This is a genomic window from Sagittula sp. (assembly GCF_052825245.1).
Window position 1 is genome coordinate 388918 of sequence record NZ_JBRBWD010000032.1, and the last position, 54797, is coordinate 443714.

Below are 54797 nucleotides of genomic sequence, written 5' to 3' on the forward strand. Positions count from 1 at the left end.
GATATAATTGAGCGCGCATTTCGGATCGGTGTCGCGGCCGTCCGTCAGGATGTGCAGCCAGACCTCAAGCCCCTGATCCCGCATCATTTTCGCGGCGGCGATCATGTGGCTGACATGGGCGTGCACTCCGCCGTCGGAGGTCAGCCCCGCAAGGTGCACCTTGCCGCCGGCTTCGTTAACGGCGCCGCAGAAATCGAGGATCTCCTTGTTTTCGAAGAAGCTTTTGTCCTCGATGGCAAGGTCGATCTGGCCCAGGTCCATGGCCACCACCCGGCCCGCGCCGATGTTGGTGTGCCCCACTTCGGAGTTCCCCATCTGCCCGGTCGGCAGACCCACGTCAGGCCCGTGGGTGATCAGCGTCGCATGCGGGCAGGTCGCCATAAGCCTGTCGATTGTCGGGGTTTTTGCCAGCGCGGGGGCGTTGTTCGCCGTCTCTTCGCGCAGGCCCCAGCCGTCGAGAATGGTAAGGATGACGGGTTTCATGATCTGCGCCTCCGGACTGCCCTGCGCTGTCCTGTAACAGAGCCGGAGCGCGATGTGGAGAGTGCGCGGGTCAATGCTGCGTGCGGTGGCTTAACCCTGCCCGGTTAACGCCTCGTTATGGTGAGTCCCGGCCGGTTCAGGGGGGCGAACCGGCCGGTTGTTAACCATGACCGCCGCCCGCGAATCGGGAGTCCGGCGCCTTTCGCCGGGATCGGGCGTCGCGGCGCCGCGCGCCCCGTTCCGCCGATCACGACTGCGTGAAGGTGACGCGGGGACCCCACTTTCGGAGCGGCGCCGCTGGCACCCGGGGGCGCGCGTGCTACGCTCGGGTCAAATGCCTTTCCCCTGGAGACCCATCCTATGACGCTGACCCACCGGCTTTCCGTTCTGGCCCTTGCCGCCTCTGCCCTGCCCGCAGCCGCGCAGGAACGCGCGCTGTCCTTCGAACTGGGGCTTGGTGTGCAATCGCGCCCGGCCTACGAGGGGTCGGACGAATATGTCGCCGGTCCGGCGCTGGGGGCATCGGTAACGACCTTCCGCATGCTGGGCCTCGACATCGACCGGGGCGACGGCATGGGCTTCGGCTTCGGCCCGTCCTTCCGCTACCTGCCGGAGCGCGAGGCGTCCGACTATTCCCGCCTGACCGGCATCGACGACGTGGACGCGGCGCTCGAACTGGGCGGCCGGGTGTCCTACCGCTGGCCGTCGGTGGAGGTCTGGGGCGCGGTGCGCAAGGGTGTCACCGGGCACGAAGGCGTGGTCGGCGACCTGGGTTCGGACGTGGTGCACGACTACGGCCAGGGAACGGAGGTCCGCTTCGGCCCGCGCCTGTCCTTTGCCAACGACGAATACATGGACACCTATTTCGCCGTCCCGACCGGCGCGACGCTGCCGGCCTATTCGGCGGACGGCGGGCTGTACACGGCCGGGCTGGAGTTCACCGTGCGGCACGACTTCTCAGAGGTCTGGGCGGTCGAGGGCGCGCTCGGCTGGACCCGGCTGGTGGGCGACGCGGGCGACTCCCCGGTCGTACAGGACCGCGACAGCGGCACGGTCAGCGTGAAACTGATCCGGACGTTCGACTGGCGGTGGTGAGGGGCGCGCCCCCAAATACCTGATATGTCAGGAAAGAACCGAGGGAGCCGCCGACATGAAATCGCCGGTTCCGGCTGGATCAGGGGCGCACTTGGCAAGCGCCCCTGACGCGGTCGGGTGTCACCCCTGCAGCGACTTCACCACCAGTTCGCCCTCTTCCCTTGCCTGCATGGCCAGCGTTGCGGCGTGGGCGCCGGCGGCGGTCGTGAAGTACGGGATCTTGTCGTAGAGGGCGACGGAGCGGATCTCTCGCGAGTCCTCGACCGCGGCGGAGCCTTCGGTGGTGTTCAGAACCAGCTGCACGCCGCCGTCCTTCATCAGGTCGACGATGTTCGGCCGGCCCTCGTAGACCTTCTTCACCGTGTCGCAGGTCAGCCCGTGCTCCGACAGGAAAGCCGCGGTGCCGCTGGTGGCGATCAGGCGGAAGCCCAGGCCCGACAGGATCTGCGCCGCCTCGACCATCTGCGGGGTCTTGTCGTCGTTCTTGATCGACAGGAAGACCGCGCCTTCGGTCGGCAGGTGGGTGCCGGCGCCAAGCTGGGCCTTCAGGAAGGCGCGCGGGAAGGACTTGTCCCAGCCCATGACCTCGCCGGTCGAGCGCATCTCGGGCCCGAGGATGGTGTCGACGCCGGGGAAGCGGGCGAAGGGCAGGACCGCCTCCTTGACCGAGAACCACGGCATGTCCGGGTCCGCCAGCGTCATCATGTCGGCCATCGGCACGTCGGTGTCGTAGTCGATGTCGGCGGCATAGGGCAGACGCGTCGGGAAGGCCGAGAGCTTCTCTCCGGCCATGAGGCGCGCGGCGATGGAGGCAATCGCGCTGTCCGTCGCCTTGGCCACGAAGGGCACGGTGCGGGAGGCGCGGGGGTTCACCTCGATCAGGTAGATCTCGTCGTTCTTGATGGCGAACTGCACGTTCATCAGGCCGACCACGTTCAGCGCGCGGGCCAGCGCCTCTGTCTGGCGTTTGACCTCTTCGATCAGGTCCTTCGACAGGGAGTAGGGCGGCAGCGAGCAGGCGGAGTCGCCGGAGTGCACCCCGGCCTCCTCGATGTGCTGCATGATGCCCGCGACGTGCACCGCCTCGCCGTCGCACAGCGCGTCGACGTCAAGCTCGGTCGCGCCCGAGAGGTAGCTGTCGAGCAGCACCGGGCTGTCGCCCGAAACCACCACCGCGTCGCGGATGTAGCGCTTGAGCCCGTCCATGTCGCGGACGATCTCCATCGCGCGGCCGCCCAGCACGTAGGACGGGCGGATCACCAGCGGGAAGCCGATCTTCTCGGCGATCTTGAACGCTTCCTCGTCGGTGGAGGCGATGCCGTTGTTGGGCTGCTTCAGGCCCAGATCGTTGACGAGGTTCAGGAACCGGTCGCGGTCCTCGGCCAGGTCGATGCTGTCGGGCGTGGTGCCGAGGATCGGGATGCCCGCCTCTTCCAGCGCGTTGGCCAGCTTCAGCGGCGTCTGGCCGCCGAACTGGACGATGACGCCGTGCAGCGTGCCGCGCTCCTGCTCGACGCGCATGATTTCCATCACGTGCTCGAAGGTCAGCGGTTCGAAGTACAACCGGTCAGAGGTGTCGTAGTCGGTCGACACCGTTTCCGGGTTGCAGTTGATCATGATGGTTTCATAGCCCGCGTCGGCCAGCGCAAAGCAGGCGTGGCAGCAGCAGTAGTCGAACTCGATCCCCTGCCCGATCCGGTTCGGGCCGCCGCCCAGCACGACCACCTTCTTGCGGTCGGAGGGGCGCGCCTCGCATTCGACCTCGCCCATCATCGGCTCTTCGTAGGTCGAGTACATGTAGGGGGTCTGCGCCTCGAATTCGGCGGCACAGGTGTCGATGCGCTTGAAGACGGCGTTGACGCCGAGGTTCTGGCGGGCACGGCGCACCTGCCCCTCGGTCCGGCCGGTCAGCCCGGCCAGACGCGCGTCGGTGAAGCCCATCATCTTGAGCTGACGCAGCCCGTCCTCGGTGACGGGCAGGCCGTCGCGACGCACTTCCTCCTCGGCCTCGACGATCTCGCGGATACGTTCGAGGAACCACGGATCGTAGGCGGTGACGCCCTGGATCTCGATGTCCGAAAGCCCGTGGCGCATGGCCTGCGCGATGGTCCGCAGCCGGTCGGGGGTGGCCTCCGACAGCGCCTTGATGACGGCGGCCTTGCCTTCACTGCCGACCGATTCCCAATGGCCTTCCTTCAGCCCGGGGATGTCAACCTCGTTGAAGCCGGTCAGGCCGGATTCCATCGAGGCCAGCGCCTTCTGCATGGATTCGTGGATCGTGCGGCCGATGGCCATCGCCTCTCCCACCGACTTCATCGCGGTGGTCAGCTTCGGCTCGGAGCCGGGGAACTTCTCGAAGGCGAACTTCGGGATCTTGGTGACGACATAGTCGATGGTCGGCTCGAAGGAGGCGGGCGTGACCTTGGTAATGTCGTTGTCGAGCTCGTCCAGCGTGTAGCCAACCGCCAGCTTCGCCGCGATCTTGGCGATGGGGAAGCCGGTGGCCTTCGACGCCAGCGCCGAGGAGCGCGACACGCGCGGGTTCATCTCGATCACGACCATGCGGCCGTTTTCCGGGTTGATCGCCCACTGCACGTTGGATCCGCCGGTCTCCACCCCGATCTCGCGCAGCACGGCGATGGAGCCGTTGCGCATGATCTGGTATTCCTTGTCGGTCAGCGTCAGCGCGGGCGCCACGGTGATCGAGTCGCCGGTGTGCACGCCCATCGGATCGACGTTCTCGATGGAGCAGACGATGATGCAGTTGTCCGCCTTGTCGCGGACGACCTCCATCTCGAATTCCTTCCAGCCCAGCAGCGACTCGTCCACCAGGATCTGGCCCACCGGAGAGGCATCCATGCCCGAACGGCAGTAGTGGATATAATCCTCGCGGTTGTAGGCCACGCCGCCGCCGGTGCCGCCCAGCGTGTAGGCGGGGCGGATGATCGCGGGCAGGCCGATGTGCTCCAGCGTCTCAAGCGCCAGCCGGACGCCCTCGTCGAGGTCGCGCTTGCCGTTGGCCTTCTTAGGCGCGGTGATGATCTCGGCCTTGGGGTTCTCGAGGCCGATGCGGTCCATTGCCTCGCGGAACAGCTTGCGGTCCTCGGCCATCTCGATGGCCTCGCGCTTGGCGCCGATCATCTCGACATTGTATTTCGCCAGCACGCCCATCTCTTCGAGCGCGAGCGAGGTGTTCAGCCCGGTCTGCCCGCCCATCGTCGGCAGAAGCGCGTCGGGACGCTCCTTCTCGATGATCTTGGCGACGACCTCGGGTGTGATCGGCTCGATGTAGGTGGCGTCCGCCAGGCCCGGGTCGGTCATGATCGTCGCCGGGTTGGAGTTCACCAGGATGACCCGGTAGCCTTCTTCGCGCAGCGCCTTGCAGGCCTGGGCGCCTGAGTAGTCGAACTCGCAGGCCTGCCCGATGACGATGGGTCCGGCGCCGATGATCATGATGGATTTGATATCGGTACGTCTGGGCATGGAGAACCTCGTCTGGCGGCGTGTTTCAGCGGGGCAGGGACTCGCCTGTCCTGCCCGCAAATTGTGGCGGTTATAGACGGGCGTCGCGCGGGTTCAACCCCCAAGCTGACGCAGGAGGCCGCGCGGCGTCGCACCACGCGGAAAGGGGCGGATCGGCGACCCGCCCCTCCTTCATCTTGGCGATAAATACCTCCCCGCCGGAGGCGTCCCGCAACCGCCACCCGCGGGTGGCCGGGACGGGCTCACTCCGCCGCCATGCGGTGATCCTCCGCCTCGGACGTGTAAAGGTAGTCGCGGGTGATCGGCACCGCGTCCATGCGCTTGGCGAGCTGCCACTGCTGGACGTGCAGCGTGCCGATGCGGAACGACACCTCCATCGAGGTCAGGTAGAAGCGGAACATGCGGACAAAACGCGTGTCGAACATCTTCTCGATCCGGTCGGACTGCGCCTCGAACCGCATCCGCCAGGCGTGAAGCGTCTTGGCGTAATGCAGGCGCAGCGCCTCGTCGTCGGACTGGAAGAGCCAGGCCTTCTCGATCGCGCCGTAGATCTCGGAGGCCGAGGGCGCGTAGCTGCCCGGGAAGATATAGCGGTCGATCCACGGGTTGTTGGCGCGCGGCGGCCCGGATTTCACGATGGAATGGATCAGCGCGATGCCGTCGTCGCCCATCAGGTCCGAGACCTTGGCGAAATACTCGTCGAAATGCGGGGCGCCCACGTGTTCCAGCATCCCCACCGACACCACCCGGTCGAATTCCTCGTCGAGCTTGCGGTAATCCAGCAGGCGGAAGTCGGTCACATCCTCCAGCCCCTCGGCACGGGCGCGGGCCTGCGCGGTGGCAAGCTGGTTCTCCGACAGGGTCACGCCGGTCACCCGTGCGCCGTGGTCGCGCGCCAGGGTCAGCCCCAGCCCGCCCCAGCCGCAGCCGATGTCCAGCACCCGCATCCCCGGCTCGATCAGCAGCTTCGAGGCGATATGCGCCTTCTTGGCCTCCTGCGCCTCGTCCAGCGTCATGTCGGGCCGCGGCCAGTAGGCGCAGGAATACTGCATGTCCCGGTCGAGGAAGAGCGCGTAGAGATCGTCGGAGATGTCGTAGTGATGCGCCACGTTCCGCTTTGACTTGAGCGGGTTGTTGCGCTGGATGACGCCGCGCAGCGCGGTCCGGGCTTTCAGCGCGCCCATGTACCACCCCGGCATCCGGTTGTAGCTTTCGTTTTCCAGCAGAAGCGTCATGAAGCCGGTCAGGTCGTTCCCGTCGATGCGGAGCGTGCCGTCCATGTAGCACTCCCCCAGCGCCAGCGCGGGCTGCGTCACGAGCCGCCTGACCGACTCGTCGGAGGTGATGTTCACCATGATCTCGGGACTGCCCTGTCCGTACGTGCCGGTCTGGTCATCCGGCCCGACAACGCAGAGCCTGCCCCTGACGATCATCCGTTTCAGCATTCTGTCGAGTACGGTCCACCACATCGTATACCCCCATACGGTTGTCAGAAGACTGCTTTCCCAAACGTTAATCTTCGTTAATGGTTCCCTTCGGTCCAGCGTTTTTTGCGCCGCTCTTGACTTCCCGGGGCTGGAACGGTGTATCGGCGCCTGATCAAGCCGCTTTTTGAGGGGAGCCGTCATGCACGCCTACCGCAGCCACACCTGCGCCGATCTGACCAAGGATAACGTGGGCGAGACCGTGCGCCTGTCGGGCTGGGTGCATCGCATCCGAGACCACGGCGGCATCCTGTTCATCGACCTGCGCGACCACTTCGGCACCACGCAGGTGCTGTGCGACCCCGACAGCCCGGCCTTCAAGGACGTGGAGAAGGTGCGCTCCGAATGGTGCATCCGCATCGACGGCAACGTGAAGGCGCGCGACCCGGAGCTGGTGAACCCCAAGCTGCCGACCGGCGAGATCGAGGTCTTCGTCCGTGACCTCGAGGTGCTGGGCCAGGCGCAGGAACTGCCGCTGATGGTCTTCGGCGAACAGGAATACCCCGAGGAGACGCGCCTGAAGTACCGCTACCTCGACCTGCGCCGCGAGAACATGCAGCGCAACATGACGCTGCGCTCGGACGTGGTGGCGTCGATGCGCAAGCGGATGTGGGACAAGGGTTTCCGCGAGTACCAGACGCCGATCATCACCGCCTCCTCGCCCGAAGGCGCGCGCGACTTCCTCGTGCCGTCGCGCCTGCATCCGGGCCGGTTCTACGCGCTGCCGCAGGCGCCGCAGCAGTTCAAGCAGCTGATCATGGTGTCGGGCTTCGACAAGTATTTCCAGATCGCGCCCTGCTTCCGCGACGAGGACCCGCGCGCCGACCGCTCGCCCACCGACTTCTACCAGCTCGACCTGGAGATGTCGTTCGTGGAGCAGCAGGACGTGTTCGACACGATTTCCCCGGTAATCGCCGGCGTCTTCGAGGAATTCGGCGGCGGCAAGTCGGTGGACGCGCCTGAAACCTGGCCGCAGATCCCCTACAAGGAAGCGGCGCTGAAGTACGGCACCGACAAGCCCGACCTGCGCAACCCGATCGTGATGCAGGACGTGTCCGAGCACTTCCGCGGCTCCGGCTTTGCCATCTTCGCCAAGCTGCTTGAGCAAGAGGGCACCGAGATCCGCGCCATCCCCGCGCCAACGGGCGGCAGCCGCAAGTTCTGCGACCGGATGAACGCCTGGGCCCAGAAAGAGGGCCTGCCGGGCATGGGCTACATCTTCTGGCGCGATCAGGGCGAGGGCATGGAAGCCGCCGGTCCGCTGGCCAAGAACATCGGGCCGGAGCGCACCGAGGCGATCCGCGAGCAGCTTGGCCTTGGTGTCGGCGACGCGGCGTTCTTCCTGGGTGGCAAGCCCGCCTCCTTCCAGAAGGTCGCCGGCCGCGCGCGTGACGTGCTGGGCCACGACCTGGGCCTCATCGACGAGAACCGCTTTGCCTTTGCGTGGATCGTGGATTTCCCGATCTACGAGAAGGACGAGGAAACCGGCGAGATCGACTTCGAGCACAACCCGTTCTCCATGCCGCAGGGCGGGATGGAGGCGCTGCAAGGCGATCCGATGGCGGTGAAGGGCTACCAGTACGACCTCGCCTGCAACGGCTACGAGCTGGTGTCCGGCGCCATCCGGAACCACAAGCCGGAGGTGATGCTGAAGGCTTTCGAACTGGCGGGCTACGGTGCGGACGAGGTGAAGGCGCGCTTCGGTGCGCTGTTCAACGCGTTCCACTACGGCGCCCCGCCGCACGGTGGCTGCGCCGCGGGCATCGACCGGATCGTGATGCTGCTGGCGGGTACGTCGAACATCCGCGAGGTCATCATGTTCCCAATGAACCAGCGCGCCGAGGACCTGATGATGAACGCGCCCTCCGATCCGACCAGCGATCAGCTTATGGAGCTGGGCCTGCGGATCATGCCGCGCGAGTGAGCCCGGGCCATAGGCCTCTGCGCAAGTGACAAAGTGAAAGGGTGCCTCCGGGGAGGCACCCTTTTTCGTTTACGGAGGGAGAGAGAGTATTCCGCCGGAGACCCCCCGGCACCCGCGGACATATGCGCCGAAAATCCGGCTGTATAATTGAGGACTGCGACCTGCCCACCCAGTTGAAGCACATCTGGCCGCAGTCCTCGCTGCTGATCGGTCCGAAAGCGATCACGGTGAAATCCGTCAACTCGTTCGATCCGAACACGGCTGCATAACTGTTGTCCCGGTGCCGGGAGCGCCCGCCATGGGGCCCTTGGCACCTGCGACGTCACGCCGGTGCATGAGGTCGCGTATCCTTCCTTGTGTGCGTCCCGGGCTGGCCTGCCGCCTGACCGGGCTTTCGTTTTCCATCCGCCGCACCCGCGCCGGGCCGTCTGTGCGTCCGATCCGTGCCAACCCCCGTTGCACGCATCGCAGGCGCAGCCCGTCAGTGCAGGCCGCTGCCCGGCGCCAGGATCTGCGGGTCCAGCGTCAGCACCGCGAAGACCATCGCCAGCGTTGCGGTGGTGACGAGCGCGAAGCGCATCTTGTCGTTGCAGCTTTCCGCAGCCTCGGGACCGTACTTCCGCATGAAGGCCCGTTTGACGAAACACTTCAGCATGAAGAGCGGAAACATCAGCGCCAGAATTGCCCCCGAAACCATCAGAGCGACTTGAGTTGCCATTTCATAACTCCGTCTGCGGTTGTATCTGCAATTGGAGATTGTAAGGCAATTGTGGCGCGATTGCGGCAAAAGGGTGCGGAAATAGCGGTTTGTTAACTTTTGTATAGCCCGCACCCCAATCGTATAGGTTTCGCTCAGTCTTCGAGCGAATCCTCGCGCTTCTCGTCGATCAGACCGGCCTCTTCCTGCTTCCGCTTGAGGAAGCGCTCGCCGTATCCCTTGATCTCCGAGTCGTCGATAACCTCTTTTGCGCGCGAGAAAACTTCGTCTTCTTCCTCGTCGACGTGGTGTTCGTAGTCGTGCCGGAGGGTCTTGAATTTGGTCAGCCAGCCCGAGGAGGACATGTCCATCTCGTTGAGCTCTTCCATCAGGTCGTCGAGCTGCTGGTGCTCGTGGACGGAGTGCCGTGCGGCGTCCTGACCCCAGGTCTTGGAGATCAGCTTGGAGTAGAATGTCTCTTCTTCCGCCGCGGCGTGAGCCTTCACGTCATGGTAGAACTCGTCCCATGCCGCCTTGCGCTCGTCCGAGGCGCCGGAGGTGTCGGAGATCGTCTCCAGCAGGTCCCGATGCCTGTCGTGGTCGGACTTGATGGCGGTGTAGATGTCGGTCATTTGGCTCCCCTGGCTGTTTTCGCTTTCATGCCGCGGCTCATTCGCGCGTTTTCGCGTTCAGAACGCACAAACCCGCGTCAGGTTCCGGATCTGCAGGCGATTTCCCGCCTTGGCCCGGAGGGGCGTATTGGCGGGCGGCCCGGGCGGGTCTAGATTCAGGACTGTGCCGGCCCAGCCGGAATGGCCCGCCGGGGGATGGCGACCCCGGGCACCCGAACGCCCTGCCGACCAACGATGCAGGACACGCCGGGCCGGGTGAGGCGCTACGAGCAGGAGGCTTCCATGTCCTTCGATGCAGTCCTTGCAGAAAAACGATTCGGTTGCGGGCTGTCGCCCCGCATCGCGCCCCCGGCGGACGTGGCGGCGATGATGTCCGGGCTGCGCGCGCCGGACGTCATGTCCGAGCGGTTCCCGATCGAACCGTTCCCCGCCTTCCTGACCCGGATGGCCGAATACCGCCAGCTGGCGAAGCGTGCGCGCAAGCAGGGCGAGACGAAGGAAGGCACCGGCCTGAAGAAGCAGACCCGGCTGATGCAGCGCGAGGCGCGCGAGGCATGGCTGCACTGGATGGCGGCGCATATCTCGCGCCGGGTCCACACCGAGTCGGGCTTCCGCGAACGGCTGGAGTTCTTCTGGGCCGACCATTTCACCGCGACGGGCAAGAACGCGCTGATGCGGCGGTCGTCCTCGCCCTACATGCAAAGCGCGCTGCGCCCGCGGATCATGGGCCGGTTCGAGGACCTGCTGGTGGAGGCGGTGACGCACCCGGTGATGGTCGATTACCTCGACCAGACGCGGTCCACCGGGCCGGCATCGCCGGCGACGCTGAAGCGGCCCGACAAGCGCGGCATGAACGAGAACCTCGCCCGCGAGGTGCTGGAGCTGCACACGCTGGGTGTCGGCGCGCCCTACACCCAGACGGATGTGCGCGAGCTGGCCGAGCTGATGACCGGCCTGACCTTCGACCCGCAGAACGGGCGCAAGTTCGTCAAGGGCTGGGCGGAACCGGGCGCCGAGACGGTGCTGGGCAAGACTTACGGCGGCACGAAGAACGCGACCTTCCGGGACCTGGAGACGGCGCTGCGCGACATCGCCAACCACCCCTCGGTCGCCGGGCACCTGGCGTGGAAGCTGGCGATGCATTTCGTATCGGACACCCCCGACCCCGCGCTGGTGGCCGAGCTGGAAGGCGTCTGGACGGAGACCTCGGGCGACCTGCCCTCGGTCTACGAGGCGCTGTTGCGGCACCCGGCGGCCTGGCGGCCGGAGGGCGCGAACGTCAAGCAGCCGTTCGACTTCATCTCGTCCGCGTGCCGGGCGCTCGATGTGCCGCACGCGGCGCTGGCAGACCTGAGCGAGCGCGATTTCCGGCTGCGCATCCAGCGGCCGCTGATGCTGATGGGCCATGTCTGGCAGAAACCCGACGGCCCGGACGGCCTGCCGGAAGAGGACGACGCGTGGATCACGCCGCAGGGTATCGCCGCGCGGCTGCAATGGGCGGTGACCATGCCGCAGATCATGCTGGACGACCTGCCCGACCCGCGTGACTTCGTCGAGGTGGCGCTGGGACCGGATGCGCCGGAGGCGGTGCGCTTTGCCGCCTCTGCCGCCGAAAGCCGGGCGGACGGAATCGGGCTGGTGCTGGCAAGCCCGGCGTTTCAGAGGATGTGAGCGGATGGATCGGCGCGGATTTCTGACGGGTCTTGTGGGATGTTCGCTGGCGGCCTCGCCGCTGGTGACCCCGGTGAGTTTTGCCTCGGTCCCCGGGGACCGGCGGCTGGTGGTGATCCTGCTGCGCGGCGGGATGGACGGCATGGGGCTGGTCGCGCCCTACGGCGACCCGGGCTATGCCGCCCTGCGCGGCGCGCCCGGCATCGGACCGAAGGGGGCGGCGGACCTCGACGGGTTCTTTGCCCTGCACAGGGGCGCGCGGCGGCTGCTGCCGCTCTGGACCGCAGGCGAGCTGAGCTTCGTACATGCGGTGTCGACCCCCTACCGCGACAAGCGCAGCCATTTCGACGGGCAGGACCTGCTTGAGGCGGGCCTGGGCGAAGGCAATGTCGGGCAGGCCCGCGACGGCTGGCTGAACCGGCTGACCGGCCTCCTGCCCGGTGCGGTGGCCGAGACCGCCTATGCGGTCGGCAACGATCCCCTCGCCATCCTGAACGGGCCCGCCCCGATGACGCGCTGGACGCCGGATGCCGACCTGGCCCTGTCGCCGCAGGCGATCCGGCTGGCGGAGCTGGTGATGCGCGACGACCCGATGATGAGCGCCGCGCTGGCCGAGGCCTTTGCGCTGGCCGGCAGCGACGGCGACGGCGTTGCCTTCGACGGCGACGCAGAGGCGATGATGGGCGGCATGGTCGAGGACATGAAGGCCGCACGCAATTCCGATGCGGTGGCCCGCATGGCGGAATTCGCGGGCAAGAAGCTGCGCAACGACGCGGCGATCGCCACCTTCTCGATCAACGGGTGGGACACGCATGCCCGGCAGGACAAGCTGCTGGAGGCGGCGCTGGAGCAGCTCTCGACCGCGGTTCTGACGCTGAAGGAACACATGGGCGCGGCGACGTGGGGCAAGACCGTGGTGGCCGCCGTGACGGAGTTCGGGCGCACCGCCCGGCTGAACGGCAACGCGGGCACCGACCACGGGACGGCGGGGGCGATGCTGCTGGCGGGCGGCGCGCTGCGCGGCGGCAAGGTCCATGGCGACTGGCCGGGGCTGGCGGAGGCCGACCTTTACGCCCGGCGCGACCTGATGCCGACGCGCGACCTGCGCGCCCACCTGGGATGGCTGATCCGCGGGCTTTACGGCACCGGGATTACGGACGTGGAGCGCACGATCTTCCCCGGGCTCGACATGGGCGCCGATCCGGGGCTGCTGCTTTAGGGCTTCGGCGTCGCCTGACGGCCTACATCGCCAGCCGGTCGGTCAGCCGGTCCTGAACAAGTGCCGCGACGCGGGCGAGGCTGGTTTGCGTCGGCCGGCCGGAGCGGCGGGCGTCGGCCAGATCCTCTGCCGCGCTTTGCAGCGCCCGGTCGCCGGCGCTGCGCGCCACCCCGGTCAGGAACTGCGTGACATAGCGGATGGAGCGTTCGTCGTCCCGGTCGTCCAGCACGTCGGCGGCATGGGCCATGTCGTCGCGATAGGCCAGCGGGTCGGGCAGGATCGGGTCGTCGATCACCAGCCGCGGGCCGGTGGGCTGCCGTTCGGGCGGCAGGGCCGAGAGGATCGCGTTCTGGAACCCCGTCACCGACGAGATGGGCTTTGCCAGGAAACCGTCGGCCCCGGCGGCCAGCGCCACCTCCTCTGCAAAGCTGTCGCCGGAGGTGCCGAGCAGCACGTCCACCCGCGGGCAAGCGATGGCCAGTTCCGAGATCAGCTCTGCCCCCGATCCGTCGGGCAGGCCGAGGTCGACGATCACCACGCTGGGCCGGTAGACCTGCAGGTGGCGGCGGGCGGATCTCAGGCAGTCGGCCCGGCGGATGCGCGCGCCGGAGCGCAGACACAAGAGCCGCATGGCGTCGCAGGCAAAACGGCTGTCCTCGACCACGAGGATGGTGAGGCCGAGAAGCGGCCGGGTGGCGGTGGGCCGCCTGTGCGCGGCGAGGTGGTCGTTGCGGTCCATTCGTCCCTCCTGTTGATCGAGTCGCCGGTCATGATGCCGCCTGGCTGGTGAACAAGCGGTTAAGCACGGTTGCGGGGCGGTACAGGGCGGGGCGAGCCGGGGCGCGGGGGTGGCGCCTGTTGTCGCGGGGCGCCGGGTGGCGCTTGTCTTGCGCGGGTCCGCACGGGCATAAGATGTCAGCCCAAGACAGGAGTTCAGGAATGATCGGTCGTCTCAACCATGTCGCCATTGCCGTCCCGGATCTGGAGGCGGCCTCTGAACAGTACCGCAGCGCGCTGGGCGCCAAGGTCGGCGCGCCGCAGGACGAGCCCGACCACGGGGTCACGGTGGTCTTCATCGAACTGCCCAACACCAAGATCGAACTGCTGTATCCGCTGGGCGACGACAGCCCGATCAAGGGGTTCCTGGACAAGAACCCCTCTGGCGGCATTCACCATGTCTGCTACGAGGTCGAAGACATCCTCGCCGCGCGCGATCACCTGAAGGCGTCGGGCGCGCGGGTGCTGGGAACGGGCGAGCCGAAGATCGGCGCCCACGGCAAGCCGGTGCTGTTCCTGCATCCCAAGGACTTCAACGGCTGCCTCGTGGAACTGGAGCAGGTCTGATGGGTGTCACCTCCGGACTGGTGCTGTTCGCCGTCATCTGGTTCATGACGTTCCTCTGCGTGATTCCGGTGCGACTGAAGACGCAGGGCGACGTGGGCCAGGTGGTCGAGGGCACCCATGCGGGCAGCCCCGAGGTCCATAACCTGAAGAAGAAGGCGCTGATCACCACGGGGATCTCGCTGGTGCTCTGGGCGGTGATCGCGGGCACCATCCTCTCCGGCGCGATCACGGTGCGCGACATCGACGGCTGGATGTTCAACCGGATGGCGCCGCTGGACGGCCAGTAAGGCGGCGCGGAGCCCCGCCCTGCATGGCGTATCGCGGGGCGGTCTGCTGAGTGTGGTGACCTTCGGGCGGTGGCGGCGCAGAGCCCCGCCCTACGGCGGTTCCGCAGTTGGCGGTTGGCACGCGATGCCCCGGACGGGGGCGCGCCAGCCTGCGACGTCCTCCGGTCATGCTCCCCCCTTTCGTTCCGGGACCGGCGGGATGTAGGGCGGGGCTATGCGCCGCCCCTGCCCCGGTTCAGCCCGTGGAAGATGTGGGTGAAGGTCGCCGCCCCCAGCACCGGGATCAGCAGGTTCACCACCGGCACCGACAGCGGCATCGCCATCAGCACGCCCCCGGCCCAGATCGTCGTCAGGTGCCTGCGCCAGAGCCGCTTCGCCTCCACCCGGCCGACGCGGCGCATGGCGGCGAGGATGAAGTATTCCCGGCCCAGCAGGAACCCGTTCAGCCCCCAGAAGATGAACGGCGCGAAGGGGGCGAACAGCAGGTAGAGCACCAGCGCCACCAGGTTCGCCAGCACCATCGTGCCCAGGAACCCCAGCCCGTCCATCACGCTTTCCGAGAACGGGACGGAGGCGGCGTGGCCGGCCTCAGGGTAGTGCACGTCCTCCACCGCCTGCGCGACCTCTTCAAGGAAGAGCCCCGTCACGGCGGAGGCCACGGGCACCATCAGGAAGACGGAGGCCACCATCGTCACCGGCACCATGGCCCAGCTCAGCACGTTGTCGACCCAGGTGATCGTGCCGATCCACGGCAGGGTCAGGCTGTCGCCCACCAGCCAGCCCGCGCCCCAGACCATCAGCGCGGCGAAGGCGAAGAGCACCAGCACCGTGATCCCCACCCCGCGCAGCAGCACGGAGCGGAAGCGCGGGTCGCCCATCTGGCCCACCGCCTTGAAGAAGGCGTCGAAGATCATGCGTCGACCCATGTGGTGATGGCGCCGAGGTCCGGGCGCGGCCGGTCCGGCGGCGTGGAGGTTTCCGTGCCGATGTGGACGAAGCCCGCGATGGTCTCGTTCTCGGCCAGTCCCAGCGCGTCGCGGCGGAAGTCCGCGTCGTGGCTCGCCCAGCCCGACAGCCAGTTCGCGCCCCAGCCGCTGGCCAGCGCCGCGTTCAGCAGCGCGAGGCAGACGGCCCCCGCGGAATAGGTCTGTTCGATGGCGGGGATCTTGTCGGAGGGTTTCTGCACCTCGATCACCGCGACGCAGAGCGGGCTGTCGTCGAAGGCCGCGCGCGCCTTGGCGATGGTGGGTTCGTCCTTTCCAAGCCGCTGGCCGGTGGCCTCTACCGCGTCGGCCATGCGCTTCAGCGCGTCGCCCGACAGCACGATGAAGCGCCACGGCTCCAGCTTGCCATGGTCGGGCGAGCGGGCGGCGGCGGTCAGCAGCGTCTCCAGCGTGGCGCGGTCGGGGGCGGGCGTGGTCAGCGTCTTGGAGGGACGCGAGCGGCGGGTGAGAAGGAAGTCCATGGCTTCCGGGTTCGGGGTGGGCATGTGACGTCTCCTTGTCCTGTCGGATGGTATCAAAGCCCTGAGCGCCCGGGATTCAACCGGGAAAGTTGCGGGTTTGTCGTCAGGATGCTAGCGCCGCCCCATGAAACCGCCCGATCTCTCCGACCTTGCCGTGCCCGGCGCGACCCTCGCGGTGCGCGTCACGCCCAAGGCGTCGCGCACCGCGGTCGAACGGGACGGCGTCGCGCTCCGGGTCTACGTGACCACGGTGCCAGAAGGCGGCAAGGCGACGGCGGCGGTGGTGAAGCTGCTGGCCAAGGCGCTTGGCGTGCCGAAGTCGCGGCTGGAGCTGGTGCGCGGAGAGACCTCGCGCGACAAGGTGTTCCGGGTGCTGTGAGCCCGGCCCGTCAGGCCGCGCCGGGAAAGCGCGCCCGCGTGCGGTTGGCGAAGGCCACGAGCGACAGCATCACCGGCACCTCGACCAGCACGCCGACCACGGTGGCCAGCGCCGCGCCGGAGTTCAGCCCGAAGAGCGAGATCGCCACGGCCACCGCCAGTTCGAAGAAGTTCGACGTGCCGATCATCGCGCAGGGGGCGGCGATGCGATGCGGGACCTTGAGCAGGAAGGCCGCGCCGTAGGCCAGCGCGAAGATGCCGTAGCTCTGGATCAGGATCGGCACGGCGATCAGGGCGATGACCACGGGACGGCTCAGGATGACCTCGCCCTGCAGGCCGAAGAGGATCGCGACCGTTGCCACGAGACCGATCATCGACAGCGGTTTGACCCGGGCCGAGAAGGCGTCGATCGCGGCGTCCGACCCCAGCACGCGGCGGGTGATCAGCCCGGCGATCAGCGGCAGCACGACGTAAAGCACCGTCGCCAGCACCAGCGTGTTCCAGGGCACGGCGATCTCCGTCACGCCCAGGAGCAGCGCCACGATTGGCGCGAAGGCCACGACCATGATGAGGTCGTTCACCGAGACCTGCACCAGCGTGTAGGTCGCATCCCCGCGCGTGAGCTGCGACCAGACGAAGACCATGGCCGTGCACGGTGCGGCGCCCAGCAGGATCAGCCCGGCGATGTACTGGGAGGCGTCCTCGGGCGCGATCCACGGCGCAAAGATGTGGTCGAAGAACAGCACCGCCAGCAGCGCCATGGTGAAGGGCTTGATCAGCCAGTTGACCGTCAGCGTCACCAGAAGGCCCTTCGGCTGCCTGGCCACGCCCGCCACCGCGCCGAAGTCGACGCCGACCATCATCGGGTAGACCATGGCCCAGATCAGCACCGCCACGACAAGGTTGATGGAGGCGACCTCGGCCGCTGCTATGGCCTGCACCAGCCCCGGCGCCACAACGCCGACCGCGATGCCGGCGATCATGGCGAGCGCGACCCAGAGGGTCAGCAGGCGTTCGAAGGGGCCCATGGGTTGCGGTTCGGCGGCGTCGCTCATCGTTCCCTCCGGCCCGGTCTGCGGGCTGTCATGATGGTGTCATTTCGCGGAATCCCGAATTGAGGGCGGTGTAGCCCCCGCCCGCCGATCTTGTCAAGCTTCGTCATTTCGCGTATTCACGAAACATGGATCAGGCCAATGCAACGGACGCTTTCACCGCACTGGCGCACGATGTGCGGCTGTCGGTGTTCCGTCTGCTGGTGAAGCGAGGACCGGAGGGGACGCCCGCCATGGAGGTGGGGCGGCTTCTGGATCTCAAGCCCTCGACCCTGTCGGGCCACCTGTCGGTGCTGAAACGCGCGGGCCTCGTGACGGCGACGCGCCAGCACCGCGAGGTGCTGTATGCGCCGAATTTCGAGGCGGTGAACGGGCTGGTGACCTTCCTGCTGGAGGACTGCTGCGGCGGCGATGCGGCGGCCTGCGCCGGGATCGGCCTGCCGCTGCGCTGACCCCCGCGCCCGTGCGGAAGGACATGCGGTTTGACGGCTGTGCCGCGCAGGGCCTAGCATGGCTGCGAGCAACCGGAAGGACCGCGGCCATGCCGATGGAGACGTACCTGATCTACCTGGCCGCCGTGGCGGTGTTCTTCGCGACGCCACCCGACACCAGCCAGCTTCTCATCATCTCGAACAGCGTGCGCCACGGGCTGCGGCGGAGCGTGTTCACCATCGCCGGGGACCTGACGGCCAACTGCCTGCAGATGACCGGAGCGGCCTTCGGGCTGGCCGCGATCATCGCCACCTCGGCCAGCGCGTTCCTCTGGATCAAGTGGCTTGGCGTCGCCTACCTGCTGTGGATCGGTGTGCAGCTTGTCCTCGCGAAGGAGCGGGCCGGGGACGTGTCGGCCAATGCCTCCGGCCAGTCCTTCCGCCTGTTCCGGCAGGGCTTCGTCACCTCCATGGCGAACCCCTTCGCCGTGGTGTTCTTCGGCGCGCTCTTCCCGCAGTTCATCGACCCCGGCGCGCCGGTGCTGCCGCAGCTTCTGATCCTCGGGGTCACCTACCTGGCGGTCGACGGGGCGATCCTGCTGCTGTGGGGCTGGCTGGGCATCCGGGCGGCGGCCGTGCTGAAGCGGTATTCCTTCGGGCTGGTGAACAAGGTGTGCGGCGCGCTGATGATCGCCGCTGCCGGGCTGCTGGCCAGCAAGGATTTCCAGCCGCAGAAGTGATCTGCGGCCATTGCGCAAGCGGGAGCACAGGGGAAGAGGCGGAGGGTCCCCCAGCCATTGGCTTAGGCTGATGCCGTGCATGCGGGATGAACTTTGGCCAGGACGTCATGCTCCCGGAGAAAGCTCCGGTATCTGGCTGCAGAGGTCGGCTTGGCGGACAATCCCGCCATTCATCCGTTGGCTGCCTTGGTGCAATCCGTAGCGGTTCTCAGTTCACCGGGAAGAGTTTGTTGAATTCCACTGCTCCATTCCGAGAGAAGGTCACGATCCGGGTTTTCTGATCCCGCTTGGCCCAGGACAGCTCCTCGAACCGACCGAGGAATGCGCGCCCCAAGCTGCCCGCCAGATGCGACCGCCGTTCACTCCAGTCGAGGCATTCTCGGCAAACAGGCGCGCGCGCCTTGCGCAGGCCCGCGACGTCGATGCCAAATTCGGCGGAGAATGCCGCCCCGGTCTCGGTCAGTCTCAGGTCTTCGCCACCCTGGACCAGATGCCCCTGCGCGATAAGGCTGTCGAACATCTGTGTGCCCATATCCCCGGCGAGATGGTTGTAGCAGACACGCGCCTGGCGCAGTTCCGCATCCCGCGGGCCGGTGCGTTTGCGCAAATGACCCGACCCCGCCGCGAGACCCATCAAACCTTCGAGCACATGGGCCACCTCGTCACTGGCAAGCGCGAAGTACTTGTGTCGTCCTTGTTTCCGGGGCCTCAACAAGCCGCCATCATCGAGCTTCGACAGGTGCGAGCTGGCGGTCTGGACCGTCACTCCCGCTTCTTCCGCCAGTTCGCTGACCGTCAGGGCTTTCCCGCTCATGAGCGCGGTCAGCATGTTGGCGCGGGCGGGATCGCCGATCAAAGCAGCTATTCGCGCGATATCCGGACCTTCTTTCATAGTTCGATCTTGATCGAAGCATCTGCAGAAAGCAACCGGCTATGGTCGGAGGACACGCTGCAAGGAGTCCATCATGCTGACATGCGTAATCCGCTACCATATCGATCCGACGAAAAAAGCCCAGTTTGAGGAGTATTCCCGCAATTGGGGGCAGGCGATCCCGCGCTGTGGAGCCGACCTGATCGGCTACTACGCCCCGCACGAAGGGTCATCCACGCTCGCTTACGGCATCTACAATGTCGCGAGCCTTGCAGACTACGAAGCCTACCGCGCGCGTCTTGCCGCCGACCCGCTAGGCCGCGAGAACTACGAGTTCGCCCAGAAGGAGAAGTTCCTGCTCCGGGAAGACAGGACCTGGCTCAAACTCGCTTCCGCGTCGCATGGAGACGGCGCATGATCGCCGTCATTTTCGAGGTCGAACCGGCGGAGGGTCGCAAGGACGAGTACCTCGACATCGCTGCCGAGATGCGTCCGATGCTCGATGATGTCGAAGGTTTCATCTCGGTCGAGCGGTTCCAGAGCCTGACCGATCCGCGCAAGATCCTGTCCCTGTCGTTCTTCGAGGATGAAGACGCGATCACACACTGGCGCACCCTCAATGCCCATCGAGGCGCACAAACGAAGGGGCGCAGTGGGGTCTTCGATGACTACCGCTTGCGGATCGCCAGCGTGATCCGGGACTACGGCATGTTCGACCGGGCCCAAGCTCCGGCTGACAGCAGCAAAGCGCATGCGACCTGAGTTCGGTCCACTCACTGACCAAGCCCACGTTCGCGGCACAGCGGAAACCTAACCGAAATGGGCTCGAAGCGGTCATTGGAGTACGAACCGCTTCCTGGATTGCAGGAGTACTTTGCATGAAAAAAGGCGGGGTTTCCCCCGCCTTTCTCGTAGCCGTCCGGCGTCCGGATCAGTGCACCACGGCATCGTCCGGCTTGGGCCGGTTGGTGGCGCCGACGCGGTCGCCGATCAGGAGGCCTTCTGCCCCGGCAGAGACCGGAACCACGTCGCCGTCGTTCACGTCGCCGGACAGGAGCATCTCTGCCAGCGGGTCCTGCAGGGCGCGCTGGATCACCCGCTTGAGCGGACGCGCACCGAACACCGGGTCGTAGCCCTCGTCCGCCAGCCACGCCTTGGCCGCATCGTCCAGCTCCAGCCGGATCTTGCGGGCCGCGAGGCGCTTCAGCAGACGGCGGAGCTGGATCTCCACGATGCCGCCCATGTCCTCGCGCTTCAGCCGGTCGAAGATGATCGTCTCGTCGAGACGGTTCAGGAACTCCGGCCGGAAATGGGCGCGCACGGCGTCCATCACGTCACGCTTGGCCTGGCCGCCGTCAGCGCCGTCGGGCAACTGGCTGAGGGCCTGGGAGCCCAGGTTCGACGTCAGCACGATCAGCGTCTGCTTGAAGTCCACGGTGCGGCCCTGACCGTCGGTCAGCATACCGTCATCGAGCACCTGCAAGAGCACGTTGAACACGTCCGGGTGCGCCTTCTCGACCTCGTCGAACAGCACCACCTGATACGGACGCCGCCGCACGGCTTCGGTCAGGACACCGCCCTCGTCGTAGCCCACGTAGCCCGGAGGCGCGCCAATCAGGCGGGCCACCGCGTGCTTCTCCATGAACTCCGACATGTCGATGCGGACCATCGCCGAGTCGTCGTCGAACAGGAACTCTGCCACGGCCTTCGTCAGCTCGGTCTTGCCGACGCCGGTGGGGCCGAGGAACAGGAAGCTGCCCAGCGGACGGTTCTCGTCGTTGAGACCCGCACGCGCCCGGCGCACGGCATTCGCAACGGCGGTCACCGCCTGGTTCTGGCCGACAACCCGGCGATGCAGGTTCTCTTCCATGCCCAGCAGCTTCTCGCGCTCGCCCTCCAGCATCTTGCCGGCGGGGATACCGGTCCAGCGCTCCACGACAGAGGCGATCTGGTCCGGGCGCACCGCTTCCTCGACCATGACGTCGTCGGACGCCTCGGCCTCGGCCAGCTGCTTCTCCAGCCCCGGGATGATGCCGTAGGACAGTTCCCCGGCGCGGGCGAGGTTGCCCTGCCGCTTCACCTGCTCGAGTTCGGCGCGGGCCCGGTCGAGCTGCTCCTTCAGGTCGTTGGCCGAGGCCAGCTTGTCACGCTCCGCCTGCCAGCGCGCGGTCATCTCCGCGCTCTGCTCCTGCAGGTCGGCCAGGTCCTTCTCCAGCTTCTCGAGCCGGTCCTTCGAAGCCTGATCGTCCTCGGACCGCAGAGCTTCGACCTCGATCTGCTTCTGCAGGATGTCGCGGTCGAGCGCGTCGAGTTCTTCCGGCTTCGAGTCCACCTCCATCCGCAGACGGCTGGCGGCCTCGTCCATCAGGTCGATGGCCTTGTCCGGCAGGAAGCGGTCGGTGATGTAGCGGTGAGACAGCTGTGCCGCCGCCACCAGCGCGGAGTCGGCGATCCGCACGCCGTGGTGCAGTTCGTACTTCTCCTTGATGCCGCGCAGGATCGAGATGGTGTCGTCGACCGTCGGCTCCTCGACCATGACCGGCTGGAAACGCCGCGCCAGCGCCGCGTCCTTCTCGACGTGCTTGCGGTACTCGTCCAGCGTGGTCGCGCCGACGCAGTGCAGCTCGCCCCGCGCCAGGGCCGGCTTCAGCAGGTTCGACGCATCCATCGCGCCGTCCGCCTTGCCCGCGCCGACCAGCGTGTGCATCTCGTCGATGAAGAGCACGATCTCGCCGGCGGCCGAGGTGACCTCCGACAGGATCGCCTTCAGGCGTTCCTCGAACTCGCCGCGGTACTTCGCACCGGCAATGAGCGCACCCATGTCGAGTGCCAGAAGACGCTTGTTCTTCAGGCTTTCGGGCACGTCGCCGTTGATGATGCGCAGGGCGAGGCCTTCCGCGATCGCGGTCTTGCCGACGCCCGGCTCACCGATGAGCACCGGGTTGTTCTTGGTCCGGCGGCTGAGCACCTGCATGGTCCGGCGGATTTCCTCGTCCCGTCCGATGATCGGGTCGATCTTGCCCTCGCGGGCGCGCTCCGTCAGGTCCAGCGTGTACTTCTTCAGCGCCTCATAGCTGTCTTCGGCATTGGCGCTGTCCGCCGTGCGCCCCTTGCGAACGTCGTTGATGGCCGTGTTCAGACCCTGCGGCGTGACCTTGCCCGCTTCCAGCGCCTCCTTGGCGGGGGATTTCACCATGGCCAGCGCCATGAGCATCCGCTCCACCGGGACAAAGCTGTCGCCGGCCTTCTTGGCGATCTTCTCTGCCTCGTCCAGCACCTTGCCGGTGGCGGAATCGAGGTACACCTGCCCGGCATCGCCGGACACTTTGGGAATCTTTGCCAGCTTGGTATCCAGCACCTGCACAACGCGCTTCGGCTCTCCGCCGGAAGCTGCGATCAGGTTGGTTGCAAGCCCCTGCTCATCGTCCATAAGCGCCTTGAGAAGGTGCTCCGGGGCCAGCTTCTGGTGGCTCTCCCGCATCGCGATGGTCTGCGCCGCCTGAATGAAGCCGCGCGCACGCTCCGTGAACTTGTCCAAGTTCATCTTACTCTCCTTTGCACAAGCACCCTGTTGCGACCGCGCCTGCACAAGGCAGCGCCCGGCCATCTGGGCCTCACATCCTAAATGGGCGTGTTCGCGCGGCCCTTCAAGATATTCGTTGCAAAAATGCAACGCGAATGGTGCGGCCGATGCGACGGGGCGCGGGTGCCCCGGCCCGGTCGGCAAACCCGCGGCGCCCGGGCCGTCACGACCCCCGGCGCGCTTGACGCGACTCGTCGGGGCGGTCACATGGGGAAAACCTCAGGAGCCCCGCCATGACCCTTGCCCGCGCCACCGAACAGAACGCCCCCACCGCCGCCGACGACCGGCTGATCGTGGCGCTGGACGTCCCGAACGTGCTGGAGGGCATCGACCTCGTGCAGAAGCTGGGGGACGCGGTGTCCTTCTACAAGATCGGGCTGGGGATGCTGACCGGCGGCGGGCTCGCGCTGGCGAACGAGCTGAAGGCCGAGCACGGCAAGCGCATCTTCCTCGACATGAAGCTGTTCGACATCGGCGCCACCATCGAGGCGGCGGTGCGGGGCATCGCGCAGTTCGACCTCGACTTCCTGACGGTGCACGGCGACCCCTACGTGGTCCGCGCCGCCAAGGAGGGCGCCGCCGGGTCCGACCTGAAGATCCTTGCCGTCACGGTGCTGACCTCGCTGGACCGGGACGACCTCGACTCCGCGCTCATCAAGGATGGCGTCATCCCGGACCTCGTGAGCGAACGGGCCGGGCGCGCCTTCGATGCCGGGGCGGACGGGGTGATCTGTTCGCCGAACGAGGCGGCGCTGGTCCGCGCCCTGCCGGAGGCCGAGGGCCGCCTGATCGTCACGCCGGGCGTGCGCCCCTTCGGGGCCGACGTGGGCGACCAGAAACGCATCGCAACCCCGGCCCAGGCGATTCGCGACGGCGCGGATCACATCGTGGTCGGCCGCCCGGTGCACCGCGCCGCATCGCCCCGGAAGGCCGCCGAGGCCATCGTGGCCGAGCTCCGCTCGCCCCAGGCGCAGCGCGCGAACTCCTGATCATTTCAATCACGCCCTGAAACATGTGAGCCGCCTAGATCCAGCAGGATTCAGGCGACTCTATCGCTATATCTGGTCGATTTTGGAACCGATTCGGGAAGGTTCGCGTTTTTCCACCGTAAGAAGTGCAGAAATGCCGGTCTGACGGAGATAAACGTGGCTCAGGTTCGAAATAATTTGACACGTGGTCGTGATGCAACGGCTGTCGTCCGGTCAACGATGGGCAAAAAGGCGCCGAATCCTGCGCTGACTTCCGCTTACACATTGGAGTCATGGGGAAATTCCATACCTGATTCCGCGATGAAACTTATCCACAACTTCTTACGTTATGTATACACAGGGGCCGAAAGTGGGGCCCGTTACAAAAAAGGGTTGAGGTTATGAGCGATATGACACCCCGAATTCACGACGTCCGTTACAACGCCGCCGAACAGTGCTTCGAGGCCATTGTGACCCTTCACACGCCGGGTGGACGGGTGCGCGTGGCCAGCACCTTCTCCGCGCCGATGACCACCGATTTCGAGGCCGCGTCGCGCGGACTGCTGAACACGGCACTGATGGCGATGGGCGACCGCGCCGCGCTGAAGTCGCGCGAGTTGCGCAAGCCGATTGTTCCGCCGCGCAGCCCGATGGCGTCGCACATGCCGCACGCCGCCTGATCCGTTTCCGTCTTTCGTCGCGCTGTCGATGGCATCCGGCGCGACACCTGCTGCCTGCCGCTCATACGCCTGTATGAGCCTGCCTGACCGAACCCCTTCTGTCCCTCGGGGAGCGGTCTGACTGCCGGGGCGCCGCACGCTGCCTTTCGCGGCCCCCGGCCTTTTCTCCCCCAGCGGGAGACCCATTCCCGCCGCGCCTTCCTTCACCGGCATTGCGCGGCACGATCTGCCTGCAGCCCATGCGCCTGTATGGGCCTGCCTTCCGGGATCTCTACTGTCCCCTTGAGACCCGGACAAACTGCCGGGGCGTGCCCAATTCAGGCACGTCCCGGTTTTTTCTTTTCCGAAGCAAGGTAGTTGGCGAGGATGCCGCGGAACGGCCAGACGGCATCCGGGGCGTTGACGAAATCCATGGGCGGGATGGCGGCCCATTCCAGACCTTCGCCGCCGAAACGCACCTCGTCCACCAGACCGGCCGGGCCGTGGGCCGCGAAGAACCAGCTTCTGCGCCCGCCTGCGTCGCGCAGGTGCACCCAGCGCAGCAGGCCGGGGTCGAGGGTCAGGCCCAGCTCTTCGCGGGTTTCGCGCAGGACGCAGGCGACGGGGTCCTCGTCGCCCTCTGCCACCCCGCCGGGGAAGTCCAGCATCCCCGGCCACGCCAGCCCCGGCGCGAAGTCGCGGCGCAGGACAAGCAGGTCGTCCCCGGCGAACAGCATCACCTTGGCGCCATAGAACCGGCGGCGGCTATTCATTGATGTCGGTGGTCCAGATCTTCACCTGGCCCTTGCGCTCTCCGGCGAGCTTGCGGATCACCAGCCACGCGACAAGCGAGGCCACCGCCCAGATCAGCAGCGTCAGCGGCAGAGAGCCCAGACCCGTGACCAGCAGCAGGAACCCGACGATGAAGGCGCCGACCGCCAGCCCGAGGGCGATGAACCCCGGCGCCAGCACCTCGACGATCAGGAGGACGATGCCCCCCGCGATCCAGAGCCACCAGGTGTCCCAGCTCATGACGTGCTTCCCTTGAACAGCTTGAACGCGTTGCCGAAGGCCTCGATCGCGCTCGACGGCAGGACGATGGTCTGCGTGCCGCCCTTCTCGGCCATGCGGCGCAGGGCGTCGACCTGCTTCAGCGCGACCTCGTATTGCGCGGCCTCGACGCCGTTTTCGCGGATGACCTTGGCCACGACCTCGGTGGCGTAGGCTTCGGCGTCGGCGGTGATGCGGCGCGCCTCAGCCTCCTGCTTGGCGGCGTAAAGCTGGGCGTCGGCGGCGAGTTCGACCGCGCGGCGCTTGCCCTCGGCCTCCGTCACCTGCGCGCGGCGGGCGCGTTCGGCGTTGAGCTGCTGGAGCATCGCGTCGCGCGTCGCCTGGTCGAGGTTCACGTCGAGGATCTCGGCCCGCGTCACCTCGATCCCCCAGTTGTCGACGGCGTCCTCCACCAGCATCTTGATCTCGGCGATCAGGCGGGCGCGGTTCGACTGCACCTCGTCCAGTTCCATCTTGCCGATCTCGGCGCGGACGATGCCTGCGACGGTCGTGGCAATGGCCGCGTCCACGTCACGGATGCGGTAGACGGTCTTTTCCGGTTCGAGGATGCGGTAGAAAACCGAGGTCTCCACCTCCACCAGCACGTTGTCCATGGTGATCGCGTCCTGGGAGGCTGTGGGCAGCTGGCGTTCGAGGATCGATATCTTGTGCCGGACCTTGTCGAGGAAGGGCACGATGAAGTTGATCCCCGGCCCGAGGACCGCGCGCAGCCGGCCGAAGCGTTCGACCACGTGTTTTTCGGACTGCGGGACAATCCGCACGCCGAGGAAAATGCAAAGCAGGATAAAGACCGCCAGCAGGAGGAACACGATGTTCCCGCCGAGGAATTCGGCGATCAGCGACTCAATGGGCATCGAAGGACCTTTCTCGGAAATAATCTTCGACTTATGTAAGCATGGCCGGAGATTTGCGCCAGATTATCCGGTGACCCGGCAAGGATAACCCGACCATGCCCGCGCTGTGCCGCGACTGCCTGACCCTCTTTGACAGCGGACCGCGCTGCCCCGCCTGCGGGCGGCCGCGCGTGATCGCCCATCCGGAGCTGGCCGAGCTGAGCATCGCGCACATGGATTGCGACGCCTTCTATGCCTCGGTCGAAAAGCGCGACAATCCGGAACTGGCCGACAAGCCGGTGATCATCGGCGGCGGGCGGCGCGGGGTGGTGTCGACCGCCTGCTACGTGGCGCGCATCCGCGGCGTGCGTTCGGCCATGCCGATGTTCAAGGCGCTGCAGCTCTGCCCCGACGCGGTCATCATCAGGCCCCGGATGGAGGTCTATGTCGGCGTCTCGCGCCAGATCCGCGCCATGATGGAAGAGCTGACCCCCGCGATCGAGCCCTTGTCGCTGGACGAGGCCTTCATGGACCTGTCGGGCACCACGCGGCTGCACGGCGCGCCGCCCGCCGTCATGCTGGCGCGTCTGGTCAAGCGGATGCAGGCAGAGCTGGGGGTGACCGGCTCCATCGGGCTGTCGCACAACAAGTTCCTGGCCAAGATCGCCTCCGACCTCGACAAGCCGCGCGGGTTTGCCGTGATCGGCAAGGCGGAGACGCAGGCGTTTCTCAGGCCGAAATCGGTGCGCATGTTGTGGGGTGTGGGTCAGGCCGGGCAGGAGAGCCTCGACCGCGCGGGCATCCGCACCTTCGAGGACCTCTTGCGCTGGGACCGCCGCGATCTCGAGGCGCGGTTCGGCGCCATGGGCACGCGGCTGTGGCACCTTGCGCGGGGCGAGGATCACAGGCGGGTCACGCGCAACGCGCCGGTGAAGTCGATCTCGAACGAGACGACCTTCAACGAGGACACCGCCGATGCGGATATCCTCGACGGGCATCTGTGGCGGCTGTCGGAAAAGACCACGGACCGCGCCAAGGCGAAGGGCATGGCCGGCCGCACCGTCACGCTGAAGCTGCGGCGCACGAATTTCAGCATCCTCACCCGGCGGATGACCCTGCCGGACGCGACGCAGATGGCCGACCGGCTTTACCGGGCGTCCCGTGCACTGTTCGACCAGGTGAAGGAACCGGGGCCGTGGCGGCTGATCGGCGTGGGTCTGTCGGACCTCGTCCCCGAGGCCCAGGCGGATCGTGCGGGCGATCTGCTCGATCCGCAGGCCGGTGCGCGGGCAAAGGCGGAGCGTGCCGCCGACGAGATCCGCGCCCGTTTCGGCAGCGAGGCGATCCTGAAGGGCCGCGCGCTGCGCTGACGGCGTGCGGGGCGGTGTGCCCCTGTCAGGCGCCGCGCCGCATCAGGTCGTCTTCTTCCTCGGTGACGCTGTACCCCAGCGCGTCCAGCCCGGCCTCAAGGTTGTCGGCGAGGTGCGGCGTGCCGATCAGGTAGTCCGACGTGGGCGCCGTCGCCTCTGCCAGCGCGGTGCGGTAGGCCTCGTCGAATTCCTCCGGCTCGAACGAGCCGCGCCCGATCCACATGATCGCGGTCAGCGCCGCGGCTTCCTCTTCGTCCATCCGGTCGATCAGGCCGCGCAGCTCGCCCTCGCCCCGTTCGATTTCGCGCGCCATGAGAATCACGGCCGCCACTTGTCTTGTGCTGATCTGGTCCATGCGGTCATCCTTCACTGTCTGATCAGGGCGGACACTGCACCGAAAAGAGGTACGGCACCTTGATCTTAAGCAAACAGCCGGAAATAGAGCCAATCCGGCAAAAACTGGCTGCCGCGGAACAACAGGCTGAACATGCGAGGAAACGCGCGCTGGAAGCTGTTGCCGCTCATGTGGCGGAAGACGATGTCCGCCGCCTCTTCGGGCTCCATGATGAAGGGCATCCTGAAGTCGTTCTTTTCGGTCAGCTGCGTGCGGATGAAGCCCGGGTTCACAAGCTGCACGTCGACGCCGGTGCCCTTGAGGTCGGCGTAAAGCGATTCCGCCAGCGCCATGATGCCCGACTTGGTCGCGACATAGGCCGCGGCCCCCGGCAGGCCGCGATAGCCAGACAGCGACCCGGTCAGCACGATGTGCCCGGACCCGCGCGCCACGAAGCGCGGCACCACCACGCCCACCAGCCGCATCGCCCCGCCGAAGTTGACGTCGGCCATGAGATTGGCGTGCTCCGCCTCCCATTCCTTGCCGCCGAAGGGCCAGTAGACCGCCGCAAGCTGCACCACGCCGTCGAACGTCCCGATCTTCTGCGCGGCCTCTTCCAGCGCCTCGGCGTCGGTGACATCCACGGGGACCACCTCGGCCTTGCCGGGCAGCTTGTCGGCCAGCGCGCGCAGCTTGTCCTCCGACCGGGCCGAGAGGATCAGTTCGGCGCCCGCCTCGCTCAGCCTGTGGGCCAGTGCGGCGCCCAGTCCTTCGCTTGCGCCCACGATCCAGTAGCGCTTTCCGTTCCAGTCTCTCACACAACCTCCTTGCGGCGCATGACCGCCACGAGTTCAGCAACCTTCAGACCCAACTTCCGAAACTGCGAGCGGTTCACGATGGTCCCGTCCGGGGTGAGATACATCCAGTCCGTGGCGTTCAGCACGATGCCGCCCTTGTCCTCCGGCAGGCGCAGCCGGTAGCGCATCTGCACGGACGGGCCGCTCTGCCGGCCGCGGCCCTCGCCCACCACGTCCGCTGCCGTGGCGCGGATGCGGCCGTCGTTGCCGAGCGTGAGGTGCCAGGCGCGCTCTTCCTCCACGCCGGAGGCATAGAGGTAGCGTTCGTGCAGGACGCAGGTGTTGCCCTCCCAAGTGGCGACGAAATCGCCCCGGAAGCGGGATGTGACGCGGCCGGTGGGCCCGTAGATCACGCCCTCCGCCTCCAGCGCGCCGTTCAGGTGGCGGCGGATGTCCATCGCTTCGCCGGGGGCATCGGCATAGTCGGCGGGGCGCTGCGCGGAGAACCCCGCCAGCCGGTCGCGGAGCCAGACGAGGGCCAGCGCCACGAACCCGCCGGTCAGGAGCCAGACGGCCGTCATCATGCGGCTTTCCTTTCGTGATGCGGGCCGGAGACCTCGGGCTTCGGCGGTTCGGGGCGGTTGCGGTAGCGCGCGCCCTTCCACCACAGCTTCAGCGCCTGCCAGTGGATCAGCGCGAGCACCCGGCGCGACCCGAACGGACGGCGCAACAGGGTCCAGAGCAGGTGCCCGCTGGTCAGCGGTTTGCGCGGACCGACCAGCGTAGCGATCAGGCCGCCGCCGTCGTGGTCGAGGTCGATCCAGATGCCGATCCGATCTGCCGTGATGTCGAAGCGGAAGGTGTAACCCCCGGCAATCGGCTGGAACGGCGAGACATGGAAGACCTTCTCTGCCGCCAGTTCGTCGCCCGGCCCGATGGGCGCGCCGTCCGGCTTGTGGCAGAGGTAGGAGTGCCGGTCGCCGAAGGTGTTGCTGACCTCGGCGATCACCGCCTTCAGCGCGTCGCCGTCATAGGCCAGCCAGAAGGACACCGGGTTGAACACGTGGCCAAGGATGCGCGGCTGGGTCAGCAGCATCAGCGGCCCCTTCGCCGCGATGCCATGGCGGTCCAGCACCTCGCGCGCCCAGGGGGCACCGCGCCCGTGCTTCGGCGGGCCGCCGTGGTCGCTGTCCTGAACGGAGGCGACGTTGCGCCGGTTGCGGGAAAACAGCCGCGGGCCCTTCACCTTCGCCTCCGCATCGAAGAGCACGTAGTCGACGGAATAGCGGAAGGCGTTTTCCAGCGCCCCCTTCCGCCCATGCCACGTATGGGCCTGGATGAGGTCGACGGTCATGCCACCGCCCCGAGCCGGTTGCCCGCGCGGATCGCCTCTGCCACGTCGGCCGCGCTGGCCAGCCCGTCCTCGTGGAAACCGTTGCGCATCCATGCTCCGCAGAACCACGTGTTCTGCGCGCCGTTGAACCGGGCGACCTGAGCCTGCGCCTGCAACATGCCCTCGTCGTAGACCGGGTGCCGCAGGATGACCTCGTCGTAGATCAGGTCCTCACGGATCGGGCGGGTGCTGTTGAGGGTGACGAACATCGGGTCCTCTTCCGGGATCGGCTGGAGGCGGTTCATCCAGTAGGTGAGGTCGATGGTCTCGACCGTCTTGTCGGCGGCTTCGGTGTAGTTCCACGACGACCACGCGGCGCGGCGTTTCGGCATCAAAGTCTCGTCGGCGTGCAGGACGACGCGGTTCGGCTGGTAGGCGACCTTCGACAGGGCGGCGCGTTCCTCGACGCTTGGGTCTTCGAGCAGGCGCAGGGAGGTGTCGCCATGGGTGGCCATCACCACCTCGTCGAAGGTGTCCCAGTCGGCGCCGGGCACCTTGATCCGCACCTTGCCGCCCGCGCGCCGCACCGCCTGCACCGGCGTGTCGGGGCGGAGCGTCGCGCCGCGCGCCACAAGCGCCGCGGTCAGCCGCCGCACGTATTCCACCGATCCGCCCTGCACCGTCCACCACTGGTGCTGGCCGGTGGCGCTGAGCAGCGCGTGGTTCTGGAAGAAGGTGACAAGCGCGTGGGCGGGGAAATCCATGATCTTCTCGGTCGGCGTCGACCAGATCGCGCCGGACAGCGGCAAGAGGTAGTAGTCGCGGAACCACGCCCCGGTGCCCAGCACGTCGAGGAATTGGCCCAGCGTCAGGCTGCGGTCGCGAGCGACCTCGACCGCGCGGGCGTTGAACCGCATCACGTCGCGCAGCATCCCCCAGAACTTCGGGTTCCCCAGGTTGCGCTTCTGGGCGAAGATCGCCTTCAGGTTCCGCAGCCCGTATTCCATGCGCCCGCCGCCGAGCGAGGCGGAAAAGCTCATGTCCGAGGGGGTCACCGGCACGTCCAGGTCGTCGAAGAGGCGCGTCAGAAGGGGGTAGTTGGCGTAGTTGAAAACGATGAAGCCGGTGTCGACCGGCTGGTCGCCCCGCTTGCCCGCCATCCGGGTCCGGGCGTGCCCGCCAAGGCGCGGCTCTGCCTCGAACACGGTGACATGCGCGTCCTCCGCCAGCATATACGCCGCGCCGAGGCCGGAGATGCCGCCTCCGATGACGGCGATGCGGCGTGGCGCGAGCGGGCTGTTTTCGAACGGCATGGGCAGGTCCTTCTTGATGACTGGCCTGTTGTCTACGCAACAGCCCTCTGGACGGATGACTTTAAGCCGTGACTTGCAAGGAAAAACTGACGCCGCCCGCGCGGCGGGGCCTGCACCGCAAGCTCCGCACGCGGTGATGAAAAAAATGTGATCCGGGTGGCGCACAGCTCCGTAAGATGGGCATGTTCACCGCAACCGACACCGCCGACCCTTGCGACTCCCTGCCCCCTGCCATCCCGGCGGGCGGCGGGCGATCAAGGGTGAGACGACCGAAGAGGACCGCCGTGAACAGACAGTCCGACAGCGAACGCGAAGAGGAGCAGGCCACCTGGGCCGCGCTTCTGATCCGCATTCGCGACCATCGGGACGAAGCCGCCTTTGCCGCGCTGTTCGCGCATTTCGCGCCGCGGCTGAAGGGCTTCCTGATCCGCAGCGGCGCCGACGCCGCGCAGGCGGAGGAATGCGTGCAGGAGGTGATGACGACGCTCTGGCAGAAGGCCGCGCAGTTCGATCCCGACCGCGCCTCTGCCGCGACGTGGTTGTTCACCATCGCGCGGAACAAGCGCATCGACCTGCTGCGCCGCTCCCGCCGGCCGGAGCCGGAGGACCTGCCCTGGGGGCCGGAACCGGACCCTGACCAGGCGGATATGCTGGGGCTTCAACAGGAGACGGAGGCGCTGGGTGCCGCCGTGGCCGCGCTGCCGCCGAAACAGCGCGACCTGATCCACAAGGCCTATTTCGGCGAGATGACCCACAGCGAGATCGCCGCCGAGACCGGCCTTCCGCTGGGCACGATAAAATCACGTATTCGGCTCGCGCTGGACCGCCTGCGCCATGCCATGGACGGAAAGAACGAGAGATGACGGAGATCACGCACCACCTGACCGAGAGCCTCGTGATGGGCTATGCCGCGGGCACCCTGCCCGAGGCGGTGAACCTGATTGTCGCCGCGCATGTGTCGATGTGCGACACCTGCCGTGCCGCCGTGGAGGCGCATGAGGCAGTCGGCGGCGCGCTGCTGGACGACACCGACGCCGTGGCGATGGACGACGGCGCGCTGGACCGCGCGCTGGCCGCCGTGCGCGGCGCCGCTCCCGAGGAGCGCCCGATCCACATGCCGAAGACCGACCCGGTCGTTCCGGCCCCGCTGGTCGACTACATCGGCGGCGGGCTGGAGGACGTGCGCTGGCGTCCGCTGGGCATGGGCGTGAAGCAGGCGATCCTGCCCACCGCTCCGGGCGCCACCGCACGGCTGCTGTACATCCCGGCGGGCACCGCCGTGCCGGACCACGGCCACAACGGGCTGGAGCTGACGCTGGTCCTGCAGGGCGCGTTTTCGGACGAGGACGGCCGCTATGCCCGCGGCGACGTGGAGGTCGCCGACGGCGACACCCAGCACATGCCGGTGGCCGACATCTCGGGCGATTGCATCTGTCTTGCCGTAACCGACGCGCCGCTGAAATTCCGCAGCTTCCTCCCGCGTCTGCTGCAGCCCTTGTTCCGTATCTAGTGACAGGGTTCGACGAAGAAGGGGCGCGCCGGTGATCGGCGCGCCCCGCTTCGTTCGGAAGGAGGGTGGCGCAAAGCCCCACCCTACAGGATCTCAGTGCTTCTTCTTCCGGGGCGGCATGAGGTCCGTGATGGTGCCCTCGAACATCTCCGCCGCGAAGTTCACCGTCTCCGACAGGGTCGGATGCGGGTGGATCGTGTGGCCCAAGTCGACCGCATCGGCGCCCATCTCGATGGCCAGCGCCACTTCGGCGATCAGGTCGCCCGCGCTGGGGCCGACGATGCAGCCGCCGACGACGCGCTGATCCTCCGGATCGAAGAGCAGCTTGGTCATGCCCTCGCTCCGGCCCAGCGACAGGGACCGCCCCGAGGCCGCCCATGGGAACACGCCCTTCTCGACCTTGATGCCCTGCTCCTTGGCCTGCGTTTCCGTCAGGCCGACCCATGCGACCTCCGGATCGGTATAGGCCACCGACGGGATCACCAGGGCGTCGAAGTGGCGCTTCTCTCCGGCGCAGACCTCTGCCGCGACCTTGCCTTCGTGCACCGCCTTGTGCGCCAGCATCGGCTGGCCCACCACGTCGCCGATGGCGAAGATATGCGACACGCCGGTGCGCTGCTGGCTGTCCACGGCGATGAAGCCGCGGTCGTCCACCGCCACGCCCGCCTTGTCGGCGTCGATCTTCTTGCCGTTCGGACGGCGGCCCACCGACACCAGGACCTTGTCGAAGGTGTCGGAGAAGGACTCGCCCTTCTCGTCCTCGAAGGTGACGTGCAGGCCGTCGTCCTTCGCCTCGACCCCGGTGACCTTGGTCTTGAGGAAGATGTTCTCGTACCGGCCCTTGATGCGCTGCATCAGCGGCTTGACCACGTCCTTGTCGGCGCCCGGGATGATCTGATCCATCAGTTCGACGACCGTGATCTTCGACCCCAGCGCGTCGTAGACGCAGGCCATCTCCAGCCCGATGATCCCGCCGCCCAGCACCAGCATCCGCTTCGGGATGTCGGCCAGTTCCAGTGCGCCGGTGGAGTCGATCACCCGCGGATCGTCATGCGGGATGAAGGGCAGCGCCACGGGTTCAGAACCGGCGGCGATGATGCACTGGTCGAAGCTGACCGAGGTGCCCTCGACGTCGATCATGTTCGGCCCGGTGAACTTGCCGAAGCCCTTCACCACCTTGACCTTGCGCTGCTTGGCCAGCCCGTCGAGGCCGCCGGTCAGCTTGCCGACCACCTCGTTCTTGAAGCCGCGCAGCGCGTCGAGGTCGATCTCCGGCTTGCCGAACTTGAGCCCGTGGTGCGCGGTCTCCTCCGCCTCCGTGATGACCTTGGCCATGTGCAGAAGCGCCTTCGAGGGGATGCAGCCGACGTTGAGGCAGACGCCGCCAAGGCTGTCGTGCTTCTCGATCAGCACCACCGACTTGCCGAGGTCCGCCGCGCGGAACGCAGCCGTGTAGCCGCCGGGGCCGGAGCCCAGGACGACCACCTCGGCATGCACGTCGCCGGGGCCTGTCGCGGTGCCGCTGGCCTCGACGGCCTTCGGCGCCTCCTTGGCGGGGGCCTTCTCCTCGGACTTGCCTTCGCTGTCGCCGGAATCCGGATCGCCGGAGTCGCCCGACGCGCCTTCGAGCACGACGATCACGTCGCCCTCGGACACGCGGTCGCCTTCCTTCACCTTGATTTCCTTGACCTTGCCGGCGCCCGAAGAGGGCACCTCCATGGTCGCCTTGTCGGATTCCAGTTCGATCAGGACGTCCTCTTCCGCCACGGTGTCGCCCACCGAGACGAGGACCGTGACCACGGGAACGTCCTTGAAATCGCCGATATCGGGTACCTTGATGTCCATGTCGCTCACCACATCAGCTTGCGCATGTCGCCGAGCAGCGTCTTGAGCGTCACGCAGAAGCGTGCGGCAAGCGCGCCGTCGATGGCACGGTGGTCATAGGACAGCGACAGCGGCTGCATGAGGCGCGGGACGAACTGTTCGCCGTCCCAGACCGGGGCCATCTTCGACCGGGTGAGGCCGAGGATCGCCACCTCCGGCGCGTTCACGATGGGGGTGAAGGACGTACCGCCGATCCCGCCCAGAGACGAGATGGTGAAGGTCGCGCCCTGCATGTCGCCGGACTTCAGCTCCCCCTTGCGGGCCTTGGAGCTGAGCTCCATCAGGTCCTTCGATATCTCCACCAGGCCCTTGCGGTCGGCGTCCTTGATGACCGGAACCATCAGGCCGTTCGGCGTGTCCGCCGCGAAGCCGATGTTGTAGAAGTCCTTCTTGATCAGCTTGTCGCCGTCCGGGTGGATCGACGAGTTCACTTCCCAGTGCTCCTTCAGCGCCGAGACCGAGGCCTTGATCACGAAGGACAGCAGCGTGACGCGATAGCCGTCTTCCTTGGCCATCGTGTCCATTTCCTTGCGGTACTTGTCCAGCTCGGTGATGTCGGCTTCGTCGTTGTGGGTGACATGCGGGATGTTCAGCCACGAGCGGTGCAGCGCGGGGCCGGAGATCTTCTTGATCCGCGGCATTTCCACGTCCTCGACAGGCCCGAACTTCGAGAAGTCGACCTTCGGGATCGGCGGAATGCCCATGCCGCCGGACGCCGCGGGTGCACCCGCAGCCGGCGCCGCCTGGCCCTTCAGCGCCTTTTCCACGTCCTCGCGCAGGATGCGGCCCTTGCGGCCCGACCCGTTCACATGGGCGAGGTCGACCTCGACCCGGCGGGCGAATGCCCGGACGGACGGCGAGGCGTGGACCTTGTTGAACCCCTTGTCGGTCACGGCAGAGGGCGCCGGGGCGGCCTGCTGCGACGACGAGGACTCCTTCGGCGCGTCCTTGGATTCGCTCTTGGAGGTGTCCTTCGACTCCTCCTTGGGCGCCTCGGACTTCTCTTCCTTGGCGGCGCCCGCGTCGTCGCCTTCCAGCAGGATGATGACGGTGCCTTCGGACACCTTGTCGCCTTCGGAGACGAGAATCTCCTTCACCTTGCCCGCGGCCGACGACGGCACTTCCATCGTCGCCTTGTCGGATTCCAGCTCGATCAGCGCGTCCTCTTCCGCGACGGTGTCGCCGACGCTCACAAGGATGCTGACCACCGGGACATCGGTGAAATCGCCGATGTCCGGCACTTTAACTTCGGTTGCCATTCGTATTCCCTCCTCGTGCCGTCAAACCAAACGCGGGTTCGGCTTGCCGCCGTCGATGTCGTATTTCTTCATGGCCGCCTCGAGATCCTTGTCCGAGACGACGCCTTCACGCCACAGGTCCACCATCGCCGCGGCGGCGATGTGGTTGGCGTCCACCTCGAAGAACTTGCGCAGGTTCACCCGGCTGTCCGAGCGGCCGAAGCCGTCGGTGCCCAGCACGGTGAAGCGCTGCTTGACCGCACCGCGCACCTGTTCGGCGTAGTTCTTCATGTAGTCGGTCGCCACCACGATCGGGCCCTGCACGTTGGTCAGGGTCTGGGTGATGTAGGGCACGCGCTCTTCCGCGAAGGGGTTGAGACGGTTGTGCCGCTCGCAGTCCTGATAGTCGCGGGCCAGTTCGTTGAACGAGGTCGCCGACCAGATGTCGGAAGTGACGGCAAAGTCTTCCTCCAGCATCTTCGCTGCCTTGATCGCCTGCACGAGGATCGTGCCGGAGCCCATCAGGTTGACGTGCTTCTTGGCGGGCTTGTCGGCCTTCTTCATCCGGTAGAGGCCCTTGATGATGCCCTCTTCGGCGCCCATCGGCATTTCCGGGTGATGGTAGTTCTCGTTCATCAGGGTCAGGTAGAAGTAGACGTCCTCCTGGTCCACGAACATCCGCTGGAGGCCGTTCTGCACGATCACCGCCACCTCGTAAGAGAAGGTCGGGTCGTAGCTGATGCAGTTCGGGATGGTGCCCGCAAGGATGTGGCTGTGGCCGTCCTCGTGCTGCAGGCCCTCGCCGTTCAGCGTGGTCCGCCCGGCGGTGCCGCCCAGCATGAAGCCGCGCGCACGGCTGTCACCGGCGGCCCAGGCGAGATCGCCGATCCGCTGGAAGCCGAACATCGAGTAGTAGATGTAGAACGGGATCATCGGGACGCCGTGGTTGGAATATGACGTTGCCGCCGCGATCCAGTCCGCCATGGCACCGGCCTCGTTGATGCCTTCCTGCAGCACCTGGCCGTCCTTCGATTCTTTGTAGTAGGACATCTGTTCGCGGTCTTCGGGGGTATAAAGCTGCCCCTTCGGATTGTAGATGCCCACCGAGCGGAACAGCCCTTCCATCCCGAAGGTGCGGCTTTCGTCCGGCACGATCGGCACGACCTGCTTGCCCACCTTCTTGTCCCGCAGAAGAGTGGTCAGGATGCGGACAAAGGCCATCGTGGTCGAGAACTCGCGGTCGCCGGAATCCTGCAGCTCCTTCTTGAAGGCATCGAGTTGCGGGATCTCCAGCTTCGGCGCGTCGGTGAACCGCTTGGGGAAGGCCCCGCCCAGTTCCTTGCGCTTCTCGGCAAGGTAGGCCTTCTGCGCGTTGTTCAGCGTCACGAAGGGCGCATCGCCCTTTTCCAGTTCCTCGTCGGTCACCGGGATGCGGAAGCGGTCGCGCATCGCCTTCAGCTGATCCACCTGCATCTTCTTCTGCTGGTGGGTGGTGTTCTGACCCTCGCCGGCGGTGCCCATGCCGTAGCCCTTGACGGTCTTCACCAGCAGGACGGTCGGCTGACCTTCGGACTTCGTGGCGCGCAGGAAGGCGTTGTAGACCTTCTTCGGATCGTGGCCGCCGCGGCGCAGCGCCCAGATCTGGTCGTCGGTCCAGTCCTTCACCAGTTCGGCCGTCTCCGGGTACTTGCCGAAGAAGTGCTTGCGGATGTAGGCGCCGTCCTTCGACTTGAAGGTCTGGTAGTCGCCGTCGATGGTCTCGTCCATCAGCTGCCGCAGCTTGCCGGAGGTGTCCTGCTCCAGCAGTTCGTCCCAGCCCCGGCCCCAGAGCAGCTTGATCACGTCCCAGCCGGAGCCGCGGAAGTTGCCCTCGAGTTCCTGCACGATCTTGGAGTTGCCGCGCACCGGACCGTCGAGGCGCTGCAGGTTGCAGTTCACCACGAAGATCAGGTTGTCGAGCCCTTCGCGGGCGGCCAGGTGGATGGCGCCCAGCGATTCCGGTTCGTCCATCTCGCCGTCGCCGAGGAAGGCCCAGACCTTGCGGTCGCCCATGTCGATGTGGCCGCGGTTGTGCATGTATTTCATGAACCGCGCCTGGTAGATCGCCATCAGCGGGCCAAGGCCCATGCTGACCGTCGGGAACTGCCAGTAGTCGGGCATCAGCCAGGGGTGCGGGTAGGAGGAAAGACCTTCGCCGCCGACTTCGGAACGGAACAGCTTCAGCTGCTCCTCGCTGATCCGGCCCTCCATGAACGAGCGCGCGTAGATGCCGGGGATCACGTGGCCCTGGAAGAACACGAGGTCGCCGCCGTGGATCGCGCTCTTGGAGCGCCAGAAGTGGTTGAGGCCCACGTCATAGAGCGCGGCAGAGGACGCGAACGACGCGATGTGGCCGCCGTATTCGGAGGATTCCTTGTTCCGCTTCACCACCGTCGCCATGGCGTTCCAGCGGTTGATGGTGCGGATGCGCCATTCCATCTCCGCATCGCCGGGCATGTCGACCTCGTCGTCCGGCGAAATGGTGTTCTGGTAAGGGGTCGTCGCAGAAAAGGGCAGCCTTGCCCCGGCTGCCCTTGCGCGCTGAACCGCCTTGTCCAACAGGAAATGCGCACGGTCCGCACCGTCGCGCTCGATCACATCCTCGATGGCTTCCTGCCATTCCTGGGATTCGACCGGATCAAGATCCTGGGGAGCGTCTTTCATGTATTCTCCTCCTGCCACCGATGCCGCAGTGCGGCATTGGTTTAGCTCTAAACAATTTCACAGCCTTGCCGAAGCAAACTGCCCATTGGGGAGAAGCCTAGCACAATCCTCCCATGGTTAAAGTGGGGTCTATCAGGGGGCGTGACGGAGCGGCAGATTACCCGCCGCATAACGTCCATGCGCAGGGCGCATAACTTCGGACACGGAGCGCATAGCTAATAGTTCAGTGTTAAACTACTTCTGCGGAAGCGGCTGCGCGGCACGGTCGGTCAGCACCAAAGGCTCTTCGGACAGTTCCTCGAAATCGAAATTATCCAGCCTTCTCGCGCGCTTACCGGCCTTGTCGGCGCTGATGCGGATGTCCTCGATGTCCTTCGCGGCCATCCCGAAATGCCGGTCGAGGTTGCCGACACGGATGCCCAGACGCTCCAGATCGCCGGACAGCGCGTGCAACTCCTTCCGGATCGCCCCCGCCTGCGCCCGCATCCGGGCATCCTTGAGAATCGCCCGCATCGTGTTCAGCGTCGCCATGCAGGTCGTCGGCGAAACGATCCAGACGCGGGCGGTGAACCCCTCCCGCACCAGCTCCGGGAAATTGGCGTGCAGCTCGGCGTAGATAGCCTCGGACGGCAGGAACATCAGCGCGCCATCCGCCGTCTCGCCCTCGATCAGGTAGCGGTCGGAAATGTCACGGATGTGCTTGCGGACCGACATCCGGAAGGCCTGCGCGGCGCGGGTCACCTGCTCGGGCGTGTCGGCGCGGCGCATCGCCTCGTAGCCCTCCAGCGGGAACTTCGCGTCCACCACGATCGGCCCCGGCGGGTTCGGCAGGTGGATCAGGCAATCCGCCCGCCGCCCGTTCGAAAGCGTCGCCTGCAGCGTGTAGCTGTCCGAGGGCAGCGCCTTCGACACGATATCGGTCAACTGGATCTCGCCGAAGGCGCCGCGCGTCTGCTTGTTCGACAGGATGTCCTGCAATGACAGCACGTCGCCTGAAAGACGCGTGATGTTGGCCTGCGCCTTGTCGATGACCTGCAACCGCTCCTGCAATTCGCCAAGCGAGCGGGCCGTGCGCCGGGCAGAGCCGTGCAGGTTCTCGGCCATGCGCTCCTGCACTTCTGCCAGCCGCTGCTCCATCAACTGGATCATCGCCGACTGGCTCGCCGCCTGCGCCTCGCTCACGTGATGCAGGCCGCCGGCCAGCCGCTCCTGCCCGTCCGACAGGGCCTGCACCCGGCGCGCCAACTGGCCCAGCGGCTCCACCGCCCGGGCAGACCGCCCCGCCGCGCGCACCGTCATCACCAGCAGAAGCAGGATCAGCAGCACCACCGCCACACCCGCCAGCCCGGCCAGCATCAGCGGATCGTTCAGGTCCAGCGTCACCCCGCCCAACGCGATCATGTGCGCCCGAACAGCCGTTCGATGTCGGAAAGCTTCAGTTCCACGTAGGTCGGGCGGCCATGGTTGCACTGGCCGGAATGGGGAGTCGCCTCCATCTCGCGCAGCAGCGCGTTCATCTCTTCGGCCCGCATGACGCGGCCGGACCGGATGGAGCCGTGGCAGGCGACCCGGCTCAGGATCGCCTCGATCTTTTCCTGCACGAGGGAGGTTTCGCCCATGTCGTCCAGCTCGTCGAGGATGTCACGGATCAGGCCCTGGCTGTCCACCTCGCCGAGGATCGCGGGGGTTTCGCGCACCGCGATGGCCCCCGCGCCGAAGGGTTCCACCGTCAGGCCCATGCGCGACAGGTCGTCCGCCACGGCAAGCAGCCGCGCCGCGTCGTCCGAGGACAGGTCGACCACGTCCGGGATCAGCAGCGCCTGCGCGGGCACGCCGTTTTCCGCCATCTGGCGCTTCAGCTTTTCATAGACCAGCCGTTCGTGCGCCGCGTGCTGGTCGACGATCACCACACCGTCCTCGGTCTGGGCGATGATGTAGTTCTCGTGCACCTGCCCGCGCGCCGCACCCAGGGGCCGGCGGGTCACATCCTCGGCAGGGGTCTCGGCCACAGGCGCCGTCTCGACCACGCGGCCGGAAAAGCTGTCGCCGAGATCGGCGAAGCCCGGCGCCGGGGCCTGCGCCCGGTAGGCCGCCGCGCGTGCGCCAAGCGAGGGGCGGTCCATCTGATAGACGCGCGGGCCGCTCACCGGCTCGGGCCCCGCGCCAAGCGCCGCATGCGGGTGCGACGCGTAGGACTGCCCGGCCTCCGGGCGCATCGCGTCCAGCGTCGCCGCCGCCACGGTGGACGAGGCCCGGTGCCCCGCCTGCGCCAGCGCGTGACGGAGGGTCGTCACGATCAGGCCACGCACCACGCCGGGATCGCGGAAGCGCACTTCGGACTTCGCCGGGTGCACGTTCACGTCCACCTTGTGCGGGTCGCAATCGACGAACAGCGCCACCGCAGGGTGCCGTTCGCGCGACAGGAAGTCTTGGTAGGCGCCGCGCAGCGCGCCGATCAGCATCTTGTCGCGGACGGGGCGGCCATTGACGAAGAGGTACTGCGCCACCGCCGTGCCGCGCGAATAGGTCGGTAGCGCGGCATAGCCGGTCAGGCGGAAACCCTCGCGCTCCGACTCCACCGCCAGCGCGTTGTCGGTGAACTCCGCCCCCATGATCCGCGACAGCCGCCCGCGCAGCGCATCGAAGAGGTCGCCGGTCTCAGGCTCAACCCGGAAGGTGACGCGGTCGCCCCCGCCGGACACGTCGCGCAGGGTGAAGCCCACCCCCGGTTCCGCCATCGCCAGCCGCTTTACCGTGTCGGAGATCGCCTGCGTCTCCGCCCGGTCGGTGCGCAGGAACTTCAGCCGCGCGGGGGTGGCGTAGAACAGGTCGCGCAAAGTGACCACCGTGCCGCCATTCAGCGCGCAGGGTTTCACGGCGCTCATCGCGCCGCCCTCGACCGAAAGCTCCACCCCGGCCTCGCCGCGCACCCGGCTTTGCAGCGTCAGCCGCCCCACCGCGCCCAGCGAGGGCAGCGCCTCTCCGCGGAAGCCGAAGGAGTGGATGTCGAGCAGGTCGGAGCCATCGATCTTCGACGTGGCGTGGCGCGACAGGGCCAGGGGCAGCTCCGCCCCGGTCATGCCGCACCCGTCGTCGGTGACCCGGATCAGGGTCTTGCCGCCGTCCGCGATCTCGATTCCCACCCGGCGCGCGCCCGCGTCTATGGCGTTTTCCACCAGTTCCTTGACCGCCGAGGCAGGCCGTTCGACCACCTCGCCCGCCGCAATACGGTTGACAGCCGCGTCGTCGAGTTGTCGGATAACCGGGCGCATATTGGGGTCATGGGTATTCATGCCACCAGACCTAGCAGGGCCATGCCGATTCTGGAACCATGCGCCGCGCGTACCGTGACGAAATCTTAACGGTGATACGTGATACTGGGGCAACATATGTACCTTTGTATCATGCCCCACGAAACTTTCTTGCGTTAATAAAGTTTAAGGAATATGTTAGCGTTCACAAGGGAAAGGAAACGAAGATGCTAGTGCCCCTGATTGCGTTCGAAACGATTTCGTCTCTGTACGGCGAAGCCTTCGCAAAGACCTGGTTCCAGCCGGTTTCTGTCGCGCGCAAATAACGACGACCCGCGCAGAGACGCGGGCCGTTTCATCAAGACCGGGGCAAGACGGCGACGCCTGGCCCCAGCCGGATCTCTTGTCCCTCAGCCCTCTTCCGCCGCCCTGAACCAGCGACGGATGGCAGCGCGCTCTTCTTCTTCCATGTAGGACAGGTTGGCGGGCGGCATCGCATGCGTCACGCCCGCCTGAAGGTAGATCGCCCGCGCCTGCCGCGCGATCTGGTCCGCGGTTTCCAGCCGCACGTTCTTTGGCGGCCAGAGGAACGGACCGTATCCCGGTTCCGCCGCGTGGCACATCGAACAGCGGCCCAGCACGATGTCGTGCACCTCGTCGAAGCCCTCCGCCTCGGCATAGCGCAACGCCGCGCCCTGCGCCTCTTCCACCGGATCGTCGCGGTAGAGCGGCGCGGTCGACAGCCACATCACGATGATGAACAGGATCGCGGTGGCCAGCCACGTCCAGTGCGGATTGCCCTTCCGCGCGTGCATCGTGTTGAAGAAATGCCGGATCGTGACCCCCATCAGGAACACCAGCGACGCGATCAGCCAGTTGTATTCGCTCGCAAAGGCCAGCGGGTAGTGGTTCGACAGCATCAGGAACAGCACCGGCAGCGTCAGGTAGTTGTTGTGCGTGGACCGCTGCTTGGCGATGTAGCCGTACTTCGGATCGGGTTTCCGCCCGGCCAGCAGGTCCGCCACCACGATCTTCTGGTTCGGGATGATGATGTTGACCACGTTGCCGGTCATGATCGTCGCGGTGAAGGCGCCGAGGTGCAGCATCGCCGCCCGCCCGCTGAAGACCGAGGTGTAGAACAGCGCCATCAGCACGATGATGACGAACAGCACGACCATCAGCAGGTTCATGTTCTTGCCGATGGGCGACTTGCAGATCTGGTCGTAGGCCACCCAGCCCAGCACCAGCGACAGTATCGAGATGCCGATCGCCTGCCACCCGGCAATATCCGCGACGCTCGGGTCGACAAGGTAGAATTCCGCCCCGAAGTAATAGACGATGGTCAGCAGGGCAAAGCCCGAGATCCACGTCCAGTAGCTTTCCCACTTGAACCACACGAGGTCGCCGGGCATCTGGTCCGGCGCCACGAGGTACTTCTGGATGTGGTAGAAACCGCCGCCGTGCACCTGCCATTCCTCGCCGTCCGCGCCCGAGGCGAGGTTGCGGTCCCGGTGCAGCCCGAGGTCCAGCGCGATGAAATAGAACGACGACCCGATCCAGGCGATGGCGGTGATGACATGCAGCCATCGGACGGCGAACTCCATCCAGGCGCCGATGGTGGCGAAATCGTACATGCCGTGTCCCTCTTTTTCGTATTTTCCACGAAGTTAGCCCGCCGCCGCGCCGGCTGCAAAGCCCCGTTAAGTGCCTTGCGACGACAGGTCTTTTCGCCTGCGCAGAAAAAGGGCAGCGATCCGCCGTGGAACCGGCCCCCTTGTTCCCCGTTTATATTCGACTACGTGAATATCAAACACGCCAACGACACAACGCAAAGACACAAGGAGACACCCATGTTCACCCGAACCAGCCCATCGACCGGCACAGGTTCGCCCGAGGTCACAGGCTTCTACGACTCCGACACCGGATCCATCATGTACGTGGCCGCGGACCCCGCGACGAAGAAGGCCGCGCTGATCGACGTGGTGCTCGACTTCGACGCACCGGCGGGCCGCACCCGCACGGACAGCGCGCAGGAAGTGCTGGATTTCGTCAGGGACAAGGGGCTCAGCGTCGAGTGGATCCTCGACACCCACCCGCATGCCGATCACCTCATGGCCTCTGCATGGCTGAAGGAACAGACCGGCGCGCCCACCGCCATCGGCGAGAAGGTGCACGAGATCGCCGAACTTTGGCGCAAGCTCTATAACCTGCCCGAGGCCTTCGAGCCGGACCGCGACTTCGACCGGCTCTTCGCCGACGGCGACACCTTCAGGCTGGGCGAGATCGACGTGACGGTCATGCTCTCCCCCGGCCACGCGCTGGGCTCGATCACCTATGTCATGGGCGACGCCGCCTTCGTGCACGACACCTTCATGCACGTCGATTCAGGCACCTCGCGCGCCGACTTCCCCGGCGGCTCGTCGAAGGATCTGTGGGACTCGCTGCAGGCGATCCTGTCGCTGCCCGACGACACCCGCCTGAATGTCGGCCACGACTATCCCCCGGTGGACGGGCGAGAGGACCCGGCCTGGGAGGCCACCGTGGCCGAGCACCGCGCCCGCAACAAGCACATCGGCGGCAACGTGACCGAGGCCGAGTACCGCAAGCTGCGCGACGAACGCGACGCAACGCTGTCCCTGCCCGACCGGATGCTGCACGCGCTGCAGGTCAACCTCCGGGGCGGGCGCTTGCCCCCCGCCGAGTCCGACGGCAACCATTATTTCAAGATCCCCGCGAACAGGTTCTGAGGAGACAGATCATGAAGACCGAAACCATAAACGACGCCACGTTCGAGACATGGACCCCCGACGAGGTCGAGACCGCGATGCAGAAGGGCGAGATCGTCCTGATCGACGTCCGCACCCCGCAGGAATACATGTTCGAACACATCGAGGGCGCGCTGCTGATGCCGATGGCCTTCTTCAGGGCCGATGCCCTGCCCGGCCAGTCCGACAAGCGCATCGTGTTCCACTGCGGCTCCGGCGTGCGATCCGAGAAGGTCAGCCGCGCCGCCATCGAGGCCGGCGTGAAGACCATCGCCCATATGGAGGGCGGCTTCGGCGCCTGGAAGCAGGCAAAGAAGGCCTACACCGGCACCGACATGGGCTCCGGCGCGCCGAAGAAGGTGCCCGCCGGCTGAGCGCCCGATGGCCGCCGCCCGGGCGGCCACATGATCCAGCGCAACGTCACGCGGCTTGCGCAATGGCATGCTGAAACCAGAAGGTCCCCCGGGCGTTGTCCGGGGGTCCCCCAGAAGGAGAGGCACCATGATCACCATCACCCCCCTGCCCCCGAAGGGCCACTACGAAGTCCGCATGTCCGGCCGCATCCGCGAGGACGACTACGAGGACCGGCTCATCCCCGCGCTCGACAAGGCGATCGAGGAACACGACCGCATCCGCATCCTGACCGTCATCGAGGACGACGCCGAGTTTTCCATCGGCGCGATGCTCGACGACGCGGAGCTCGGGATGCGGCACTGGAAAGGCTTCGACCGCGTCGCGGTCGTGGGCAAGCCCGGCTGGATGATGCGCCTCGTGCGCGGCTTCGGCCCGGTCATGCCCTGCCCCGTCCGCACCTTCGCGCCGGGCCAGGAAGACGACGCGCGCCGCTGGCTGCAGGAATCGCTGGGCGCCATGCACCAGACCGACCTCGGCGACGGCGTGCTGCACGTCCAGCTCGTCGGCAGGCTCGACCCGGCGGTGATGGAGGAGGAAGAGCGCGACATGGACGCCTTCGTGCGCGCCAACCCGCGCTTCCGCCTGCTCCTCGACCTGACGGAATTCGACGGCTGGCAGGGGCTGGCCGCGCTGAACCAGCACTTCCGCATCGCCCGCAACCACTACGACCTGATCGACAAGGCCGCCGTGGTGGGCAAGGCGTCCTGGCAGAAACTCGCCGCCCGCGGTCTCGGCCACCTGTCGGGCGCGAAGGTCAAGCACTTCGACCCGGACGATCTCGACGCCGCCAAGACCTGGATCAAGGCCTGAGCCGGCACGCTCGCAAAGAACAGGCCCCGGCCGGAACCGGGGCCGCCTCGCCGGGCCGTCACGCGATCCCCGCGGCAAGGGACCAGACCCCGGTCCCTTCATCTTGGCGATAAATACCTGATCCCCGGCCTGTCCCGGGACACCCTGCCGGGCCCCGTGGCGATCCCCGCGACAAACGCAAAAGGCGCGGCGTGTCCCACACGCCGCGCTCAATACTTCAGGCCGTGGGCATCGCCACCATCAGGCCCTGCGCCTGCAGCGCCTCATGCGCCTCGTCGAGGCTCTTCCACGCCCGCTCGATCAGCGTGTCGATCTCCTCGTGGGAAATCACCAGCGGCGGAGAGATGATCATGCGGTCGTTCACGTGCCGCATGATCAGGTTGTTGGCAAAGCACCGCTCCCGGCAGATGTAGCCGGCCTGCCCCGCCTCACCCGCGAACTCCGCCCGCGATGCCTTGTCCGGCGTCAGCGCGATGGACCCCATCAGCCCGACAATCGTCGCCTCGCCCACCAGCGGATGTTCGGTCAGCGATTCGAACCGCTCCTTGAGGTAGGGCGCCACGTGGTCGCGCGCCCGCGTCACGATGCCTTCCTCGTCCAGCAGGCGCAGGTTCTCCAGCGCCACCGCACAGGCCACCGGGTGCCCGGAATAGGTGTAGCCGTGGTTGAACTCCACGTCGCCGATCACCGCCTCGACCGCGTCCGACACGATGGAAGCGCCGATCGGCTGGTAGCCCGAGGACAGCCCCTTCGCGACGGTCATGATGTCGGGACGGATGTCCATGGTCTGCGACCCGAACCACTCGCCGGTCCGGCCGAAGCCGCAGATCACCTCGTCGGCGATCAGCAGGATGCCGTACTTGTCGACGATGCGCTGGATCTCCGGCCAGTAGGTCGACGGCGGCACGATCACCCCGCCCGCACCCTGGATCGGCTCGGCGATGAAGGCCGCGACCTTGTCCTGCCCGATCTCGAGGATCTTCTCCTCCAGCAGACGCGCCCGCGCCAGCCCGAACTCCTCCGGCGTCATGTCCCCGCCCTCGAGATACCAGTACGGCTGGTCGATGTGGTGGATGCCGGGGATCGGCAGGCCGCCCTGCGCGTGGATGCCCTTCATCCCGCCAAGGCTGCCCGACCCCACTGACGACCCGTGGTAGCCGTTCCACCGCGCGATGATCTGGTCGCGCTGCGGCTGGCCCTTCTCGGCCCAGTAGGTCCGCACCATGCGCAGGTTGGTGTCGTTTGCCTCCGACCCGGAGTTGGCGAAGAACACGTGGTTCAGATCGCCCGGCGCCAGCTCCGCCAGCCGCGCGGCCAGGTTGATCGCCGGCACGTGGCTGGTCTGGAAGAAGGTGTTGTAGAACGGCAGGTCGCGCATCTGCCGGGCGGCGACCTCGGCCAGCTCCTCGCGCCCGTAACCCACGTTCACGCACCAAAGCCCCGCCATGGCGTCGAGGATGCGGTTGCCCTCGCTGTCCTGCAGCCAGCAGCCCTCGGCCCGGGTGATGATCCGCGCGCCCTTGTCCTTCAGCCCGCCTGCATGGGTGAAGGGGTGGATGTGGTGTGCCGCGTCCAGGGCCTGCAGCTCGGCGGTGGGGGAATTGATGGTCAGGATGGTCATGAAACGCCTCCGGTCAGAGTTGGCGCCAGAATATGATCAAATTTTGCGAAGTCAATCGACTCGCCCCGGAACGACCGATCCCGACCAAAGACCCGGCCATCCCGAAGGCCGGACGCCGGGACCACACAAACGCCCCCGGCTCCCCGACACGCACGGACAGGAAAACCCTGCCCCTTCATCTTGGCAAAAATACCTGACTCCACACCGCCACACGCGCCGACCCCACCGCTCCTCACCCGAAAAGGGATGGCCGGGGCGGGCGGGCCGACTTCCGCAGGAAGAGGTACGCCCCGCCCCGGCCCGGAGCCCCGGTATCAAAGGCTCTGCGCGATCAGCTCCATGCCCTGCCGCACGTCGCCCGCCATCGCGGCAGAGGCCGCCGCGGCATCCCGCGCCAAGAGCGCCTTCAGCAGGTCCTTGTGGCGGTCGGGCAGGTTGCGCGTGCCGGTCTGGCCGCAGACCACCCGCAGCGACGGGCCGAATCGCAGCCATAGCCCCTCGGTCATCGACGTCAGGATCGGCGCGCGGGCCTCGGCGTTCAGGGCCGCGTGGAAGGCGAAGTTCTCCCGCAGGTAGGCCTCCACGTCGCCGCGCGCGATGGCCTGGTCCAGCCGGGCGTCGATCGCGGCCAGCGCCGTCACCGCCTCCGCGCCGATGCGTTCCGCCGCGCGCTCCGCCAGCCGCGTCTCGACGGTCAGCCGCGCCTCGGTCAGGTCGGCCACCGCCGCCGCGTCCAGCACCGGCACCATGATCCGCCGGTTACCCAGCGCGGCCAGCGCGCCCTCCGCCGTCAGGCGCCGCAGGGCCTCCCGCACCGGTGTCATGCCCGCGCCCATGCGGTCCACCAGCCCCTGGATGGTCACCGGCTCGCCCGGGGCCAGCGCGCCGAACAGCACCATCTCGCGCAGGGCGCGGTAGACCTGTTCATGTGCCGGAAGGCCCGCACCGTCGCGTATATCTGCCGCTTTCGTCACCACGTGCCTCCCCATTACGCATCCGGCGGCCAGAGCCGCTTGCACCCGTCATCAGGCCATGGAAACATCGCGCAAGTTGCCTCTCAGCGCAACTTATGATCAAAATCCTGGCACGGGGGCGCCGAAGACCCCCCGACCAACGGGAGAAAGAGATGACCAAGACCCCTATGACGACCCTGGCGAGCCTGACCGCCTCCGCGGCGCTGCTGGCCACCATGGCTGCCGCCGAAGAGGTGCGAGTCTACAACTGGTCGGACTACATCGACGAAAGCCTGCTCGAGAAGTTCGAGCAGGAAACCGGCATCGACCTGATCTACGACGTCTTCGACTCCAACGAACTTCTGGAAACGAAGATGCTCGCCGGCAACTCCGGCTATGACGTGGTGGTGCCCACCGGCACCTTCCTGCAGCGCCAGATCGCGGCCGGCGCCTTCCAGAAGCTCGACAAGGAGCAGCTGCCCAACCTCGACAACATGTGGGACACCATCGAGGAGCGCACGGCGAAGTACGACCCCGGCAACGAATACGCCATCAACTACATGTGGGGCACCACCGGCATCGGCGTGAACGTCCCCAAGGTCAAGGAACTGCTGGGCGAGGACGCCCCGCTCGACAGCTGGGACCTTGTGTTCAAGCCGGAGAACATGGAAAAGCTCGCCGAATGCGGCGTCCATTTCCTCGACGCCCCGGCCGAGATGCTGCCCGCCGCGCTGAACTACATCGGCGAGGACCCGGATAGCCATGACCCGGACGTGATCGCCAAGGCCGAAGAGGTCTACGCCCCGATCCGCCCCTACATCCAGAAGTTCCACTCGTCCGAGTACATCAACGCGCTCGCCAACGGCGAGATCTGCGTGGCCGTCGGCTGGTCCGGCGACGTGCTTCAGGCCCGCGACCGCGCCGCAGAGGCCGACAACGGCGTCGAGGTGGCCTACATCATCCCGAAGGAAGGCGCGCAGATGTGGTTCGACCAGATGGCGATCCCGGTCGACGCCCCGAACCCGGAGGGCGCGATGAAGTTCCTGAACTTCATCATGGACCCCGAGAACATGGCCGCGGCGTCGAACTACGTCTACTACGCCAACGGCAACAAGGCCTCGCAGGAATTCCTGAACGAGGACGTGATCGGCGACACCGCGATCTACCCGGACGAGGAGACGCTGGACAACACCTACACCACGACTCCCTACGATCCGAAGGTGCAGCGCGTGGTCACGCGCCTGTGGACCTCGATCAAGTCGGGCACCTGACACGCTGATCCCAACGACCGGCCCGCGCCCGACGACCCCGGCGCGGGTCACCTCACCTGCGGAAAGAACCACATGGCCCAGACCGTCTTTGCCCCTTGGGAGAACCCCGAGGAAAAACCGCTTATCCGGTTCCGGAACGTCACCAAGCGCTTCGGCGATTTCACCGCCATCGACGATCTGACGCAGGACATCTACGCGCGGGAATTCTTCGCGCTGCTCGGCCCCTCGGGCTGCGGCAAGACCACCCTGATGCGGATGCTCGCGGGCTTCGAACAGCCGACCGAGGGCCAGATCCTGCTCGACGGTCAGGACATCGCGAAGATCCCCGCCAACAAGCGCTCGGTGAACATGATGTTCCAGAGCTACGCGCTGTTCCCGCATCTCTCCGTCTGGGAAAACATCGCCTTCGGCCTGAAGCGCGCAAAGAAACCCAAGGCCGAGATCGAGAGCCGCGTGAGCGAGATGCTCCGCCTCACGCACCTCGAGAAGTTCGCCCAGCGCAAGCCCCACCAGATTTCCGGCGGCCAGCGCCAGCGCGTGGCCCTCGCCCGCTCGCTCGCCCGGGCGCCGAAACTCCTGCTCCTCGACGAACCGCTCGGCGCGCTCGACCGCAAGCTGCGCGAGGAAACCCAGTTCGAGCTGATGGACATCCAGGAGAAGACCGGGACCACCTTCATCATCGTGACCCACGACCAGGAAGAGGCGATGACCGTCGCCTCCCGCGTGGCGGTCATGGACCACGGCAAGATCATCCAGGTCGACACGCCCGACCGCATCTACGAGGCGCCCGTCTCGGTCTACGTGGCCGACTTCATCGGCGACGTGAACCTGTTCCGCGGTATAGCCGAGGCGCGCCCGGCCCCGCCCCCCGCCACGCCCGGGCCCGCGACCCAGCCCGAATCGAAGCTCCCCATGCCGGAGCCCGACACGCCGGAGGCCGAGGCCGCCCTGCAGGAGGCGGCAGAGGAACACGCCCGCCGCCCGCAGCCCAACGAACTGGGCCAGAAGCTGCACGACAAGGTGCTGGCGCCCATCGTCGGCAAGTGGCTGGAGGAACCGCAGAAGGCCCTGCCGCTGCCCGACGCCGCGCCGCAGACCGGCACCACCGCGGACCCCGTGACCGCCTCCGCCCCCGTGGCGCAGACCGCTCCGGCCCCCGCCGTGGCGGACGTGCCCCCCGGCGGCCTCGCCATCGCCTGGGCCGAAGGCCAGCCCAGGCTGATCGCCGTCAACGGCCCCGAGGAAAAGGCCGGCCAGAAGGTCGTCCTCTCGCTCCGCCCGGAAAAGATCGCGATCTCCAAGACACCGCCCGACGCCGTGAACGTGCTGAAGGGCAAGGTGATCGACATCGCCTACCTCGGCAACATCTCCACCTACCACGTCGAGCTTGCCGGCGGCCTGATGGTCAAGGCGCAGGCCACCAACACCCGCCGCGTCGCCAACCGCGACATCACCTGGGAGGACGAGGTCTACCTCTCCTTCACCACGACGGCGGGTGTCGTGCTGGAGGATGACGCGTGATCGACGAGGCCGCCAACCGGCGCAACGCCGCGCTCATGATCGCGCTGCTCGTCGCCGCGCTCTACTTCGCGGTGCGCACGGCGCTCCTGCTGGCAGGCCCCGGCCTCGACGATCCCGCCCTGCCCGTGCATGTCGCGGGGCTCGTCGCCACGCTGGGCGGCTTCCTCGCGCTCCTGAACAAGAGCGACGCAGACCAGCGCCGCGCCTTCCTCGGCAACGGGGTGATCGGCCTGCCCTACTTCTGGCTGCTGGCCCTGTTCCTCGTGCCCTTCCTGATCGTCCTGAAGATCTCGCTCTCGGACGTGGCGCTGGCCCGCCCGCCCTACATGCCGCAACTGGACCTCTCCGGCGGCTGGACGGCGATCACCGACTTCCTGTCGGAACTCGACTTCGAGAACTTCGTCTTCCTGACCAGCGACGACCTCTACTGGAAGGCCTACCTCAGCTCGCTCCAGATCGCGGTGATCGCCACCTTCGCAACCCTGCTGGTGGGCTACCCGATGGCCTACGGCATGGCGCGCGCGCCCAAGGAATGGCAGGCGACGCTGCTGATGCTGGTCATCCTGCCGTTCTGGACGTCCTTCCTGATCCGCGTCTACTCGCTGATGGGCATCCTCGGGAACGAGGGGCTGCTGAACCAGCTCCTGCTCTGGACCGGCCTCATCTCCACGCCGCTGCAGATCCTCAATACCAAGATCGCGGTCTACATCGGCATCGTCTACACCTACCTGCCGTTCATGATCCTGCCGATCTACGCCGCGCTCGAGAAGATGGACGAAAGCCTGCTCGAAGCCGCCGAGGACCTCGGCTGCTCGCGGCTCGAAGCCTTCTGGCTCGTCACCTTCCCGCTCTCGCGCGGCGGCATCGTGGCCGGCTGCTTCCTCGTCTTCATCCCGACGATCGGCGAATTCGTCATCCCCTCTCTGCTCGGCGGCTCCGGCACGCTGATGATCGGCAAGGTGCTGTGGGAAGAGTTCTTCAACAACCGCGACTGGCCCGTCGCCTCCGCGGTGGCGGTCATCCGGCTGCTGATCCTGATCGTCCCGTTCATCCTCTTCCAGCGCTCCGAGGAACGCGCAAGGCAGGCCGAGAAATGACCCGCCCCCCCCCGCCGTTCCCCCGCCCCCCTCCGGCCCGGCACAGGCCCGCGCGCCTTCATCTTGGCCGAAATACCTCGGGGGGAGCCGAAGGCGGGGGGCAGCGCCCCCCTCCCCGCCCGCCACCGCATCAAACCGCCGGCACCGGCGCGCCACGCAAGGCACAACCCCTCGGGAGCCGCCGCATGAAACGCTTCTCCTGGTTCAACGCCACCGCCCTGACGCTGGGCTTCGCCTTCCTCTACCTGCCGATGGTCGTGCTGGTCATCTACTCGTTCAACGCCAGCCGCCTCGTCACCGTCTGGGCCGGCTTCTCGACGCAATGGTACGCGGAACTCTTCCGCGACCAGGAATTCCTCGACGCGGCCTGGGTCACGCTGCGGGTCGCCTTCTTCTCCTCGACCATCGCCACGGTGCTGGGAACCATGGCCGCCCACGTGCTGATCCGCGCCGGTCGGTTCCGGGGGCGGACGCTCTTCTCCGGCATGATCTACGCGCCGCTCGTCATGCCCGAAGTCATCACCGGCCTCTCACTGCTTCTGCTGTTCATCGGCATCGGGCTGGACCGCGGCGTGCTGACCGTGGTGCTGGCGCACACCACCTTCGCCATGTGCTACGTCTCGGTCGTGGTCTCGTCGCGCCTCGCCACCTTCGACACCGCGCTGGAAGAGGCCGCGCTCGACCTCGGCGCCACCCCGTTCGAGGCCTTCCGCCTCGTGACGCTGCCGATCATCGCGCCCGCGGTGATCTCCGGCTGGCTGCTCGCCTTCACCCTGTCGCTCGACGACCTCGTGATCGCCAGCTTCACCACCGGCCCCGGCGCCACGACCCTGCCGATCAAGATCTTCTCGGCCGTCCGGCTCGGCGTCAGCCCGCAGATCAACGCGCTCTCGACCCTGCTGATCGTCTTCGTCACCATCGGCGTGATCACCGCCTCGCTGGTGACCAAACGGGGCGCCGTCCAGCGCGCGCGCGAGGAACGCGCTGCCGAAACCACCGCGTGATCCGGCTCTACGAACCGGCCGCCTACGCGCGCGATCCCGGCAGCTTCTGGACCGGCACGGTCACGCCCCCGGCGTGGCCGCGCCTCGACGCGCCCTTGAAGACGGATGTTGCCATCATCGGCGGCGGCTTCACCGGGCTGAACGCCGCGCTGACCCTGGCACAGGCCGGAACCCGCACCGCGCTGTTCGAGGCCGAGCCCCCCGGCTGGGGCGCCTCCACCCGCAACGGCGGCTTCTGCTGCATCGGCGGCGCACTGGCGAGCGGGACAACCCTCGCCCGCCGCCACGGCGCCGCCCAGGCCGCCCTCTGGCACGACACGCAGGTCGCCGCGGTGGCCCATGTCCGCGACCTCCTCGACACCCACGGCATCGACGCCGACACCCATTCCGACGGCGAAACCGAACTGGCCCACACCGCCCGCGCCATGAAGGCCCTGCGGCAGGAGGCAGAGGCCGACCCGACCGCCCGCCTCACCGAGCGACACGACCTCGCGGCCCAAGGCATGGCCGGTCCCTGGCACGGCGCCCTGACCCGCGCGACGGGCTTCGCCCTCAACCCCGCCAGATACCACGCGGGCCTCACCCGGGCCGCCGCCGACGCGGGCGCTTCCCTCCACGCCGACAGCCCCGTCACCGCGCTCAGCCGCAACGGAACCTGGCGCCTGACCGTCAACGGGCAGACCGTCACCGCCGACCGCGTCATCCTCGCCACCAACGGCTACTCGTCCGAGGACCTGCCCCCTTGGCTCCGCGCCCGCACCCTGCCGGTGCAAAGCTCCATCCTGCTGACCCGGCCGCTCACCGATGCCGAAGCGGAAAACGCTGGCTGGACCACCGCGCAGATGGCCTATGACTCCCGCCGCCTGCTGCATTACTTCCGCCGCCTGCCGGACGGGCGGATGCTGTTCGGGATGCGCGGCGGGCTGACCGCGCGGCCCGCCGAACAGGCGGCCATCGCGAAACGGATCCGCAAGGACTTCGCCGCAGCCTTCCCGGTCTGGGCGGACGTGGAGATCACGCACGAATGGTCCGGGCTGGTCTGCCTGATGGCCAGCGGCCACCCCTTCATCGGCGCCGTGCCGGACCACCCGGGCCTCGACGCGGCGCTGGGGTTCCACGGCAACGGCGTCGCCATGGGCAGCTACGCGGGCCACGCGCTGGCAAAGGCCCTGCTCGGCACGCCGACCGGCCTGCCCGACTTCCTGGCTAAACCGCCGGCCCGTTTCCCGCTGGGCCGC

The 54797-nt window shown here is 66.9% G+C and carries 52 protein-coding genes and 1 pseudogene (2 of these 53 only partly in view); 26 read left to right on the forward strand and 27 right to left on the reverse strand.

Annotated elements, in window-relative coordinates; genetic code table 11:
- Window positions 1–483 carry the start of a 2,3-bisphosphoglycerate-independent phosphoglycerate mutase gene (gene gpmI / locus ACU0DV_RS12875; protein WP_446241555.1) on the reverse strand. The gene continues 1071 nt to the left of window position 1, outside the view, so the window shows 483 of its 1554 coding nt (coding positions 1–483); its start codon is at window positions 481–483; the stop codon falls past the left edge of the window.
- Between the two features lie 360 nt (window positions 484–843).
- Between gpmI and ACU0DV_RS12880 the strand changes: the two genes are divergently transcribed.
- A complete protein-coding gene (locus tag ACU0DV_RS12880) occupies window positions 844–1578 on the forward strand; it encodes a MipA/OmpV family protein (RefSeq protein WP_100928475.1) in 735 nt (244 codons plus the stop codon).
- 120 nt (window positions 1579–1698) lie between these two features.
- Here the strand turns inward: ACU0DV_RS12880 and carB are convergent, their stop codons facing one another.
- Entirely contained in the window at window positions 1699–5061 is a 3363-nt protein-coding gene (carB, locus tag ACU0DV_RS12885) for a carbamoyl-phosphate synthase large subunit (RefSeq protein WP_100928477.1), read from the reverse strand.
- Between the two features lie 242 nt (window positions 5062–5303).
- On the reverse strand, window positions 5304–6530 hold the full coding sequence (locus ACU0DV_RS12890) for a class I SAM-dependent methyltransferase (protein WP_446241556.1): 1227 nt from the start codon (window positions 6528–6530) through the stop codon (window positions 5304–5306).
- A gap of 157 nt (window positions 6531–6687) precedes the next feature.
- Here ACU0DV_RS12890 and aspS point away from each other — a divergent pair, with 157 nt between their 5' ends.
- Together aspS and ACU0DV_RS12900 are read left to right on the forward strand one after the other, a co-directional pair.
- Window positions 6688–8469, forward strand: coding sequence for an aspartate--tRNA ligase (gene aspS / locus ACU0DV_RS12895; protein WP_446241557.1), 1782 nt, complete (start codon window positions 6688–6690; stop codon window positions 8467–8469).
- A gap of 122 nt (window positions 8470–8591) precedes the next feature.
- Window positions 8592–8738 (forward strand): hypothetical protein, encoded by a 147-nt coding sequence (locus tag ACU0DV_RS12900; protein WP_446241558.1) that lies wholly within the window; start codon window positions 8592–8594, stop codon window positions 8736–8738.
- A 212-nt stretch (window positions 8739–8950) separates the two neighbouring features.
- On the opposite strand, the gene ACU0DV_RS12905 is transcribed toward ACU0DV_RS12900, so the two are convergent.
- Window positions 8951–9187 (reverse strand): hypothetical protein, encoded by a 237-nt coding sequence (locus ACU0DV_RS12905; protein WP_157814954.1) that lies wholly within the window; start codon window positions 9185–9187, stop codon window positions 8951–8953.
- Between the two features lie 134 nt (window positions 9188–9321).
- The gene (locus ACU0DV_RS12910; protein WP_283981520.1) at window positions 9322–9798 is read right to left on the reverse strand and encodes a hemerythrin domain-containing protein; all 477 of its coding nucleotides are present in this window, start codon (window positions 9796–9798) and stop codon (window positions 9322–9324) included.
- 282 nt (window positions 9799–10080) lie between these two features.
- Here ACU0DV_RS12910 and ACU0DV_RS12915 point away from each other — a divergent pair, with 282 nt between their 5' ends.
- Complete coding sequence (locus tag ACU0DV_RS12915; RefSeq protein WP_446241559.1) at window positions 10081–11469, forward strand: DUF1800 domain-containing protein; 1389 nt, start codon at window positions 10081–10083, stop codon at window positions 11467–11469.
- A gap of 4 nt (window positions 11470–11473) precedes the next feature.
- The gene (locus tag ACU0DV_RS12920) at window positions 11474–12688 is read left to right on the forward strand and encodes a DUF1501 domain-containing protein (protein WP_100928483.1); all 1215 of its coding nucleotides are present in this window, start codon (window positions 11474–11476) and stop codon (window positions 12686–12688) included.
- Between the two features lie 22 nt (window positions 12689–12710).
- On the opposite strand, the gene ACU0DV_RS12925 is transcribed toward ACU0DV_RS12920, so the two are convergent.
- The gene (locus ACU0DV_RS12925) at window positions 12711–13427 is read right to left on the reverse strand and encodes a response regulator (RefSeq protein ID WP_446241560.1); all 717 of its coding nucleotides are present in this window, start codon (window positions 13425–13427) and stop codon (window positions 12711–12713) included.
- A 200-nt stretch (window positions 13428–13627) separates the two neighbouring features.
- Here ACU0DV_RS12925 and mce point away from each other — a divergent pair, with 200 nt between their 5' ends.
- Window positions 13628–14032, forward strand: a complete 405-nt coding sequence (gene mce, locus ACU0DV_RS12930; RefSeq protein WP_100928485.1) for a methylmalonyl-CoA epimerase — start codon at window positions 13628–13630, stop codon at window positions 14030–14032.
- On the forward strand, window positions 14032–14319 hold the full coding sequence (locus tag ACU0DV_RS12935) for a DUF1467 family protein (protein WP_100928486.1): 288 nt from the start codon (window positions 14032–14034) through the stop codon (window positions 14317–14319). Before mce ends, ACU0DV_RS12935 begins: the two co-directional genes overlap by 1 nt.
- A gap of 212 nt (window positions 14320–14531) precedes the next feature.
- On the opposite strand, the gene ACU0DV_RS12940 is transcribed toward ACU0DV_RS12935, so the two are convergent.
- Together ACU0DV_RS12940 and ACU0DV_RS12945 are read right to left on the reverse strand one after the other, a co-directional pair.
- Window positions 14532–15233 carry an EI24 domain-containing protein gene (locus ACU0DV_RS12940; protein WP_446241561.1) on the reverse strand — a complete coding sequence of 234 codons (702 nt, stop codon included), beginning with the start codon at window positions 15231–15233 and terminating at the stop codon, window positions 14532–14534.
- Window positions 15230–15808 carry a nitroreductase family protein gene (locus ACU0DV_RS12945; RefSeq protein ID WP_446241562.1) on the reverse strand — a complete coding sequence of 193 codons (579 nt, stop codon included), beginning with the start codon at window positions 15806–15808 and terminating at the stop codon, window positions 15230–15232. Before ACU0DV_RS12945 ends, ACU0DV_RS12940 begins: the two co-directional genes overlap by 4 nt.
- Window positions 15809–15908: 100 nt before the next feature.
- Here ACU0DV_RS12945 and ACU0DV_RS12950 point away from each other — a divergent pair, with 100 nt between their 5' ends.
- Complete coding sequence (locus tag ACU0DV_RS12950; RefSeq protein ID WP_446241563.1) at window positions 15909–16163, forward strand: DUF167 domain-containing protein; 255 nt, start codon at window positions 15909–15911, stop codon at window positions 16161–16163.
- A 10-nt stretch (window positions 16164–16173) separates the two neighbouring features.
- Here the strand turns inward: ACU0DV_RS12950 and arsB are convergent, their stop codons facing one another.
- On the reverse strand, window positions 16174–17217 hold the full coding sequence (gene arsB / locus ACU0DV_RS12955; RefSeq protein ID WP_446241564.1) for an ACR3 family arsenite efflux transporter: 1044 nt from the start codon (window positions 17215–17217) through the stop codon (window positions 16174–16176).
- Between the two features lie 125 nt (window positions 17218–17342).
- On the opposite strand from arsB, the gene ACU0DV_RS12960 reads away from it, so the two are divergent.
- Window positions 17343–17666, forward strand: coding sequence for an ArsR/SmtB family transcription factor (locus ACU0DV_RS12960; RefSeq protein ID WP_446241565.1), 324 nt, complete (start codon window positions 17343–17345; stop codon window positions 17664–17666).
- A gap of 89 nt (window positions 17667–17755) precedes the next feature.
- A complete protein-coding gene (locus tag ACU0DV_RS12965) occupies window positions 17756–18385 on the forward strand; it encodes a LysE family translocator (RefSeq protein ID WP_198521853.1) in 630 nt (209 codons plus the stop codon).
- 208 nt (window positions 18386–18593) lie between these two features.
- Here ACU0DV_RS12965 and ACU0DV_RS12970 read toward each other — a convergent pair whose 3' ends face one another.
- Window positions 18594–19277: an ArsR/SmtB family transcription factor gene (locus tag ACU0DV_RS12970; RefSeq protein ID WP_100928492.1), complete on the reverse strand. Its 684-nt coding sequence runs from the start codon at window positions 19275–19277 to the stop codon at window positions 18594–18596.
- Between the two features lie 73 nt (window positions 19278–19350).
- Here ACU0DV_RS12970 and ACU0DV_RS12975 point away from each other — a divergent pair, with 73 nt between their 5' ends.
- A complete protein-coding gene (locus ACU0DV_RS12975) occupies window positions 19351–19674 on the forward strand; it encodes an NIPSNAP family protein (RefSeq protein WP_100928493.1) in 324 nt (107 codons plus the stop codon).
- Window positions 19671–20018, forward strand: a complete 348-nt coding sequence (locus ACU0DV_RS12980) for an antibiotic biosynthesis monooxygenase family protein (RefSeq protein ID WP_100928494.1) — start codon at window positions 19671–19673, stop codon at window positions 20016–20018. Before ACU0DV_RS12975 ends, ACU0DV_RS12980 begins: the two co-directional genes overlap by 4 nt.
- A gap of 169 nt (window positions 20019–20187) precedes the next feature.
- Here the strand turns inward: ACU0DV_RS12980 and clpB are convergent, their stop codons facing one another.
- The gene (gene clpB, locus ACU0DV_RS12985; protein ID WP_446241566.1) at window positions 20188–22800 is read right to left on the reverse strand and encodes an ATP-dependent chaperone ClpB; all 2613 of its coding nucleotides are present in this window, start codon (window positions 22798–22800) and stop codon (window positions 20188–20190) included.
- Between the two features lie 272 nt (window positions 22801–23072).
- Between clpB and pyrF the strand changes: the two genes are divergently transcribed.
- Entirely contained in the window at window positions 23073–23828 is a 756-nt protein-coding gene (pyrF, locus tag ACU0DV_RS12990; RefSeq protein WP_370311393.1) for an orotidine-5'-phosphate decarboxylase, read from the forward strand.
- Between the two features lie 380 nt (window positions 23829–24208).
- The gene (locus ACU0DV_RS12995) at window positions 24209–24487 is read left to right on the forward strand and encodes a hypothetical protein (RefSeq protein WP_446241567.1); all 279 of its coding nucleotides are present in this window, start codon (window positions 24209–24211) and stop codon (window positions 24485–24487) included.
- A gap of 317 nt (window positions 24488–24804) precedes the next feature.
- Here the strand turns inward: ACU0DV_RS12995 and ACU0DV_RS13000 are convergent, their stop codons facing one another.
- From ACU0DV_RS13000 to ACU0DV_RS13010, 3 genes are read right to left on the reverse strand one after another with little or no spacing between them, the layout of a single operon-like run.
- Window positions 24805–25239 carry an NUDIX hydrolase gene (locus ACU0DV_RS13000; RefSeq protein WP_446241568.1) on the reverse strand — a complete coding sequence of 145 codons (435 nt, stop codon included), beginning with the start codon at window positions 25237–25239 and terminating at the stop codon, window positions 24805–24807.
- On the reverse strand, window positions 25232–25498 hold the full coding sequence (locus ACU0DV_RS13005; RefSeq protein WP_100928498.1) for an NfeD family protein: 267 nt from the start codon (window positions 25496–25498) through the stop codon (window positions 25232–25234). Before ACU0DV_RS13005 ends, ACU0DV_RS13000 begins: the two co-directional genes overlap by 8 nt.
- Complete coding sequence (locus ACU0DV_RS13010; RefSeq protein WP_446241569.1) at window positions 25495–26391, reverse strand: SPFH domain-containing protein; 897 nt, start codon at window positions 26389–26391, stop codon at window positions 25495–25497. The genes ACU0DV_RS13005 and ACU0DV_RS13010 overlap by 4 nt, the downstream gene beginning before the upstream one ends.
- A gap of 95 nt (window positions 26392–26486) precedes the next feature.
- Between ACU0DV_RS13010 and ACU0DV_RS13015 the strand changes: the two genes are divergently transcribed.
- On the forward strand, window positions 26487–27740 hold the full coding sequence (locus ACU0DV_RS13015) for a DNA polymerase IV (protein ID WP_100928500.1): 1254 nt from the start codon (window positions 26487–26489) through the stop codon (window positions 27738–27740).
- 25 nt (window positions 27741–27765) lie between these two features.
- Here the strand turns inward: ACU0DV_RS13015 and ACU0DV_RS13020 are convergent, their stop codons facing one another.
- The 5 genes from ACU0DV_RS13020 to ACU0DV_RS13040 all read right to left on the reverse strand — a co-directional run bounded on the left by ACU0DV_RS13020 (window position 27766) and on the right by ACU0DV_RS13040 (window position 31517).
- Complete coding sequence (locus ACU0DV_RS13020) at window positions 27766–28095, reverse strand: DUF3775 domain-containing protein (protein ID WP_100928501.1); 330 nt, start codon at window positions 28093–28095, stop codon at window positions 27766–27768.
- A 65-nt stretch (window positions 28096–28160) separates the two neighbouring features.
- Window positions 28161–28892 (reverse strand): SDR family NAD(P)-dependent oxidoreductase, encoded by a 732-nt coding sequence (locus ACU0DV_RS13025; RefSeq protein ID WP_100928502.1) that lies wholly within the window; start codon window positions 28890–28892, stop codon window positions 28161–28163.
- Window positions 28889–29452 carry a DUF3833 family protein gene (locus ACU0DV_RS13030; protein WP_446241684.1) on the reverse strand — a complete coding sequence of 188 codons (564 nt, stop codon included), beginning with the start codon at window positions 29450–29452 and terminating at the stop codon, window positions 28889–28891. The genes ACU0DV_RS13025 and ACU0DV_RS13030 overlap by 4 nt, the downstream gene beginning before the upstream one ends.
- Window positions 29452–30225 carry a DUF1365 domain-containing protein gene (locus ACU0DV_RS13035; RefSeq protein ID WP_446241570.1) on the reverse strand — a complete coding sequence of 258 codons (774 nt, stop codon included), beginning with the start codon at window positions 30223–30225 and terminating at the stop codon, window positions 29452–29454. The genes ACU0DV_RS13030 and ACU0DV_RS13035 overlap by 1 nt, the downstream gene beginning before the upstream one ends.
- Complete coding sequence (locus ACU0DV_RS13040; protein ID WP_370311399.1) at window positions 30222–31517, reverse strand: NAD(P)/FAD-dependent oxidoreductase; 1296 nt, start codon at window positions 31515–31517, stop codon at window positions 30222–30224. Before ACU0DV_RS13040 ends, ACU0DV_RS13035 begins: the two co-directional genes overlap by 4 nt.
- A 182-nt stretch (window positions 31518–31699) precedes the next feature.
- Between ACU0DV_RS13040 and ACU0DV_RS13045 the strand changes: the two genes are divergently transcribed.
- Complete coding sequence (locus tag ACU0DV_RS13045; protein ID WP_446241571.1) at window positions 31700–32380, forward strand: sigma-70 family RNA polymerase sigma factor; 681 nt, start codon at window positions 31700–31702, stop codon at window positions 32378–32380.
- Window positions 32377–33027, forward strand: coding sequence for a ChrR family anti-sigma-E factor (locus tag ACU0DV_RS13050; RefSeq protein ID WP_100928506.1), 651 nt, complete (start codon window positions 32377–32379; stop codon window positions 33025–33027). Before ACU0DV_RS13045 ends, ACU0DV_RS13050 begins: the two co-directional genes overlap by 4 nt.
- A 93-nt stretch (window positions 33028–33120) precedes the next feature.
- Here the strand turns inward: ACU0DV_RS13050 and lpdA are convergent, their stop codons facing one another.
- From lpdA to ACU0DV_RS13080, 6 genes are all read right to left on the reverse strand, one after another.
- Window positions 33121–34872, reverse strand: coding sequence for a dihydrolipoyl dehydrogenase (gene lpdA, locus ACU0DV_RS13055; protein ID WP_446241572.1), 1752 nt, complete (start codon window positions 34870–34872; stop codon window positions 33121–33123).
- Between the two features lie 5 nt (window positions 34873–34877).
- Window positions 34878–36170, reverse strand: coding sequence for a dihydrolipoyllysine-residue acetyltransferase (gene aceF, locus ACU0DV_RS13060; protein ID WP_283981537.1), 1293 nt, complete (start codon window positions 36168–36170; stop codon window positions 34878–34880).
- Window positions 36171–36191: 21 nt separating this feature from the next.
- Window positions 36192–38852, reverse strand: a complete 2661-nt coding sequence (aceE, locus tag ACU0DV_RS13065; RefSeq protein WP_100928508.1) for a pyruvate dehydrogenase (acetyl-transferring), homodimeric type — start codon at window positions 38850–38852, stop codon at window positions 36192–36194.
- A gap of 234 nt (window positions 38853–39086) precedes the next feature.
- Window positions 39087–40253: a DNA recombination protein RmuC gene (locus tag ACU0DV_RS13070; protein WP_446241573.1), complete on the reverse strand. Its 1167-nt coding sequence runs from the start codon at window positions 40251–40253 to the stop codon at window positions 39087–39089.
- Window positions 40250–42145 carry a DNA mismatch repair endonuclease MutL gene (mutL, locus tag ACU0DV_RS13075; protein WP_446241574.1) on the reverse strand — a complete coding sequence of 632 codons (1896 nt, stop codon included), beginning with the start codon at window positions 42143–42145 and terminating at the stop codon, window positions 40250–40252. Before mutL ends, ACU0DV_RS13070 begins: the two co-directional genes overlap by 4 nt.
- Before the next feature lie 368 nt (window positions 42146–42513).
- Window positions 42514–43737, reverse strand: coding sequence for a urate hydroxylase PuuD (locus tag ACU0DV_RS13080; protein ID WP_100928511.1), 1224 nt, complete (start codon window positions 43735–43737; stop codon window positions 42514–42516).
- A gap of 216 nt (window positions 43738–43953) precedes the next feature.
- Here ACU0DV_RS13080 and ACU0DV_RS13085 point away from each other — a divergent pair, with 216 nt between their 5' ends.
- From ACU0DV_RS13085 to ACU0DV_RS13095, 3 genes are all read left to right on the forward strand, one after another.
- Window positions 43954–44850, forward strand: a complete 897-nt coding sequence (locus ACU0DV_RS13085; RefSeq protein ID WP_446241575.1) for an MBL fold metallo-hydrolase — start codon at window positions 43954–43956, stop codon at window positions 44848–44850.
- Between the two features lie 11 nt (window positions 44851–44861).
- Window positions 44862–45242, forward strand: coding sequence for a rhodanese-like domain-containing protein (locus ACU0DV_RS13090; RefSeq protein ID WP_100928513.1), 381 nt, complete (start codon window positions 44862–44864; stop codon window positions 45240–45242).
- Between the two features lie 127 nt (window positions 45243–45369).
- Complete coding sequence (locus ACU0DV_RS13095; RefSeq protein ID WP_446241576.1) at window positions 45370–46092, forward strand: STAS/SEC14 domain-containing protein; 723 nt, start codon at window positions 45370–45372, stop codon at window positions 46090–46092.
- A 217-nt stretch (window positions 46093–46309) separates the two neighbouring features.
- Here ACU0DV_RS13095 and ACU0DV_RS13100 read toward each other — a convergent pair whose 3' ends face one another.
- Together ACU0DV_RS13100 and ACU0DV_RS13105 are read right to left on the reverse strand one after the other, a co-directional pair.
- On the reverse strand, window positions 46310–47713 hold the full coding sequence (locus tag ACU0DV_RS13100) for an aspartate aminotransferase family protein (RefSeq protein ID WP_446241577.1): 1404 nt from the start codon (window positions 47711–47713) through the stop codon (window positions 46310–46312).
- 314 nt (window positions 47714–48027) lie between these two features.
- On the reverse strand, window positions 48028–48690 hold the full coding sequence (locus ACU0DV_RS13105) for a GntR family transcriptional regulator (RefSeq protein ID WP_283981545.1): 663 nt from the start codon (window positions 48688–48690) through the stop codon (window positions 48028–48030).
- Between the two features lie 149 nt (window positions 48691–48839).
- Here ACU0DV_RS13105 and ACU0DV_RS13110 point away from each other — a divergent pair, with 149 nt between their 5' ends.
- The 6 genes and pseudogenes from ACU0DV_RS13110 to ACU0DV_RS13135 all read left to right on the forward strand — a co-directional run.
- Window positions 48840–49937: a polyamine ABC transporter substrate-binding protein gene (locus ACU0DV_RS13110; RefSeq protein ID WP_198521858.1), complete on the forward strand. Its 1098-nt coding sequence runs from the start codon at window positions 48840–48842 to the stop codon at window positions 49935–49937.
- Between the two features lie 72 nt (window positions 49938–50009).
- Window positions 50010–50783 (forward strand): annotated as a pseudogene (locus ACU0DV_RS13115) (ABC transporter ATP-binding protein); the annotation flags it as partial.
- A gap of 66 nt (window positions 50784–50849) precedes the next feature.
- Window positions 50850–51458 carry a TOBE domain-containing protein gene (locus ACU0DV_RS13120; RefSeq protein ID WP_446241685.1) on the forward strand — a complete coding sequence of 203 codons (609 nt, stop codon included), beginning with the start codon at window positions 50850–50852 and terminating at the stop codon, window positions 51456–51458.
- Entirely contained in the window at window positions 51455–52555 is a 1101-nt protein-coding gene (locus ACU0DV_RS13125; protein WP_446273551.1) for an ABC transporter permease subunit, read from the forward strand. The genes ACU0DV_RS13120 and ACU0DV_RS13125 overlap by 4 nt, the downstream gene beginning before the upstream one ends.
- A 185-nt stretch (window positions 52556–52740) precedes the next feature.
- Window positions 52741–53559 (forward strand): ABC transporter permease, encoded by an 819-nt coding sequence (locus ACU0DV_RS13130; protein WP_283981549.1) that lies wholly within the window; start codon window positions 52741–52743, stop codon window positions 53557–53559.
- Window positions 53556–54797 carry the 5' portion of an NAD(P)/FAD-dependent oxidoreductase gene (locus tag ACU0DV_RS13135; RefSeq protein WP_446241578.1) on the forward strand. 57 nt of this gene lie beyond the right edge of the window, so the window shows 1242 of its 1299 coding nt (coding positions 1–1242); the start codon lies at window positions 53556–53558; the stop codon falls past the right edge of the window. Before ACU0DV_RS13130 ends, ACU0DV_RS13135 begins: the two co-directional genes overlap by 4 nt.

What these genes read in the sequence shown, in the direction of transcription:
- ACU0DV_RS12995 (WP_446241567.1), top strand. Translation starts at nt 24,209, where the DNA reads ATGAGCGATATGACACCCCGAATTCACGACGTCCGTTACAACGCCGCC.
- ACU0DV_RS13045 (WP_446241571.1), top strand. Translation starts at nt 31,700, where the DNA reads ATGTTCACCGCAACCGACACCGCCGACCCTTGCGACTCCCTGCCCCCT.
- ACU0DV_RS12915 (WP_446241559.1), top strand. Translation starts at nt 10,081, where the DNA reads ATGTCCTTCGATGCAGTCCTTGCAGAAAAACGATTCGGTTGCGGGCTG.
- ACU0DV_RS12935 (WP_100928486.1), top strand. Translation starts at nt 14,032, where the DNA reads ATGGGTGTCACCTCCGGACTGGTGCTGTTCGCCGTCATCTGGTTCATG.
- ACU0DV_RS13090 (WP_100928513.1), top strand. Translation starts at nt 44,862, where the DNA reads ATGAAGACCGAAACCATAAACGACGCCACGTTCGAGACATGGACCCCC.
- ACU0DV_RS13040 (WP_370311399.1), bottom strand. Translation starts at nt 31,517, where the DNA reads ATGCCGTTCGAAAACAGCCCGCTCGCGCCACGCCGCATCGCCGTCATC.
- aceF (WP_283981537.1), bottom strand. Translation starts at nt 36,170, where the DNA reads ATGGCAACCGAAGTTAAAGTGCCGGACATCGGCGATTTCACCGATGTC.
- ACU0DV_RS13120 (WP_446241685.1), top strand. Translation starts at nt 50,850, where the DNA reads ATGCCGGAGCCCGACACGCCGGAGGCCGAGGCCGCCCTGCAGGAGGCG.
- ACU0DV_RS13035 (WP_446241570.1), bottom strand. Translation starts at nt 30,225, where the DNA reads ATGACCGTCGACCTCATCCAGGCCCATACGTGGCATGGGCGGAAGGGG.
- ACU0DV_RS12905 (WP_157814954.1), bottom strand. Translation starts at nt 9,187, where the DNA reads ATGGCAACTCAAGTCGCTCTGATGGTTTCGGGGGCAATTCTGGCGCTG.
- ACU0DV_RS13015 (WP_100928500.1), top strand. Translation starts at nt 26,487, where the DNA reads ATGCCCGCGCTGTGCCGCGACTGCCTGACCCTCTTTGACAGCGGACCG.
- ACU0DV_RS13080 (WP_100928511.1), bottom strand. Translation starts at nt 43,737, where the DNA reads ATGTACGATTTCGCCACCATCGGCGCCTGGATGGAGTTCGCCGTCCGA.
- ACU0DV_RS13100 (WP_446241577.1), bottom strand. Translation starts at nt 47,713, where the DNA reads ATGACCATCCTGACCATCAATTCCCCCACCGCCGAGCTGCAGGCCCTG.
- ACU0DV_RS12880 (WP_100928475.1), top strand. Translation starts at nt 844, where the DNA reads ATGACGCTGACCCACCGGCTTTCCGTTCTGGCCCTTGCCGCCTCTGCC.
- clpB (WP_446241566.1), bottom strand. Translation starts at nt 22,800, where the DNA reads ATGAACTTGGACAAGTTCACGGAGCGTGCGCGCGGCTTCATTCAGGCG.
- lpdA (WP_446241572.1), bottom strand. Translation starts at nt 34,872, where the DNA reads ATGGACATCAAGGTACCCGATATCGGCGATTTCAAGGACGTTCCCGTG.
- ACU0DV_RS13000 (WP_446241568.1), bottom strand. Translation starts at nt 25,239, where the DNA reads ATGAATAGCCGCCGCCGGTTCTATGGCGCCAAGGTGATGCTGTTCGCC.
- ACU0DV_RS12975 (WP_100928493.1), top strand. Translation starts at nt 19,351, where the DNA reads ATGCTGACATGCGTAATCCGCTACCATATCGATCCGACGAAAAAAGCC.
- ACU0DV_RS12950 (WP_446241563.1), top strand. Translation starts at nt 15,909, where the DNA reads ATGAAACCGCCCGATCTCTCCGACCTTGCCGTGCCCGGCGCGACCCTC.
- ACU0DV_RS12945 (WP_446241562.1), bottom strand. Translation starts at nt 15,808, where the DNA reads ATGCCCACCCCGAACCCGGAAGCCATGGACTTCCTTCTCACCCGCCGC.
- mutL (WP_446241574.1), bottom strand. Translation starts at nt 42,145, where the DNA reads ATGAATACCCATGACCCCAATATGCGCCCGGTTATCCGACAACTCGAC.
- ACU0DV_RS13005 (WP_100928498.1), bottom strand. Translation starts at nt 25,498, where the DNA reads ATGAGCTGGGACACCTGGTGGCTCTGGATCGCGGGGGGCATCGTCCTC.
- ACU0DV_RS13110 (WP_198521858.1), top strand. Translation starts at nt 48,840, where the DNA reads ATGACCAAGACCCCTATGACGACCCTGGCGAGCCTGACCGCCTCCGCG.
- ACU0DV_RS12890 (WP_446241556.1), bottom strand. Translation starts at nt 6,530, where the DNA reads ATGTGGTGGACCGTACTCGACAGAATGCTGAAACGGATGATCGTCAGG.
- ACU0DV_RS13020 (WP_100928501.1), bottom strand. Translation starts at nt 28,095, where the DNA reads ATGGACCAGATCAGCACAAGACAAGTGGCGGCCGTGATTCTCATGGCG.
- ACU0DV_RS13085 (WP_446241575.1), top strand. Translation starts at nt 43,954, where the DNA reads ATGTTCACCCGAACCAGCCCATCGACCGGCACAGGTTCGCCCGAGGTC.
- ACU0DV_RS12940 (WP_446241561.1), bottom strand. Translation starts at nt 15,233, where the DNA reads ATGATCTTCGACGCCTTCTTCAAGGCGGTGGGCCAGATGGGCGACCCG.
- ACU0DV_RS12960 (WP_446241565.1), top strand. Translation starts at nt 17,343, where the DNA reads ATGGATCAGGCCAATGCAACGGACGCTTTCACCGCACTGGCGCACGAT.
- arsB (WP_446241564.1), bottom strand. Translation starts at nt 17,217, where the DNA reads ATGAGCGACGCCGCCGAACCGCAACCCATGGGCCCCTTCGAACGCCTG.
- ACU0DV_RS12965 (WP_198521853.1), top strand. Translation starts at nt 17,756, where the DNA reads ATGCCGATGGAGACGTACCTGATCTACCTGGCCGCCGTGGCGGTGTTC.
- pyrF (WP_370311393.1), top strand. Translation starts at nt 23,073, where the DNA reads ATGACCCTTGCCCGCGCCACCGAACAGAACGCCCCCACCGCCGCCGAC.
- ACU0DV_RS13070 (WP_446241573.1), bottom strand. Translation starts at nt 40,253, where the DNA reads ATGATCGCGTTGGGCGGGGTGACGCTGGACCTGAACGATCCGCTGATG.
- aceE (WP_100928508.1), bottom strand. Translation starts at nt 38,852, where the DNA reads ATGAAAGACGCTCCCCAGGATCTTGATCCGGTCGAATCCCAGGAATGG.
- ACU0DV_RS12910 (WP_283981520.1), bottom strand. Translation starts at nt 9,798, where the DNA reads ATGACCGACATCTACACCGCCATCAAGTCCGACCACGACAGGCATCGG.
- ACU0DV_RS13050 (WP_100928506.1), top strand. Translation starts at nt 32,377, where the DNA reads ATGACGGAGATCACGCACCACCTGACCGAGAGCCTCGTGATGGGCTAT.
- ACU0DV_RS13130 (WP_283981549.1), top strand. Translation starts at nt 52,741, where the DNA reads ATGAAACGCTTCTCCTGGTTCAACGCCACCGCCCTGACGCTGGGCTTC.
- carB (WP_100928477.1), bottom strand. Translation starts at nt 5,061, where the DNA reads ATGCCCAGACGTACCGATATCAAATCCATCATGATCATCGGCGCCGGA.
- ACU0DV_RS12920 (WP_100928483.1), top strand. Translation starts at nt 11,474, where the DNA reads ATGGATCGGCGCGGATTTCTGACGGGTCTTGTGGGATGTTCGCTGGCG.
- ACU0DV_RS12900 (WP_446241558.1), top strand. Translation starts at nt 8,592, where the DNA reads ATGCGCCGAAAATCCGGCTGTATAATTGAGGACTGCGACCTGCCCACC.
- ACU0DV_RS12925 (WP_446241560.1), bottom strand. Translation starts at nt 13,427, where the DNA reads ATGGACCGCAACGACCACCTCGCCGCGCACAGGCGGCCCACCGCCACC.
- aspS (WP_446241557.1), top strand. Translation starts at nt 6,688, where the DNA reads ATGCACGCCTACCGCAGCCACACCTGCGCCGATCTGACCAAGGATAAC.
- ACU0DV_RS13095 (WP_446241576.1), top strand. Translation starts at nt 45,370, where the DNA reads ATGATCACCATCACCCCCCTGCCCCCGAAGGGCCACTACGAAGTCCGC.
- ACU0DV_RS13030 (WP_446241684.1), bottom strand. Translation starts at nt 29,452, where the DNA reads ATGACGGCCGTCTGGCTCCTGACCGGCGGGTTCGTGGCGCTGGCCCTC.
- mce (WP_100928485.1), top strand. Translation starts at nt 13,628, where the DNA reads ATGATCGGTCGTCTCAACCATGTCGCCATTGCCGTCCCGGATCTGGAG.
- ACU0DV_RS12980 (WP_100928494.1), top strand. Translation starts at nt 19,671, where the DNA reads ATGATCGCCGTCATTTTCGAGGTCGAACCGGCGGAGGGTCGCAAGGAC.
- ACU0DV_RS13010 (WP_446241569.1), bottom strand. Translation starts at nt 26,391, where the DNA reads ATGCCCATTGAGTCGCTGATCGCCGAATTCCTCGGCGGGAACATCGTG.
- ACU0DV_RS12970 (WP_100928492.1), bottom strand. Translation starts at nt 19,277, where the DNA reads ATGAAAGAAGGTCCGGATATCGCGCGAATAGCTGCTTTGATCGGCGAT.